Source organism: Shewanella cutis, assembly GCF_022410515.1.
GTDB classification, from domain to species: Bacteria; Pseudomonadota; Gammaproteobacteria; order Enterobacterales; family Shewanellaceae; genus Shewanella; species Shewanella cutis.
Genome location: NZ_JACSDI010000024.1, coordinates 1 through 57,671 on the forward strand (window position 1 = coordinate 1; position 57,671 = coordinate 57,671).

Annotated in this window: 59 protein-coding genes (1 of these 59 running past the window's edge); 24 read left to right on the plus strand and 35 right to left on the minus strand. The window is 45.1% G+C overall.

Features of this window, described 5'->3' with window-relative positions; genetic code table 11:
- Positions 1-64 precede the first annotated feature (64 nt).
- From H9J30_RS19590 to yceD, 11 genes are all read right to left on the minus strand, one after another.
- The gene (locus H9J30_RS19590; protein WP_240132532.1) at positions 65-940 is read right to left on the minus strand and encodes an NAD(P)-dependent oxidoreductase; all 876 of its coding nucleotides are present in this window, start codon (positions 938-940) and stop codon (positions 65-67) included.
- Positions 941-1,280: 340 nt separating this feature from the next.
- The gene (locus H9J30_RS19595) at positions 1,281-1,760 is read right to left on the minus strand and encodes an acyl-CoA thioesterase (protein ID WP_037419717.1); all 480 of its coding nucleotides are present in this window, start codon (positions 1,758-1,760) and stop codon (positions 1,281-1,283) included.
- 116 nt (positions 1,761-1,876) lie between these two features.
- Entirely contained in the window at positions 1,877-2,245 is a 369-nt protein-coding gene (locus H9J30_RS19600) for a hypothetical protein (RefSeq protein WP_240132533.1), read from the minus strand.
- Positions 2,246-2,422: 177 nt separating this feature from the next.
- Complete coding sequence (fabF, locus tag H9J30_RS19605; protein ID WP_240132534.1) at positions 2,423-3,661, minus strand: beta-ketoacyl-ACP synthase II; 1,239 nt, start codon at positions 3,659-3,661, stop codon at positions 2,423-2,425.
- Positions 3,662-3,870: 209 nt separating this feature from the next.
- The gene (acpP, locus tag H9J30_RS19610; protein ID WP_006081231.1) at positions 3,871-4,104 is read right to left on the minus strand and encodes an acyl carrier protein; all 234 of its coding nucleotides are present in this window, start codon (positions 4,102-4,104) and stop codon (positions 3,871-3,873) included.
- Between the two features lie 163 nt (positions 4,105-4,267).
- Complete coding sequence (fabG, locus tag H9J30_RS19615; protein WP_011072711.1) at positions 4,268-5,014, minus strand: 3-oxoacyl-ACP reductase FabG; 747 nt, start codon at positions 5,012-5,014, stop codon at positions 4,268-4,270.
- Between the two features lie 9 nt (positions 5,015-5,023).
- On the minus strand, positions 5,024-5,950 hold the full coding sequence (gene fabD, locus H9J30_RS19620) for an ACP S-malonyltransferase (RefSeq protein WP_240132535.1): 927 nt from the start codon (positions 5,948-5,950) through the stop codon (positions 5,024-5,026).
- 104 nt (positions 5,951-6,054) lie between these two features.
- The gene (locus H9J30_RS19625; protein ID WP_240132536.1) at positions 6,055-7,014 is read right to left on the minus strand and encodes a beta-ketoacyl-ACP synthase III; all 960 of its coding nucleotides are present in this window, start codon (positions 7,012-7,014) and stop codon (positions 6,055-6,057) included.
- Between the two features lie 9 nt (positions 7,015-7,023).
- Positions 7,024-8,052, minus strand: coding sequence for a phosphate acyltransferase PlsX (gene plsX / locus H9J30_RS19630; protein WP_240132537.1), 1,029 nt, complete (start codon positions 8,050-8,052; stop codon positions 7,024-7,026).
- 15 nt (positions 8,053-8,067) lie between these two features.
- Positions 8,068-8,238, minus strand: a complete 171-nt coding sequence (rpmF, locus tag H9J30_RS19635; protein WP_011072715.1) for a 50S ribosomal protein L32 — start codon at positions 8,236-8,238, stop codon at positions 8,068-8,070.
- A 17-nt stretch (positions 8,239-8,255) separates the two neighbouring features.
- Entirely contained in the window at positions 8,256-8,780 is a 525-nt protein-coding gene (yceD, locus tag H9J30_RS19640) for a 23S rRNA accumulation protein YceD (RefSeq protein WP_240132538.1), read from the minus strand.
- A 284-nt stretch (positions 8,781-9,064) separates the two neighbouring features.
- Between yceD and H9J30_RS19645 the strand changes: the two genes are divergently transcribed.
- On the plus strand, positions 9,065-9,649 hold the full coding sequence (locus H9J30_RS19645; RefSeq protein ID WP_240132583.1) for a Maf family protein: 585 nt from the start codon (positions 9,065-9,067) through the stop codon (positions 9,647-9,649).
- Positions 9,650-9,815: 166 nt separating this feature from the next.
- On the opposite strand, the gene H9J30_RS19650 is transcribed toward H9J30_RS19645, so the two are convergent.
- Both H9J30_RS19650 and rluC read right to left on the minus strand, forming a co-directional pair.
- A complete protein-coding gene (locus H9J30_RS19650) occupies positions 9,816-10,565 on the minus strand; it encodes an HAD-IIIA family hydrolase (protein WP_240132539.1) in 750 nt (249 codons plus the stop codon).
- Positions 10,566-10,605: 40 nt separating this feature from the next.
- A complete protein-coding gene (gene rluC / locus H9J30_RS19655; protein WP_240132540.1) occupies positions 10,606-11,565 on the minus strand; it encodes a 23S rRNA pseudouridine(955/2504/2580) synthase RluC in 960 nt (319 codons plus the stop codon).
- Between the two features lie 595 nt (positions 11,566-12,160).
- Here rluC and rne point away from each other — a divergent pair.
- Positions 12,161-15,451, plus strand: coding sequence for a ribonuclease E (gene rne, locus H9J30_RS19660; protein WP_240132541.1), 3,291 nt, complete (start codon positions 12,161-12,163; stop codon positions 15,449-15,451).
- Positions 15,452-15,770: 319 nt separating this feature from the next.
- Complete coding sequence (locus H9J30_RS21775) at positions 15,771-15,992, plus strand: SulP family inorganic anion transporter (RefSeq protein WP_427915941.1); 222 nt, start codon at positions 15,771-15,773, stop codon at positions 15,990-15,992.
- 153 nt (positions 15,993-16,145) lie between these two features.
- On the opposite strand, the gene H9J30_RS19665 is transcribed toward H9J30_RS21775, so the two are convergent.
- The 3 genes from H9J30_RS19665 to H9J30_RS19675 form a co-directional block, all read right to left on the minus strand.
- Positions 16,146-16,355 carry a cold-shock protein gene (locus H9J30_RS19665; RefSeq protein WP_011072720.1) on the minus strand — a complete coding sequence of 70 codons (210 nt, stop codon included), beginning with the start codon at positions 16,353-16,355 and terminating at the stop codon, positions 16,146-16,148.
- Positions 16,356-16,660: 305 nt separating this feature from the next.
- Positions 16,661-17,476: a 23S rRNA (guanine(745)-N(1))-methyltransferase gene (gene rlmA / locus H9J30_RS19670; protein WP_240132542.1), complete on the minus strand. Its 816-nt coding sequence runs from the start codon at positions 17,474-17,476 to the stop codon at positions 16,661-16,663.
- Positions 17,477-17,511: 35 nt separating this feature from the next.
- A complete protein-coding gene (locus H9J30_RS19675; protein WP_240132543.1) occupies positions 17,512-18,318 on the minus strand; it encodes a hypothetical protein in 807 nt (268 codons plus the stop codon).
- Positions 18,319-18,493: 175 nt separating this feature from the next.
- On the opposite strand from H9J30_RS19675, the gene sbcB reads away from it, so the two are divergent.
- Complete coding sequence (sbcB, locus tag H9J30_RS19680) at positions 18,494-19,906, plus strand: exodeoxyribonuclease I (protein ID WP_240132544.1); 1,413 nt, start codon at positions 18,494-18,496, stop codon at positions 19,904-19,906.
- A gap of 172 nt (positions 19,907-20,078) precedes the next feature.
- Positions 20,079-20,969: a cytidine deaminase gene (gene cdd, locus H9J30_RS19685; RefSeq protein ID WP_240132545.1), complete on the plus strand. Its 891-nt coding sequence runs from the start codon at positions 20,079-20,081 to the stop codon at positions 20,967-20,969.
- Between the two features lie 181 nt (positions 20,970-21,150).
- On the opposite strand, the gene H9J30_RS19690 is transcribed toward cdd, so the two are convergent.
- From H9J30_RS19690 to H9J30_RS19700, 3 genes are all read right to left on the minus strand, one after another.
- Positions 21,151-21,366, minus strand: a complete 216-nt coding sequence (locus tag H9J30_RS19690) for a DUF1289 domain-containing protein (protein WP_240132546.1) — start codon at positions 21,364-21,366, stop codon at positions 21,151-21,153.
- Positions 21,341-21,691, minus strand: a complete 351-nt coding sequence (locus H9J30_RS19695) for a VOC family protein (RefSeq protein WP_240132547.1) — start codon at positions 21,689-21,691, stop codon at positions 21,341-21,343. The genes H9J30_RS19690 and H9J30_RS19695 overlap by 26 nt, the downstream gene beginning before the upstream one ends.
- A gap of 78 nt (positions 21,692-21,769) precedes the next feature.
- Positions 21,770-22,474: a DUF445 domain-containing protein gene (locus tag H9J30_RS19700; RefSeq protein ID WP_240132548.1), complete on the minus strand. Its 705-nt coding sequence runs from the start codon at positions 22,472-22,474 to the stop codon at positions 21,770-21,772.
- 353 nt (positions 22,475-22,827) lie between these two features.
- On the opposite strand from H9J30_RS19700, the gene H9J30_RS19705 reads away from it, so the two are divergent.
- The 3 genes from H9J30_RS19705 (at position 22,828) to H9J30_RS19715 (ending at position 27,339) form a co-directional block, all read left to right on the plus strand.
- Positions 22,828-23,208, plus strand: coding sequence for a VOC family protein (locus tag H9J30_RS19705; RefSeq protein WP_011072728.1), 381 nt, complete (start codon positions 22,828-22,830; stop codon positions 23,206-23,208).
- A gap of 251 nt (positions 23,209-23,459) precedes the next feature.
- A complete protein-coding gene (locus H9J30_RS19710; protein WP_240132549.1) occupies positions 23,460-26,786 on the plus strand; it encodes a DUF748 domain-containing protein in 3,327 nt (1,108 codons plus the stop codon).
- Between the two features lie 196 nt (positions 26,787-26,982).
- Complete coding sequence (locus H9J30_RS19715) at positions 26,983-27,339, plus strand: glutathione S-transferase N-terminal domain-containing protein (protein WP_240132550.1); 357 nt, start codon at positions 26,983-26,985, stop codon at positions 27,337-27,339.
- Between the two features lie 30 nt (positions 27,340-27,369).
- Here H9J30_RS19715 and H9J30_RS19720 read toward each other — a convergent pair whose 3' ends face one another.
- Both H9J30_RS19720 and H9J30_RS19725 read right to left on the minus strand, forming a co-directional pair.
- On the minus strand, positions 27,370-28,059 hold the full coding sequence (locus tag H9J30_RS19720; protein ID WP_240132584.1) for an energy-coupling factor ABC transporter permease: 690 nt from the start codon (positions 28,057-28,059) through the stop codon (positions 27,370-27,372).
- A gap of 94 nt (positions 28,060-28,153) precedes the next feature.
- Positions 28,154-28,297, minus strand: a complete 144-nt coding sequence (locus H9J30_RS19725) for a hypothetical protein (RefSeq protein WP_240132551.1) — start codon at positions 28,295-28,297, stop codon at positions 28,154-28,156.
- On the opposite strand from H9J30_RS19725, the gene H9J30_RS19730 reads away from it, so the two are divergent.
- The gene (locus H9J30_RS19730; RefSeq protein ID WP_345796237.1) at positions 28,270-28,734 is read left to right on the plus strand and encodes a hypothetical protein; all 465 of its coding nucleotides are present in this window, start codon (positions 28,270-28,272) and stop codon (positions 28,732-28,734) included. The genes H9J30_RS19725 and H9J30_RS19730 overlap by 28 nt on opposite strands.
- 133 nt (positions 28,735-28,867) lie before the next feature.
- Here H9J30_RS19730 and H9J30_RS19735 read toward each other — a convergent pair whose 3' ends face one another.
- Genes H9J30_RS19735 through H9J30_RS19750 form a run of 4 tightly spaced genes read right to left on the minus strand, consistent with a single transcriptional unit; the run spans position 28,868 to position 34,204 of the window.
- On the minus strand, positions 28,868-29,047 hold the full coding sequence (locus tag H9J30_RS19735) for a Trm112 family protein (protein ID WP_240132553.1): 180 nt from the start codon (positions 29,045-29,047) through the stop codon (positions 28,868-28,870).
- A complete protein-coding gene (gene lpxK, locus H9J30_RS19740) occupies positions 29,037-30,044 on the minus strand; it encodes a tetraacyldisaccharide 4'-kinase (RefSeq protein WP_240132554.1) in 1,008 nt (335 codons plus the stop codon). Before lpxK ends, H9J30_RS19735 begins: the two co-directional genes overlap by 11 nt.
- Complete coding sequence (gene msbA / locus H9J30_RS19745) at positions 30,045-31,850, minus strand: lipid A export permease/ATP-binding protein MsbA (RefSeq protein WP_240132555.1); 1,806 nt, start codon at positions 31,848-31,850, stop codon at positions 30,045-30,047.
- Between the two features lie 32 nt (positions 31,851-31,882).
- Positions 31,883-34,204, minus strand: coding sequence for a DNA internalization-related competence protein ComEC/Rec2 (locus H9J30_RS19750; protein ID WP_240132556.1), 2,322 nt, complete (start codon positions 34,202-34,204; stop codon positions 31,883-31,885).
- A gap of 32 nt (positions 34,205-34,236) precedes the next feature.
- Here H9J30_RS19750 and H9J30_RS19755 point away from each other — a divergent pair, with 32 nt between their 5' ends.
- The 6 genes from H9J30_RS19755 to H9J30_RS19780 all read left to right on the plus strand — a co-directional run bounded on the left by H9J30_RS19755 (position 34,237) and on the right by H9J30_RS19780 (position 38,310).
- Complete coding sequence (locus H9J30_RS19755) at positions 34,237-34,746, plus strand: DUF2062 domain-containing protein (protein ID WP_240132557.1); 510 nt, start codon at positions 34,237-34,239, stop codon at positions 34,744-34,746.
- 308 nt (positions 34,747-35,054) lie between these two features.
- Positions 35,055-36,227 (plus strand): NnrS family protein, encoded by a 1,173-nt coding sequence (locus tag H9J30_RS19760; RefSeq protein WP_240132558.1) that lies wholly within the window; start codon positions 35,055-35,057, stop codon positions 36,225-36,227.
- Positions 36,228-36,380: 153 nt separating this feature from the next.
- On the plus strand, positions 36,381-36,785 hold the full coding sequence (locus tag H9J30_RS19765) for a phosphate-starvation-inducible protein PsiE (protein WP_011072739.1): 405 nt from the start codon (positions 36,381-36,383) through the stop codon (positions 36,783-36,785).
- Between the two features lie 148 nt (positions 36,786-36,933).
- Positions 36,934-37,236, plus strand: coding sequence for a PilZ domain-containing protein (locus H9J30_RS19770; protein WP_240132559.1), 303 nt, complete (start codon positions 36,934-36,936; stop codon positions 37,234-37,236).
- A gap of 77 nt (positions 37,237-37,313) precedes the next feature.
- The gene (locus tag H9J30_RS19775; RefSeq protein WP_240132560.1) at positions 37,314-37,982 is read left to right on the plus strand and encodes a nucleotide-binding protein; all 669 of its coding nucleotides are present in this window, start codon (positions 37,314-37,316) and stop codon (positions 37,980-37,982) included.
- Entirely contained in the window at positions 37,969-38,310 is a 342-nt protein-coding gene (locus tag H9J30_RS19780; protein ID WP_240132561.1) for a replication protein RepA, read from the plus strand. Before H9J30_RS19775 ends, H9J30_RS19780 begins: the two co-directional genes overlap by 14 nt.
- A gap of 373 nt (positions 38,311-38,683) precedes the next feature.
- On the opposite strand, the gene H9J30_RS19785 is transcribed toward H9J30_RS19780, so the two are convergent.
- Entirely contained in the window at positions 38,684-38,935 is a 252-nt protein-coding gene (locus tag H9J30_RS19785; RefSeq protein WP_240132562.1) for a YecH family metal-binding protein, read from the minus strand.
- 128 nt (positions 38,936-39,063) lie between these two features.
- On the opposite strand from H9J30_RS19785, the gene H9J30_RS19790 reads away from it, so the two are divergent.
- The 5 genes from H9J30_RS19790 (at position 39,064) to H9J30_RS19810 (ending at position 44,271) form a co-directional block, all read left to right on the plus strand.
- Complete coding sequence (locus tag H9J30_RS19790) at positions 39,064-40,746, plus strand: sensor histidine kinase (protein ID WP_240132563.1); 1,683 nt, start codon at positions 39,064-39,066, stop codon at positions 40,744-40,746.
- Positions 40,743-41,453 carry a two-component system response regulator BtsR gene (gene btsR, locus H9J30_RS19795; RefSeq protein ID WP_240132564.1) on the plus strand — a complete coding sequence of 237 codons (711 nt, stop codon included), beginning with the start codon at positions 40,743-40,745 and terminating at the stop codon, positions 41,451-41,453. Before H9J30_RS19790 ends, btsR begins: the two co-directional genes overlap by 4 nt.
- Positions 41,454-41,648: 195 nt before the next feature.
- Positions 41,649-43,097 (plus strand): carbon starvation CstA family protein, encoded by a 1,449-nt coding sequence (locus H9J30_RS19800; protein WP_240132565.1) that lies wholly within the window; start codon positions 41,649-41,651, stop codon positions 43,095-43,097.
- 139 nt (positions 43,098-43,236) lie between these two features.
- Complete coding sequence (locus H9J30_RS19805) at positions 43,237-43,608, plus strand: VF530 family protein (RefSeq protein WP_240132566.1); 372 nt, start codon at positions 43,237-43,239, stop codon at positions 43,606-43,608.
- Between the two features lie 213 nt (positions 43,609-43,821).
- Positions 43,822-44,271, plus strand: a complete 450-nt coding sequence (locus H9J30_RS19810) for a hypothetical protein (protein WP_240132567.1) — start codon at positions 43,822-43,824, stop codon at positions 44,269-44,271.
- A gap of 66 nt (positions 44,272-44,337) precedes the next feature.
- Here the strand turns inward: H9J30_RS19810 and H9J30_RS19815 are convergent, their stop codons facing one another.
- The 7 genes from H9J30_RS19815 to rssA form a co-directional block, all read right to left on the minus strand.
- Positions 44,338-45,102 (minus strand): hypothetical protein, encoded by a 765-nt coding sequence (locus H9J30_RS19815; protein WP_240132585.1) that lies wholly within the window; start codon positions 45,100-45,102, stop codon positions 44,338-44,340.
- A 234-nt stretch (positions 45,103-45,336) separates the two neighbouring features.
- Positions 45,337-45,948, minus strand: coding sequence for a GTP cyclohydrolase II (ribA, locus tag H9J30_RS19820; RefSeq protein WP_240132568.1), 612 nt, complete (start codon positions 45,946-45,948; stop codon positions 45,337-45,339).
- 262 nt (positions 45,949-46,210) lie between these two features.
- Positions 46,211-46,567 (minus strand): YibL family ribosome-associated protein, encoded by a 357-nt coding sequence (locus tag H9J30_RS19825; RefSeq protein ID WP_011072752.1) that lies wholly within the window; start codon positions 46,565-46,567, stop codon positions 46,211-46,213.
- Positions 46,568-46,691: 124 nt separating this feature from the next.
- Positions 46,692-47,153, minus strand: a complete 462-nt coding sequence (nrdG, locus tag H9J30_RS19830) for an anaerobic ribonucleoside-triphosphate reductase-activating protein (protein WP_240132569.1) — start codon at positions 47,151-47,153, stop codon at positions 46,692-46,694.
- 114 nt (positions 47,154-47,267) lie between these two features.
- Complete coding sequence (gene nrdD / locus H9J30_RS19835; RefSeq protein ID WP_240132570.1) at positions 47,268-49,385, minus strand: anaerobic ribonucleoside-triphosphate reductase; 2,118 nt, start codon at positions 49,383-49,385, stop codon at positions 47,268-47,270.
- A 304-nt stretch (positions 49,386-49,689) separates the two neighbouring features.
- Complete coding sequence (locus tag H9J30_RS19840; protein WP_240132571.1) at positions 49,690-50,370, minus strand: hypothetical protein; 681 nt, start codon at positions 50,368-50,370, stop codon at positions 49,690-49,692.
- A gap of 112 nt (positions 50,371-50,482) precedes the next feature.
- Positions 50,483-51,430 carry a patatin-like phospholipase RssA gene (gene rssA / locus H9J30_RS19845; RefSeq protein ID WP_240132572.1) on the minus strand — a complete coding sequence of 316 codons (948 nt, stop codon included), beginning with the start codon at positions 51,428-51,430 and terminating at the stop codon, positions 50,483-50,485.
- Positions 51,431-52,054: 624 nt separating this feature from the next.
- Here rssA and H9J30_RS19850 point away from each other — a divergent pair.
- From H9J30_RS19850 to H9J30_RS19865, 4 genes are all read left to right on the plus strand, one after another.
- Entirely contained in the window at positions 52,055-53,404 is a 1,350-nt protein-coding gene (locus H9J30_RS19850) for a DEAD/DEAH box helicase (protein ID WP_240132573.1), read from the plus strand.
- A 114-nt stretch (positions 53,405-53,518) separates the two neighbouring features.
- Entirely contained in the window at positions 53,519-53,956 is a 438-nt protein-coding gene (locus H9J30_RS19855) for a DUF3010 family protein (RefSeq protein ID WP_011072758.1), read from the plus strand.
- A 56-nt stretch (positions 53,957-54,012) separates the two neighbouring features.
- Positions 54,013-54,522, plus strand: a complete 510-nt coding sequence (locus tag H9J30_RS19860; RefSeq protein WP_240132574.1) for a M48 family metallopeptidase — start codon at positions 54,013-54,015, stop codon at positions 54,520-54,522.
- A 125-nt stretch (positions 54,523-54,647) separates the two neighbouring features.
- Positions 54,648-55,106, plus strand: coding sequence for a hypothetical protein (locus tag H9J30_RS19865; RefSeq protein ID WP_240132575.1), 459 nt, complete (start codon positions 54,648-54,650; stop codon positions 55,104-55,106).
- A gap of 342 nt (positions 55,107-55,448) precedes the next feature.
- Here the strand turns inward: H9J30_RS19865 and H9J30_RS19870 are convergent, their stop codons facing one another.
- Both H9J30_RS19870 and H9J30_RS19875 read right to left on the minus strand, forming a co-directional pair.
- A complete protein-coding gene (locus tag H9J30_RS19870; protein WP_240132576.1) occupies positions 55,449-56,744 on the minus strand; it encodes a peptidoglycan DD-metalloendopeptidase family protein in 1,296 nt (431 codons plus the stop codon).
- A gap of 265 nt (positions 56,745-57,009) precedes the next feature.
- A protein-coding gene (locus H9J30_RS19875) for an AAA family ATPase (protein WP_240132577.1) crosses the window boundary here: on the minus strand, positions 57,010-57,671 show its end. Its footprint extends 2,395 nt past the window's final position; only the last 662 of its 3,057 coding nucleotides appear in the window; its start codon lies off the right edge, out of view; the stop codon is at positions 57,010-57,012.

Here is a 57,671-nt window from a genome sequence, read left to right on the forward strand (position 1 = left end):
AGTGTATGACTGGGCTTTTTTATGCCATCAAATGCACTATGGCCAGCTGTTTGGCAATAACCGCCTACTTAGGGTTTTTCTCAAAACGGGCTAACAAGCTTGAGGTGTCCCAGCGATTGCCGCCCATGGCTTGAACTTCTGAGTAAAACTGATCCACAAGCGCGGTTAAGGGTAAGTGCGAACCATTGCGACGAGCCTCTTCTAGGGCAATGCCTAAATCCTTACGCATCCAATCGACGGCAAAACCAAAATCATAGCTTTGGCCCCACATGGTCTTGTAGCGATTTTCCATCTGCCAGCTTTGCGCTGCACCTTTACTGATCACTTCCACCACTTTTTCACCGTCAAGACCGGCCTTCCGAGCAAATTGCAGCGCTTCGGCAAGGCCTTGAACCACACCTGCAATACAAATTTGGTTGACCATCTTAGTGAGCTGCCCAGCGCCCACTTCACCTAAACGCTCAGCGCAGCGCGCAAACGCCTCGATAACGGGCTTAACACGCTCGAACACGGCTTGCTCACCACCAACCATAACCGTGAGCACACCATTTTCAGCCCCAGCTTGTCCGCCAGACACGGGAGCATCGAGAAAATCTATGCCCTTCTCACCTAGCACTTTATGTAACTCGCGGGCCACATCGGCAGACGCAGTGGTATGGTCAACCAGCACCGCGCCCTGCGCCATACCATGGATCACCCCATCATCCCCTAACACCACTTCACGTAGATCGTTATCATTGCCCACACAAGTAAATACAATATCTTGACCTATTGCTGCCTCTTTAGGCGTTGGGCAGCAGCGACCGCCATAGGTATCGACCCAAGTTTGTGCCTTAGCAAAAGTCCGGTTATACACTGTGACCTCATGGCCCTTGTTGAGTAAGTGTCTTGCCATGGGGTAACCCATTACGCCTAAACCAATAAATGCGACTTTTGCCATAAGGAATTCCTTTATTTGATAAACAAGATGAAACGTTTCACACCGCACATTTGCCCTGCGTTCATTAACACCAGTCAATTGACAATACTGAATTGGCAACAATGGAATAACGACACGCAGGATGCGTGCCTATGTTACTCCGAGAAAGACCCGACCTAAACTAAAAAAATGCGAGCAAGTGTTTCAACTTAAAGGGCCTATGTGTAGATAAAACGCTGGCGGCAGTGTAGCACTCGCTTAGGAAAGCGTCAGAGCAAAAACGCCCTTAACAACAAACGCAGTGTTCGACAAAAACAACAAAGGCGCACACCGGCGCCTTTATTTCTATAACTAACCCAAATCACTTTTGTACGTGGGCTTCCATTTCAGCGCCAATTTTCTTGCGCATTTCCATTAAGCGCAGTGCGGAATCACGCAGATGAATATCATACTCAGTCTGCGGCACCCATTCAGGTACGGGTGTAGGTTGACCATTTTCATCCACGGCAACCATGATGACGATACAGTGAGTGGTGAGATGGCGCTCTGACACCTTAGGATCCCCTGCCCGTACATCAATACCAATATGCATAGAGGTCTTGCCGGTATAAATCACCTTAGCGCTGACTTCGACTATATTTCCCACGAGGATAGGCTGAACAAATCGAATTCCACCCGCATAGGCTGTAATACAATATTTACCACTCCAGCCCGCAGCACAGGCATAAGCCGCAAGGTCAATCCATTTCATCACAGCGCCACCGTGAACCTTACCACCAAAATTCACATCTGCGGGTTCTGACAAAAATCTCAGGGTAATTTGTCTATCGATACCAGCCATATAACCTCAACTTATTCAGCCACTGTGGCTCAATGATTTTGCAATAAGTTGAGTTTACGATAGAAATGCGCAATAGCGTAAAGATAATTACGATTGTCCCTGTGAAGAGAACCGATTTAGCCAAAGTAGCTTATCAGCCCACAAGAAAGCAATAATCCCGGCAAGGCAAGGCGATACAACCACAACTGTAACTGGCTGTTAACAAAGCGTGTTCCTTTACCCAAAGTGTACAATCCAAGACCAAGCAGAAAGAGCACCATGACTTCGAATCCAGACGACATTTGATTCGTACCAGCAACACTAATGGCGGTGACTAACAAAGCGAACCAGACCACAACATAGGCCGCAATGGCAAAAGTAAACGTCTTCATGCCAATATTCAGATTAGGATGCCAAACCTTAGACTCACCACGAATAAGTTCGGTCAGATTAGCGGTAACAGCCCCAACAATCGGCACGAGAGGAATAACGATAGGGTTTAACATGACAGGCTTCCTTTGAAACGGGGTATTACTGTCATTATCGGCGGCAAACTGGATTAAACAAGCTTGATGAACAAAGGTTAACTATTTGGATATCAGCAGGTTAGAAAGTGATATCCGGCATAATTCGGCATAAAGAAATGCGCCCAAAGGCGCATTTCTTTATCGGCAAACAGTCGTTTAGGCTTTTTTAAACAGCAATGAACCGTTAGTGCCACCAAAGCCGAAGGAGTTACATAGAGCATAATCCAACTTCACATCGCGAGCAGTGTGCGCCACGAAGTCTAAATCACAACCTTCGTCAGGATTATCAAGGTTGATGGTCGGTGGTACCGCTTGATCGCGCAGCGCAAGCAGAGTGAAAATCGCTTCTACTGCACCCGCAGCGCCCAACAAGTGACCCGTCATAGACTTAGTCGAGCTGACAAGCAGGTTGTAGGCATGATCGCCAAACACAGATTTCACCGCTGCCGCTTCCGCTTTATCACCCGCAGGTGTTGAGGTACCGTGGGCATTGATATAACCAATTTTCTCAAATGGCAGCTTAGCATCATTCAGCGCATTGACCATAGCCGCTGCAGCGCCCGCGCCATCACTTGGTGGCGATGTCATATGGAAAGCATCACCGCTCATACCAAAGCCGACGAGTTCACCATAAATGGTCGCACCCCGCGCCTTAGCGTGCTCGTATTCTTCCATCACCATGACGCCCGCGCCATCACCGATGACAAAACCATCACGGTCTTTATCCCATGGACGACTCGCTGCGGTTGGATCATCATTGCGGGTCGACAATGCTTTAGCCGCGCCAAAACCACCCACGCCTAATGGACAAGTGACATCTTCCGCCCCACCAGCGACCATCACGTCAGCATCGCCATAGGCGATAGTACGCGCCGCAAAACCGATATTGTGCACACCTGTAGTACAGGCGGTAGTAACGGCAAAGTTAGGGCCTGTCATACCGTACATAATCGATAAATGGCCAGCAATCATATTGATGATGGTGCTTGGCACGAAGAAAGGTGAAATTTTACGAGGGCCACCGCTTAATAGTGCGCTGTGGTTTTGTTCGATTAACCACATGCCTCCCATGCCCGCACCGATAGCGGTACCAACGCGGCCAGGGTTTACTTTGCTCATATCCAGACCCGAGTCTTGGATAGCTTGAATGCCTGCAGCCATACCATACTGAATAAAGAGGTCCATCTTACGGGCGTCTTTCTTGGTTAAGTACTGCTCAACATCGAAATCTTTTACAGAACCACTGAAACGAGTGGTGAATTCGCTGGCATCAAATTTGGTTATGGGCGCAATCCCACTCTTACCCGAAAGCAGGGCTTTCCAAGTTGTGTCGACAGTATTGCCCACGGGCGTTACTAACCCTAAACCGGTTACCACTACACGACGTTTAGACACGGCAGTCACCTTTTGAATGCTAAATAGATTAAGTTATGACAGACAAATGCGGTTCTATCATTTAAAAGTCTTCGCCAATCTGCGGCGAGCATCTCATGGACAAATGCTGCACAGCTTCCAGAGACGATTGAATGGCACAATTGCAGAATTAGGCGGGGCTAAAACAAAAACAGGCGGCATATATGCCGCCTGTTCTCTAGAATTCAGAATTACTGATTCTTAGAAACGTAATCGATCGCTGCTTGAACAGTAGTGATCTTCTCAGCTTCTTCATCAGGGATCTCGGTATCAAACTCTTCTTCCAGAGCCATAACCAACTCAACAGTGTCCAGAGAATCTGCACCCAGATCGTCAACGAAAGATGCCGCTGGTTTAACGTCTTCTTCTTTAACGCCCAGTTGCTCTACAATGATTTTCTTTACACGTTCTTCGATGTTGCTCATTAGTTTTCTTTCCTATTCAAATTACGCACTTGCGTAAGATTGCGAGTAGTTTATTAGATTTGGCTGACAATGCAAGCTTAGTTTTCGTGGTCTAACCACGAAATTTAGCGACCAATTGATACAGATCACTACTCAGTTGCGACAGTATCCCTGCCATCCGCCCTTAAACCATGTACATTCCGCCATTCACATGCAAAGTCTCGCCTGTGATATAAGCGGCAGAATCCGACGCTAAAAAGAGCACTGCATTGGCAATTTCTTGCGCTTGCCCTAATCGTTCCATCGGAACCTGAGACATGATAGCTTTTTGCTGATCTTCGGTCAGCTCATCAGTCATATCGGTCTGGATAAATCCAGGAGCGATAGCATTAACTGTAATTTGACGAGATGCAACCTCTCTTGCAAGAGATTTTGTAAATCCGATCAAACCAGCCTTTGCTGCCGAGTAGTTAACTTGACCTGCATTGCCCATAGTGCCTACCACTGAACCGATATTGATGATCCGGCCAAAGCGCTTTTTCATCATGGTACGCATCACAGGTTTTGATAGTCTGAACAATGATGTCAGGTTGGTATCGATGATATCGTTCCATTCATCATCTTTCATTCGCATCAGCAAGTTATCACGGGTGATACCCGCGTTATTGACTAGAATATCAACATCTCCCGCTTTTTCTTTGATCGAGTCGAATAAATCGGTGACGGATTGACTATCGGTAACATTAAGCACTAAACCAAAACCTTTGTCACCCAGATATTCTTGAATTGCTGCGGCGCCCTTCTCACTTGTGGCAGTTCCTATTACAACCGCACCCGCTTCGACTAAGGTTTCGGCAATCGCGCGACCAATACCACGGCTCGCACCTGTCACTAAGGCAACTTTGCCCGCTAAACTCAGATTGATACTCATAAAAACTCCTTATTCAGTTAACGCAGCAAGGGATGCAACATCGTTAACTGCTTGGGCAGAAAGCGATTTATTAATGCGTTTTGTAAGACCCGTCAGCACTTTACCTGGGCCGCACTCAACTAATTGGGTTATGCCTTTTTCCGCCATTAATTCAACGGTTTCGCTCCAACGCACTGGGCAATAGAGTTGGCGCACCAGCGCATCTTTAATGTCGGCTACCGCAGTTGGCGATGCCACATCCACGTTATTGATAACGGTGATGCTTGGCGCATTAAACTGCACATCGTTTAAGGCAAGGGCTAATTTATCAGCGGCAGGTTTCATTAATGCGCAGTGTGATGGCACGCTGACAGGCAGCGCCACCGCCATTTTGGCGCCAGATGCTTTACATGCAGCCGCTGCACGTTCAACTGCGTCTTTTTGACCTGCGATAACTACTTGGCCAGGGCTATTGAAGTTAACTGGGCTTACCACTTCGCCTTGGGCGGCCTCAGTGCAAGCATTGGCAATGCCGTCATTGTCAAGGCCAATAATCGCATACATAGCGCCTGTACCTGCAGGCACGGCTTGTTGCATCAGTTGACCACGCAGCTCTACTAATTTAATTGCATCTTTAAAGCCGATGACACCAGCACAGACTAATGCAGAATACTCACCGAGGCTGTGACCCGCTAACATTGTAGGCATGGCCTTGCCTGAGGCGACATAAGCGCGCCAAATGGCAACACTTGCCGCTAATAATGCAGGTTGGGTTTTATCCGTTTCGTTTAAGGTTTCTACTGGACCATCTTGTACTAACGCCCATAGGTCATATCCTAAAACCTCACTCGCCTCAGCAAAGGTTTGTCCCACAATGGGTTGTGCTACAGCAAGTTCGGCTAACATGCCTAGCGCCTGTGAACCTTGTCCAGGGAATACAAAAGCTACATTTTCCATATCAAATTACCTATGGCGAACTTAATTTATTGAACACTAAACCGTTATCTTGGACAACAAACCAAGATAACGATAGTTAGGAATTTAGTCGTATCCAGATACGGTTAAAAACGGACGAGCGCACTGCCCCACGCAAAACCGGCACCGAAGGCTTCGAGCAGCAATAGCTGACCACGTTGGATCCGGCCATCACGAACGGCTTCATCCAAGGCAATCGGCACCGATGCAGCTGAGGTGTTACCGTGCTTAGCCAGTGTTAACACCACTTTATCTAAGCTCATATCGAGTTTCTTCGCCGTGGCATTAATAATGCGGAAATTCGCTTGATGCGGCACCAACCAGTCGATCTCCGACTTGTCGATATTATTAAGGCGTAATGTTTCAGTCACGACATGGGATAACTGCGTGACAGCCACTTTAAACACATCATTGCCTTTCATGGTCATAAACCCTACCGCTTCGGAGGTTTCTCCCTGACGCGGTGGAAAAGCACATTTCAGCAAGTCACCTTGACGACCATCAGCATAAATATGGGTAGAGATAATCCCAGGCTCATCGGAAGCGCCGATAATCGCCGCGCCCGCTCCATCACCAAACAGAATAATGGTGGTGCGATCTTCTGGTTCGCATAGGCGGGACAATACATCTGCACCAATGACAAGCACTTTTTTCGCGGTACCATTTTTAACGAATTGGTCTGCCACGGATAAGGCATAAACAAAACCTGAGCAGGCTGCCGCAATATCGAAGGCCGGAATGGTATGAACGCCAAGCATCGCTTGAATTTCGCATGCCGCTGCTGGGAATGCATTTGCCGCACTGGTGGTGCCACAAATGATCATATCTAACTCTGATGCTTCTATGCCGGCCATCTCGAGCGCATTTAATGCCGCCAGATAACCCATAGTTGAGACTGTTTCATCTTGCGCCGCAATGCGACGTTCTGAAATACCAGTGCGTTCCACAATCCATTGGTCACTGGTTTCCACCATTTTTTCCAAATCTTGATTACTACGCACCTGCACCGGTAGGTAACTACCAGTTCCGAGAATTTTTGTATGCATAAGGAGGAATCAGTTATTTATATCTAAAAGAATCGACTCCAAACGATCTTTTATCATTTCGGGGAGTCGACGTTGCGCTTCAGTCACTGCCAAACTAATTGCTTGTAAATAAGCAGCTTCATCCGCATTTCCATGGCTCTTTACAACTATGCCGCGCAATCCTATCAGACTTGCACCATTATAGTGGTCGGGGTTCATCTGGCTGAGGACCGCCTGAATGCGAGGGGCGATGAGTTTTGCCAAAAAACGCACGAAGAAACCTTGGGTTAGGCCCCGTTTTAACTGATGTACCAATAGTTTGGCAATGCCTTCAGAGGTTTTGAGCGTGATGTTACCCACAAAACCATCACAAACGATCACATCCACATTCCCTGAATAAATTTCATCACCTTCAATAAAGCCGGTGTAATTAACCTGTTCGGTGTTTTGGAGTATTTGCGCCGCCTGTTGCACCTGATCGTTGCCTTTGATTTCTTCTGTGCCCACATTTAGCAGCGCCACTTTCGGACGGGATTTCTTATCCACCGCTTCACACAGCACTGAGCCCATCACGGCAAATTGGAAAAGTGTTTCTGAATCGCAGGAAATATTGGCACCTAAGTCCAATAAATAAACTGGCTTTTGCGTCACTGAAGGTAAACAACTGACCAATGCAGGCCTGTCCACTCCGGGCAAGGTTTTTAACAACACCTTAGCCATCGCCATTAACGCACCGGTATTTCCCGCACTCACGCACGCAGCAGCGCGTCCATCTCGCACCAGTTCAATCGATAAGCGCATCGAACTATTTTTACGGGTGCGCAAAGCATGCACGGGCCTGTCAGACATGCTCACCACTTCATCGGTGTGAATGACTTGAATACGGGAGAGTAACTCTTGTTCTGCTTGGTGCAGATAGACATCTATTTCAGTCTTATCACCGACTAAAATGATTTTAAGGGAATAATGAGATTTTAGTGCCCGCAAAGCTGCAGGCACTGTGACGTGGGGGCCATGATCGCCGCCCATCGCATCTAACGCGAGCGTCAGACTCGTCATTAGGAAACCAACAAATTACTTGTTGATTACCTTTTTACCGCGATAGAAACCATCAGCAGTCACGTTGTGACGCATATGGACTTCACCGCTGGTAGCGTCTACAGACAGCTGAGCAGTGCTCAGTGCGTCATGTGAACGGCGCATACCGCGCTTTGAACGAGATTTTTTATTCTGTTGTACAGCCATTGGCCCTGTCTCCTAGATTACTTGCTCTTCAGTTTTTCTAACACTGCAAACGGATTTGGACGCTCCTCTTGAGCGGGTTCGATCTCGCCTACAACTATGTCCATGGATCCGATATTGCAATCAGTCTCTTCATGCATCGGAATAATAGGCATAGCGACTATCAATTCATCTTCGATCAATTGATGCAGACGTACTTCGCCAATCTCATTGCACTCAATTGGGTCATACGCATCCGGGAGCTCATCGATTTCTGCCTTAGTCCGGCATGGACCGAAGCAAAACTCGACCGTAACCTCAGTGGTAAATAGCGCCATGCAACGTTGACAAACCAGAGTGAGCTCCGTCACAGCCTTCCCTTTCAGGTAGACTATCCCCTGCAAATCTACGCCACATTCAATCGACACTGCCACATCGGAACAGTCGCCGGCACATAACTCATTTAATCTTTTCAATTGCTGCCCTGGCACTATCCCCTCATAGGTAGAACGGCTCGAGGCGGCGCGAATAGGATCAATTGAAACCGGTATCTTTACTGTTTGCATAAGGCGCGCATATTATAGTTTGAAAACGCTAGAGTCAAAGAAAAATTTCTTACTTAAGTCCCAGTTTGCAACTTAAGCGATTCTCTAGCCCCAACATTGAATTAACGGAAGCGAAATTTTACCCAAGCAGGGGGCGGCACACAAGCGCTAGCCGTCTAAAATAGCCGCATTCACCGAAAGAATCCTTAATTACCTTCCTAAAGTAACTGCTTCTGTTACCACGGCTTGCATTCAATCATCCAGATTGGCGACAATAAGTGAAGTTTTCTAATGGATTATTAATGATGGCACCACAGTTAATCCTCGCCTCCACCTCTGTATATCGGCAAACACTACTACATAAATTAGGCTTACCATTTGAATACTGCGATCCTAATATTGATGAAACCCCAATAGCAAATGAGTCAGCCCAAGCCTTAGTTTTACGGTTAGCGCAGGCCAAAGCGGAGGCTGGTGCAAAATATTTTCCCGATGGACTGATTATTGGCTCCGACCAAGTCGCAGTGATTGATAGCAAGATCATAGGTAAACCATTAAATCGCGACAATGCCATTCAGCAGCTAAGCCAAGCTTCAGGCAAAACCATTACCTTTTACACAGGGCTTGCACTTTATAATGCTCAAACGGGTGAAATAAATGCTCAAGTAGAACCTTTTACAGTGCATTTTAGACACCTAGCAGCATCACAAATCTGTGCTTATGTGGATAAAGAGCAACCGTTTTACTGTGCTGGCAGTTTCAAAAGTGAAGGTTTAGGCATTGCCCTCTTTAGTCGTTTAGAGGGACGAGATCCTAATACCCTTGTAGGATTGCCTTTGATCCTGCTGACAGAAATGTTGCTCAGCCAAGGCATTGATGTATTAGCTTAATGATTATAAAAGCCGTTATAAAAATAACGGCCTTTTAAATAAGCGATGTAAGATTAACGACAACCGTAACGAGATTTTCAGTTGAAAGGGATTATGGTGCAAGCATTAAGCATTGGCAGAAAGCACGTTTATGTTCGCCACTTTTCTGTCTTGTAACTTTCGTGTCTTATAAATGCAGAAAGAGCTGCTGCGGTGAATCAATCAGTGCTATCGGCTTAGCTTGTTGTAATACCGCCTCACTATGGGCGCCATAGGTCACACCGATACTATCAATCCCTGCATTCGTGGCCATGGTTAAATCTAGTAAAGAGTCACCGACCATCAATGCACGCTCGGGCTGAATTTGTAATTCCTGCAACAGACTTAAGATCATTTCTGGGTGGGGCTTACTGGGGGCTTCATCGGCACAGCGGGAGGCAATAAAGTAATGTCCTAACCCTGATTGTTCCCATACTCGGTTAAGCCCAGCCCTAGCCTTGCCCGTAGCAACAGCAAGTTGGTATCCTGCCATTGTTAATGATTCAAGTAATTGTGGCGCTTGGTCAAAGATTGGCGTTGGCGTTGCATCAAGGTGCAAGTACTGCGTCTTAAATTCGGCGCGCATCGTGATGTAACACGCTTCAGTACCGGTGCATATAATGGAAGATGTACTAACGGGTATATCCAGCTCAAGAGACGCAGATAATCGTGGCGGTGAAGATAGTAACCCACAAGGAAATAACATTTGAAGTGCTTGCGTCATCGACAAGCCAATCACATTACGAATATCCGTCTCTGAGGGGACAGGAAGCGCCAGTGCCCTAGCCATATTCTCTATGCAAATAATGATTTTGCCGATGGAATCCATCAAAGTGCCATCCCAATCAAAAATCACTAAATCATATTTATGCAGGGTAGAATGGTTGGCAGCCTTCATGCTTCAGGGTTATCCACGGGTATATAGAGAGGAGCGGGAATTAAACCCGCTTTAACTTATTCAACAATTGCTGCAGATTATCATCCAGTGGTGCAGAAACCCGCATCACTTCATCGTTTTCAGGATGGATAAACATTAATTCTGCCGCATGTAAAAACAATCTGCTCAAGCCTAGGGAACGCATACTGTCATCGAAAGCTTGCTCGCTGTACTTATCATCACAGGCAATAGGATGCCCCGCATATTGACAATGTACGCGAATTTGATGGGTACGCCCCGTGACCGGACTCGCCTGCACCAATGTACAACCTTGATAACGCTGCACAATTTTAAAACGCGTTTCTGATGGTTTGCCTTCTGCATTGACTCGCACAATGCGCTCACCGGATTTAAGTGTCAGCTTTAATAAAGATTGTTTGACCACTTTATCCTGCGCCGACCACTCCCCCTTAACTAAAGCTAAGTAATCCTTCTGCATTTTTTTATAACGCAGTTGATCGTGCATATGTTTAAGCGCACTGCGTTTTTTAGCAACTAACAGTACGCCAGAGGTATCTTTATCGAGGCGATGAACTAATTCTAAAAACTTCTGTTGTGGACGTAAGGAGCGCAGCGCTTCAATCACACCATAATCAACACCACTGCCACCATGCACAGCGATACCTGCAGGTTTATTCAATACAATTAGATGATTGTCTTCATGCAGAATACGATCTTCGAGCTGTGACACTTTACTCAAATTTGCAGATGGTGCGGTGCGATTATCCGGTTCAGCTATTCTCACGGGGGGCACACGTACCACATCACCGATTTGTAATTTATATTCTGGCTTAATACGTTTTTTATTCACTCGTACTTCGCCCTTACGGACGATACGGTAAATCATGCTCTTAGGTACACCTTTGAGCGCGGTGATTAAAAAATTATCAATTCGTTGGTCGAGGTGGTCTTCGTCAATCGTGATTAACTGCACCTGTTGCTGTGGAGATTCTGTATTCATGATGTGCCATCTACTTATAACGGCGGTCATTGTACAACAACTCACAAGAATTGTGCCTTTCCATTGCTGAATTTTTTGATTATTGCTATATTTCACCAGCGATTAGGGATAAGCCGTGAATAAAGTGTTCACAAAGTCCCTGTCCCAAGTGAAAAGCTTTATAGATCAAAAAAGATTTTCTTGATAGCAACTCATTGATTTGCAGATCGTATACTGAGTAAAAATACCACAAATGCGTTTTTTACGATTAAATCGAGAATCTCACCTTACTTTAACAAGGTTTATCGAAAGTTTTTCTCACCGATTTCGAAATATATTTTAACTTGTCGTCAGACAAACCGATTCGACTTGGGCATTACCGGAACGAAATTAAAGAATTTATGGGGTTGGTTGATGTTTTACAACGAATTCCTTGTTTTTGTAATCATTAAAAAATAAGCCATAAATAGGATGCGACACGCAGCGACTGCGTCTAACAGCAATGCGCACCTTGCCTAGCTCACCAGCCGAGAGGCTTTGTTCACCACAGCTAGGCCCGTAATGCAACGAAACGCGATTGTTTGATGACCTCTATTTAAAGAAGAATGACGTCATCATGAAACGTATGTTAATTAATGCAACTCAATCAGAAGAGTTGCGTGTTGCCCTCGTTGACGGGCAACAACTGTACGACCTCGATATTGAAAGTCCTGGTCATGAGCAAAAAAAATCTAATATTTACAAGGGTAAGATCACCCGCGTAGAACCCTCTTTAGAAGCCGCTTTCGTTGACTATGGTGCTGAGCGTCACGGCTTTTTACCATTAAAAGAAATCGCCAGAGAATATTTCCCTAAAGGCTATTCTTTCCAAGGTCGCCCGAACATCAAAGAAGTAGTCAGTGAAGGACAAGAAGTTATTGTTCAAATTGACAAAGAAGAACGCGGCAACAAAGGTGCGGCGCTAACTACCTTTATTAGCCTTGCTGGCTCTTATTTAGTGTTAATGCCGAACAACCCTCGTGCAGGCGGCATTTCTCGCCGTATCGAAGGTGATGAACGCACTGAATTAAAAGAAGCCATGGCCGATTTAGAAGTCCCTGCAGGCATGGGCCTTATCGTCCGTACCGCTGGTGTAGGTAAAGAATCGACTGAGCTAAAGTGGGACTTAAAAGTTCTGCAACATCACTGGGCTGCGATCACTGAAGCCGCACAAACCAAAGGTGCGCCTTTCCTCATTCACCAAGAAAGTAACGTGATTGTTCGCGCAATTCGTGACTACTTGCGCCGAGATGTGGGTGAAATTTTAATCGACCATCCACGTATTTACGAAGAAGCCAAACAACACATTGCCCTCGTGCGCCCAGACTTTGTTGAACGTGTAAAGCTCTACGAAGCTGAAGTACCATTGTTTACACACTACCAAATCGAGTCACAAATTGAATCTGCGTTCCAACGTGAAGTGCGCTTGCCATCTGGCGGTTCAATTGTTATCGACCCGACAGAAGCCTTAACCTCTATCGATATCAACTCTGCCCGTGCCACTAAGGGCGGTGATATTGAAGAAACGGCATTAAATACCAACCTTGAAGCCGCCGATGAAATTGCCCGTCAATTACGTCTTCGTGACTTAGGTGGTTTAGTAGTTATCGACTTTATTGATATGACACCAGTTCGTCATCAACGTGAAGTCGAAAATCGTTTACGCGATGCCGTGCACCACGACCGCGCCCGAGTACAATTAGGCCGTATTTCACGCTTTGGTTTGATGGAGATGTCGCGCCAGCGTTTACGTCCGTCATTGGAAGAGTCCGCAGCCCATATCTGCCCTCGTTGCCATGGCCAAGGCACAATCCGTAGTACTGAATCTTTAGCGCTGTCGATTCTGCGTTTGATGGAAGAGGAAGCCATCAAAGAAAACACCTCACAAATCGAAGCCATTGTACCTGTCGATGTTGCTGCCTTCCTACTAAACGAGAAGCGTAAAGCGATCCGTATTACTGAGCAACGCCACGATGTGGAAGTCTATGTGATCCCAGATCCACATATGATGACCCCTGATTATCGCGTGATCCGTCACCGCACCGATGATGAAATCGACGAATCCAGCTATAAGCGTATTGAGCAGCCAGAAGCCAAATTGTATGAACCACGTAAATTGGAACGCACTGCGGCACCTGCACCTGCGCTAAAAGGCTTTACTGCGCCACAGAAAGTGGAACAAGATGTTGCGCCAGTCGCCAAACTAGAAACCGCAAAGCCAGGTTTATTTAGTAAACTCTTCAGTGCAATTGGCTCCTTCTTTAGCTCGAGCGATAACGCTGCAACGGAGAAAAGCACCGAGACTAAAAAGTCTGATAGCCAGGCCACCAATGCGAACCGTCGTAACCGTCGTAATGACACTCGCCGCACTCGCAATAACCAAGACACTGAAAAAGCCAAAGAAGGCTCACGCGAGCCACGTGCGCGCAATGCCAAGAAAGTGGCCGATGCCCCACAAGCGCAAGAGCGCCCAATCCGTGAAAAGGATGAAAGTGCGAAGCGCGCTAAGCCTGAGGCTAAGAACCGTAGTCAAGCACCAAAAGAAGTGATTGCAGATGTTCAAGACGAAGCGCCAAAGCAAGAAGTCGTCCGTGAACGTCGTCAACGCCGCAATATGCGCCGCAAAGTTCGTATGGACAACACCAATGATGTTGTAGAAACGTCAATTCAGGAAGAAGCAATATTAGCTGAAATCGTTGCAATCAATGCAGATGCCGCTGTAGAGGCTCAACCGGAAGCTAAAGCACCGCGTTCGCGTCGTCAGCCACGTAAAGAGGTCGCGGTTGCCAATGAGACTGCAGACACTCCAGCAACAGATGCTGCTGATGTGATCGCTGCAGCGAAGCCAATTGATGCCATCGCTGATGCTCCTATCGTTGAAAGCCAAGCTGACATACAAGTTGCTCCCAAGTCAGAAGCTCAATTAGCTGACGAAGACAACACCGACGTAAATGCCGACGCGGATGACAAAACCAAACGCGAATCCCGTGATGGACAACGTCGTAGTCGTAGAAGCCCTCGTCATCTGAGAGCTGCTGGCCAACGTCGCCGCCGTGATGAAGATGAGCAAAGCACAGCTGCTCCAGCACAGTTCATTCCAAATGATGCGTTAGGGGAAGACCAAGACTACCCAGCACCAATGGCAATAGTTGAAACGGTTAACTTTGCAGAGCAAGCTGTGGCTGAAACAGTCGCAGTGGAAGTTGAGCTGAAAAGTGTAGCAACACAGCCAACAACTGTTGCACACACGGCCGATGTCACTACAGCCTTAGAAGTAACTTTCTCTGAAAGTAAAGCGATAGACGACACTACGCCAGCAGTTGAAGTTGAACAACTCACGGATATAAAAACGGATGTTGCCAAAACTGAAATCGCATCTGAACCTGTAGTCACTTTAGTCAATGATAATGCTGCACAAACGGTTAAGGTATCTAACGTTGTAGCAGGGTCATCAGTGGTAATAGAACCCACAGTGCAAACCACAGTAGTAGCGAAAACGGACGTTACAACCTCTGATGCAAAAGCTGAAGAAGTGACACAAGCGACTGAAAAAGCTGAACTGAAAGAAGCGGTAAAATCTGTCGCATCTGCACCGATGGCAAAACCCGCAGCGATAGTCAAACCTCAGGTTAAGCCTGTGATGGCTCAAGCTTCAGCGGTTCAACCAGCACAAGCGGTTGTGAGCAAACCCAAAACCGCTAGCCGTTTTGGTTCTATGGTGTCATCTGAAATGACCAAACCAACTGTAGAAGTCAGAGCACAGGTAGAAGTGCCTAAAGGCCGTGAGTACGAGAATACTCCAGCCTCTGAAGCAGCCCCTAAGCTGAAACACAGTAATAGTGCAGAATCGGATATGGCTCGACCATAATTCCTCTACACAACCTAAAAAGGCATGCACTTGCATAATGCCGATCGTTTTAAGTAATTGAACGATCCTGTGCAAGAATCATAATCGGTCTCAACATTGTTGAGGCCGATTTTTTTATGTCCGAATTTTCTAAAGAGTGACAGCTCACCGCTGTGTTTTTCCAAGAGCATCATCTCAATACCTTTGCCAAATATATCCGGCTAGAGTGGGTGAAAGAAGCCGTAAAACCAACGGTCAGAGCTTCCATCCGTAAGCGTCGGTTTCCTCTGCCGAGCAAGCAGTCTTAGGGATTGCTCTGCTAAGACATCGCTCCATTTAAATGGTGTGTCACAGATTTGCATTGTTGGTAACACTGGCTTTCCCTGATGCAAAAGGAGCGCTCCCTGAAGCTGTCACCTTTGCCTTTGTCAGCAATGTAAAACCTATGATAGGACTCTACGCTACTTTCAATATAGGATTAGTCACAGCCTTAATTGGCGCGAGCCCAAGCATGACATCTATCGGTACGATGGCAATAGTAATTGAACAGAAATTGTGGTGAAAATGACAGGAGCAGTTTTATCGGAAATGCGATGCTCAAAGTGCAACGAAGGAAAGTATTTAAAGATAAAAACAGCACAAATAAAAAGAGCTATGGTAAAAACCACAGCTCTTAAATCCATTGCTGTCAGCGCTAGGCTAACGGCACTGAAAATTAACCGATTACGGTTACGTTTTCAGCTTGAGGACCTTTTTGACCTTGAGTCACAGTGAAAGACACTTTCTGACCTTCGTCAAGAGTTTTGAAACCGTCAGAGTTGATTGCACGGAAGTGAACGAATACGTCTGGACCAGATTCTTGCTCGATGAAACCAAAACCTTTGTCAGAGTTGAACCACTTAACTACACCAGTAACTTGAGACATGATATAAATCCTGTAAATAAAAAATTAAAGCCTTAACGGCGGTGGAGCTGGAAAATGCCGGTATTACTTATGTTTACAGGACGAACTGGTCGTATTGAACACATAAATATAAGCCCAACCTTCAAGCTAGTAAAACTATAAACCATTCTAAAGATAAGTCAACATACTGCGACACTTTGAAAAATTTATTTAAACAAAGCCCTTTAAGGTTTTGCTACCGGCTCGTAGAACAATATGTTCATACGGCTTAAGCATTGACAGTAAAGCATTTTAAATAGCTTATTTCAATAGGTTAAAATCAGCCTCTAGACTGAAATGCGATAAACCTCAATCTGGAAGTCTAATTCACAACTTAATCCACCCAAAGCAAAGGCCTGCTTCTGCTCGGCAGTAAACTTCCATGCATAGGGGGTCATTTCGAGGAAATGGCCGATATCTTGGCTTTCGCTTAGCTCAAGTTGTGACCTAAGCCGTTCTTGATGTAGGCATTCAAATCCATCAATTCTGGCCTCTGACTCAGGATGCAATCTAGGCTCGTCATAAATTTGTTGTTTCAGCGCAAAATGATGTAAAGGCCCAGGCGATACCGTGATAAGAATACCGTCTGGTGCCATGATCCGCTGAAGCTCTTCCACTTTTGACGGCGCGTAAATCCGAATAGCTAAATCAATGCTGTTTGATGGAATCGGCATTTCATAAGCGCTCGCAACACAAAAGCTTAAGTTGGGATAACGTTTGGCTGCATATTTTATCGCCGATTTAGAAATATCGACGCCCTGCAGATGACATGCATGATGAGCGGCAAGGGCATTGTATAAACGATGGCTGTAGTAGCCTTCGCCACAACCTATATCAAGGATCTGTTGTGCATTACAGGCATATTGAAGTGCCAATCGGTTTACTCTATCACTCAAGTTTTGATAATAACCCGCATTTAAGAACTCCCTGCGAGCAAACATCATTTGCTGATTATCACCCGGATCTTTGGAGTTTTTTTTCTGAACAGGAAGTAGATTGACATAACCTTCTTTTGCCATATCAAACTTATGTGACTGAGGGCATCCCCAAGTTCGTTCTGTCAAGGTGAGGGGTAACGCACACAAAGGACATATATATTGCATTAATTAACTCTATTCAAAAATGAGGGATGTCAGGGTTATATCTCATCTTCCATTAATCGCTCGACCATTTGCAGTAATTCAGGCGAAGCGAGCAACTCAAAACATTCGAGCTTCCTTAAGGCGTTATCGATATTCAGCCCATCATTTGCCGCTCGGCTAAAGCTCGGGCGCTCAAACATGTGGGTATAAGTTCGAAATAGCCATTGACGCTTTTGTTGTAATAAAGGATCAAGTCGAACGGCCTCTTCGGCTAAGCTGGTATGACATTGACCAAGTTCACCCCGTAAAAATGCTTGTAGCTCCAATCTTACTTGTTCAATTTCAGTAAGATAAACCGCAAGGGATTCTGATGTCGCACTGTAATCGTATTCCCTTGCAAGAATAGCCTTAGCCATCATCAACACTTTAGGGTCATGTAAGCCTCTGATATCAGATTCGAGTGTCACAAACTCAAACTTAGATGCCGCTTGCAAAGACAACACCACACCATCGTTCACATCAACTTTAATTGAAATTCCTGCGCGCAACTCTTGGGCACAAAATTTAGGGGCTGTGCCCATACGGTGATAAAGCCTAACGCCTTGACCTAAACTCCTTGATATAGGAGAACTAAACATAGAATCAGCAATGGAATCTGAGTTCAGTTTTAGCTCCAATACAGGTTGAAAGCGCACAGCAATTTGCGGCAGTGGGGTTTGCGAAACCACAATCAGCTCAAGCAAGGGCGCTCCCATCGTCTCAAGCACAATAAAATCACTGATATTGCTTGGCAACGTTAATACTAGCGATGATGCCTGCGCGACATTCAGTACCATAGGTTCATTGAGATATTGATGATGCATAAGACTGATCCCCTGTTTCAGAGGGGATTGTAACTGTCAATCGTGGCAAAGATCACCTGTTAAGCGCTTATCTTTTAGATATAATTTCTTAATCAGGATTTTTGCTAATGATAATTGGGGTGAGTTTAAGTGCTATGATGCTATCATTCGACAAAACCGTCATTTGATTGAAATTATGTATACTGCATCTCAGCCAAGCATTTTTTGGCACGATTATGAAACATTCGGTGCCAATCCAGCTAAGGATAGACCGGCCCAATTTGCCGGGATCCGCACCGATTTAGATCTTAACATTATTAGTGAGCCAGAGACCTTTTACTGCAAACAATCAACGGATTACCTGCCCTCACCCGAAGCGATTTTAATTACAGGGATCACACCACAATTAGCGAATTTAAAAGGTTTGCCTGAAACCGAGTTTATGGGGCGCATCCATACTCTCTTTAGCCAGGCGAATACCTGTGTCGCAGGCTATAACTCCTTACGATTTGACGATGAAGTCACCCGCTATGGTTTTTACCGTAACTTTATCGATCCCTATGCCCGCGAATGGCAAAATGGCAATACGCGCTGGGATATCATTGATTTAGTGAGAGCTTGTTATGCCTTTAGACCAGATGGGATCCATTGGCCATTAAAAGAAGACGGTTCACCCAGTTTTAAGCTGGAACATCTGACCCAAGCCAATGGTTTAAGCCATGAAAAAGCACACGATGCAATGTCCGATGTTTACGCCACCATCGCAATGGCAAAACTGATTAAAGAAAAACAACCTAAGTTATATCAGTACTATTTTGAATTGCGCCGTAAACAAGCTGTCAGCGCGCAAATCGACGTACTGAATATGCAACCGCTTGCACATGTAAGTTCAAAAATCAGTGCAATGCATGGTTGTACCACCCTGATTGCTCCCGTCGCACACCATCCAAGTAACAAAAACGCCATTATTTGCGTAAACTTAGCGATGGATTTAAGCCCGCTGTTTGAGCTGGATGTCGAGCAGATAAAAACCCGCATGTACACGCCAAGAGCGGAGCTTGCCGACGATGAGTTACCCATCCCAGTCAAGCAGGTGCATCTTAATAAATGCCCCTTTATTACTTCGGCCAAAATTTTAGATGATGTGCAGGCAGAAAGACTCAATATTGATAAAGCCTTTGCCAGAGAGCAATACAAACGCTTAAAGGCTCACCCTGAATTACGGGAGAAGCTGGCGCAACTGTTTGAGCATGATGGCGAAGCAACAACCACAGATCCTGACTTAATGTTGTATTCGGGTGGATTTTTCAGCCCTGCCGATAAAGCCAAGATGGAGATCATTCGCCATACCTTGCCTCAAAATTTAGCCGCGCTTGATTTGCAATTTGATGATGGACGCATTCCCGAAATGCTATTCCGTTATCGGGCGCGCAATTATCCCGAATTGCTTGATGATCAAGAGTCTCATCGCTGGCGCACCTTTTGCCAACAGCGTTTGGCCGATCAGGATTATCTGCTCAAGCTTGAAAATCTTCTGCAGGATACCGAAGGCGAAGAGCATAAACAAAAGCTACTCGCCGCCCTGTGCCACTATCTGCGTGGGTTGTAGGCCACAAAATAGTCCATGTTTTTGTTGATTTAACGCCTATGATTGATAACTTCTTTCAGATGTTAACTAACAGGCGCAGAATTGAACCATAAACGCGAACTAACTCGCATTTATACTGTAACAAAATTACTAGAATGTTCTTCCATGAACTTAACAAACAAGGAGTCGGGAAATGCAAGATAGATTTATCCGAAGCATAACCCAGCTGCCAACCCCATTGGCTGACGCATTAATTCCCTTATTACATCAAGGTTTTGCGGGACATATCGATGCACAGCAACTGGCAGAGTTAGTTAAAAGCAGCAATATGACCGAATCAGAGGTGTTACTGGCTTTGTTACCTATTGCCGCCGCCTTGGCCAAACCACCGATTAGTGAGTTTTATGTAGGTGCGATTGCCAAAGGAAAAAGTGGCGACATTTATATGGGCGCCAACCTTGAACTGTCTGGCGAAGCCCTCTTCCACTCAGTACATGCTGAGCAAAGCGCCATTAGTCACGCGTGGCTTAGCGGCGAAAGCCAGATCGTGGATATGATAGTGAATGCCAGCCCCTGCGGTCATTGCCGTCAGTTTATGAATGAATTAGTCGATGGTGGCCAAATCAAGATCCATTTGCCATCACAAGATAGCCATTTACTGTCCTATTATCTGCCCTACGCGTTTGGACCAAAGGACTTAAATGTTCAGTCACCGCTGTTAGTCAAGCGGGAAACTGAATTTGCACTCGATAGCAGCGATCCTATGGTGATTGAAGCCTTAGATCATGCGGGCTTAAGCTACGCGCCTTATACCCAAAGCTATGGGGCGGTTGTTTTAGAAACTGCGGATGGCGCAACCTACTGTGGTCGCTACGCAGAAAACGCCGCGTTTAACCCATCGATGCTCCCAATGCAAATGGCCCTATCGAATCTGACTCGGCATAACCGTGATTTTGCAGAGATCCGCCGCGCGGTATTGGTGGAATCCTCCCAAGGTAAAATCAGCTTAGTGGGGGCAACTATGGATGCATTACACGCCGTTGCAGCCATAGAGCTTGAACATATTGTGGTTGATCCTATCTAGGATAAGTTGACTGTTCAGGGTTATTTTTGCCGCAATTTGGCTGGAGTGGTTTAGCGAGCATGAGCTTGCCATAACAACATCTCATCTCGAAACGTCAACACGATCTAACTTGTTAACGCGGCGCTTCTGTTTTACTTCGGTATTAACGTCAGTTGCGCCGCGATGTTTAGGTCTATTTTAGCTACTCGCCTTGACTGCAACGTTTTGCGATAAAAACCGCTTTACGCTCAGCCATTTTTTGATAACACGCGCTTCGCTGCTCCACTGTCATGCTTCGCCACGCCAAAATTTCCGCTAGATGCCTAAAACACCCCATGCAAACATCCTGCTGATCAAGACAGCAATGTCGGACACAGGGCTGCTCGACACTGTTACTCTGACCAGACCGCATATTCATTGCCTGCAGGCTCTATAAAATGGAAACGGCGCCCACCCGGGAAGCTAAAAATCTCAGTGCTTATGGTGCCGCCAGCCGCGATAACTGCGGCTAAAGTTTCTTCCAAGGCATGACTGTATAACACAATCAGGGGACAGCCCTTCTCTAGGGTAAAACTGACCTCGGCTTGATAAATACCACCCGTTATCCCCACATCAATAAAGCAACTGTACTGTGGACCATAATCCTCAAAACGCCAACCAAATACAGTATTGAAAAACGCTTTAGAGCGGCCAATATCCGCGGTTGGAATTTCTAAATAATTGATTGTGTGATGACGATTCATAACCTTCCCTGCAGAACGAAAAATTTATCAATAAAAAAGGGAGCCGATGCTCCCTTCGCAATGGTGGCTAGTGCCAGATTAACCTTGTACTAAGGCAGCGACAAGTCCGATGGCGCCACCAAACACCCCACCCCAAACGACTAGCCAGCCTAAGTGCGTTTGGATCATCTCCTGCACTATCTGTTTTACCATTTGTGGCGTTAATTCATTTAAGCGTTGCTCTACGATATTGGCAATCTTATTTTGCAGATCAGCCATCACATTTGGTTGTTCAAGTTCTTGCTTCAATAGCTCGCGGAATTGTTCGCTCTCGGCCATGTCGATCAACGAAGCTTTCATCTTCTCAATAAAGGGTTCTTTTAACGGCATTAACGCCTCAGTTCCCCCAAACATGGCTAACATGCCACCAAATGAAGATTGCGCAACAGTATTGACTAAGGCATCAAATGACGGCGCCAAATCCACTTTCTCAATCACAGGCGCCAAATCGATTTGGCTTATGCCTTCTTTTTCGGACAGAAAACGATCGATGTTTTCTGTGGTAAAGAACTGTTTCATCATCAAATGGGCAATGCCGACCTTAAATTCTTCAAACCTTGAGGGCACCACTCCCGAACCATATAAACCTGGGACTTTCTCAAACAACATATACACCGCAAGCCAATTGGTAATGGCACCAGATAACGCAAACAACCCCACATTAAACAAAATGGGTAAGCTCAGTACGTATCCCAAGATCACACAAATGCCAGCCAATAGATTAGTCACTAAACTCTTATTCAATCTTTAATCCCCTCGTACACTATCTCATGGATTGTCAATATCGCTAGTTTAGCAAGCGAAGGGGAGCAAGGTCTAATGCTGAAAAATGAGGCCAATCCTATCAATAAACCGGAAAATCTCTGCAAACTCAGCAAACACTCGCTGTAGCCACAATAAGACAAAAACAAAGCAAACACGGCGAAGGCGTTTTAGTTATTTCATTAATTAACATTAACTTAGTTTAATGATTTACAGTAAAAAATAATCACGCATTTCTTGCTTAGCTTAGGAATTATTGAAAAGCATCGTCTACACTAAAAATGGCAACAGCCTCACCACAACGTTCAATAACGTAAAACATAAGGGATGCGCTTATGGACTCTGCATTTAATACCGCTGGCGCCTTAGGTTGGCATGAACTCACGACCCACAACACCGAAGAGGCCATGCGCTTTTATGGCGAAGTGTTTGGTTGGCAATTTAGAACGGTCAAAATGCCTCACGGTCACTACCATTTGATTGAAAACCAAGGTGTGGGAATTGGCGGTATAACCGATAATCTGCTACCAGCATTGCCTTCGCATTGGACAGGCTATGTCACGGTAACGGATGTTGATTTGGTCGCGATCAATGCTAAAAAGCTTGGTGGCGATATTCTATTTGGCCCAGAAGATATTCCTAAAGTGGGTCGCTTTTGTTGGATAAAAGATCCACAAGGCGCCATTATCGCAGCAATAAGTTATCTCACAGCTTAAGCTAAATCACTGGTGTAAGCATGCTTAGTGGTAATCAAATAATACATCTTGAATACAAAATGTTGCCCTCGTAAAGCAAGGGTTATGACTTAACATGTTTTCAGGCTTACATCGGTTGCCATACGGTAACACTCAGATTTAACTAAAAAAAACTTAAAACAACTCATGCACACATAAGCATTATTCGCTAGAATAACCACACTTATTGATAGATTTCGCGCCAGCGTGCGTATTGGAGCCTTAATCTGACTATGTTAACTCAGCTATCACGGTTAAAACTCGCGTTTTTTAATCGCCCCCGATACCAACGAATTCTCGTCTATTTAACGATTATCTACTTAAGCTACCTTATCGCCCTCGGTTTAGTGCTTCCCAAGGCCATAGTCGCCTTCGCCCCTGAGAAGCTTTCGCAGGTGCTGGGGCGCCCAGTCAATGTACAGAATATTCATATCAATCCTTTTAACTATCAGGTCAATATCGACCAGTTCACAGTTAAAGGAAAAGACAATGAGGATTTTGCCGGATTAGCACAGCTCCAATTTGAAGTTGACTTTTGGCAGTCAGTATTCAATCAAGCCTTAGTGATTGATCATATCCAGCTGCAGGCGCCCTTCGCTAATATCAGTAGATTTCAAACTCCTGGGGGAACCCAGTTCAACTTTGACGACATCATTACCACGCTCAATCAGGCTAAAACCCCCAGTGAGTCAGATACCAACACTGAACAATCACGTCCTTTGCGTATTATCTTAGGTGAGTTAACCGTCAGTGCAGCTAAGTTCAAATTTGACGATAAAATAACAAAATCGCTAATTGATTATCCCAATATCAACTTCACACTCAGTCAATTAGATACTGAATACCTGCTGTCATCCACTCCTGCTAGCGTAGCTAACACGCCACAAGCTAAAGATGCAGTGACAAACAAGGCCACTCCAGCAACAACAGCGGCGAATAGCACTCCAGCAACATCGGCGGCAAATGCCACTACGACTATCGTGCATAACCAATTTGTGGCCCAGTTGCAGGATGCCCACGCCGGTGAGGTCAGTCTTAGCGGACAATTTCAGCTCTTTCCCTTTAAGCTCGTCGGGGATGTTCAACTTGCCAAACTTCAACTCGCACCACTCTGGCAATTTGTTGCCAATCAATTCAATGTCAAACTGGGCACAGGTGAGCTCAGTTTCAAGACCCATTACCAAGTCGATTTACCCGAGCAAGGTGAATTACAACTCACAGCCGAACGTGGGCAAGTGATTGTTCAAAAAGTGGATTTACTTAATGGCGACCAATCGGTTATCACCCTCCCCCTGCTGGCGGTTGATGGGATCAACGTCAATCTGGCCAAGCAGCGGGTCAACATCAAGCAAATCCACAGTGAAGGCTTAAGTCTTAAGGCCAAGCTGGATGAACAAGGCATCGATTTAGTGCAACTGTTGATGCCCAAATCGATGGCAACGACCTCTAGTACAGCAACTGCCCCTGAAGCATCTGAAGCATCTGAAGCATCTGAAGCATCTGAAGCATCTGAAGCATCTGAAGCATCTGAAGCATCTGAAGCATCTGAAGCATCTGAAGCATCTGAAGCATCTGAAGCGATAATAGCCAAGCCCACCACTTCGCAAGCTGTGGTGGATAACAGTGCTACTGAAAATGCCAATGGATGGCTTGTCACTCTTGATGGGCTAAGTATCGACAACTATGACATTCAGCTAGAGGAGCAAAAGCTCAGCAAAACGGCGCAGCAATGGCGAGTCTATCCATTAGATTTTTCAACCCAAACCATAGTAAGCGATTTAAAAGCCCCAATTGAATACCAACTCTCCTTTGGGCTAAACGACAAAGGCCATTTTGCCTCCAAGGGACAAATCGATGTGCTCGAGCAGTCGATTAACGCTAACCTCAAAGTGGCGCAACTGGCCTTAGCCCAATTCCAACCTTACCTTGAGCCCTATGTAAATATGCAGCTCAAAAGCGGTCTATTCAGTAGCGATGGAAAGCTTCACGCCGATGGCAAAGGTAAAGCCATTTATCAAGGTAGTGTTGAGCTAGATGATTTGAATATCCTCGACAATATCCGTAAAGCACCATTGGTGAAATGGCAAAAAATGCATATTAATCAGCTTGATTTTGACCAGCAACAAAATCAAATCAAGATTGATCATTTACGCTTTGAAAAGCCTTACGCCAAGGTCGTTATCGCGAAGGATCGCACCACGAATATCAGTAATCTGATTGTTGAACAGCAAGCTATAAACGCATCTAACGCCGTCGAGCAAACGGCACAAACAAGTGCTCAAGCACAAACCAGCGCGAATGCTGTTGCGCCATCCAAAACCGCACCTAAACAACCCGAGTTAAGTTTAGATATTCAAAAGATCAGCTTTAACCAAGGCTCGGCATTTTTTGCCGATAATTCCCTAACGCCGAACTTTGCCTCAGGCATAGAACAGCTCGAAGGTCATATTAGCCACTTATCTTCTAAGCCCAACACTAAGGCATCGGTCGATATTAAAGGCAAAATTGATCGCTATGCGCCAGTCACGTTAAAAGGGGATATTAACCCTCTGTTAGATAAACCTTATCTTGACTTAGACCTCGTCTTTAAGAGTGTTGAGCTAACGTCAGTAAACCCTTATTCGGGCACCTATGCAGGCTATTACATTGATAAAGGCCAATTGTCGTTGGCACTTAACTACAAACTTGAGCAAAACCAACTCAAGGGCAGTAACCACTTAGTCATTGATCAACTCAAACTGGGTAAACGCAGTAACAGTGATTTGGCCACCAGTTTGCCGGTAACGTTAGCAATCGCCCTATTGCAAGATCGCCACGGCGTGATTGACCTCGGGATGGAAGTATCAGGTGATGTAGACTCTCCAAGCTTTAGCGTAGGTAGCATCATCATGACAGCCATCACCAATGTGATTACTAAAGCCGTGACAGCTCCCTTCTCTTTCCTTGCAGGTCTTATTGGCTCAGATGAAACCTTAGATAAGATCCCCTTTAATGCAGGCCAATTTACCCTCACTTCCCGCGAGCAAGAAAGCCTAGATAAACTCGCCAAAGGCTTAGCGGATAGACCCATGCTGCAACTTAGCCTTGAGGGCAGTGTCAACGCAGTAAACGATAGCCAAGTGATTGCGGAGCGTATGATGAAACGCAAACTGGCTACTCTAGCGAATATGCAGCCAACGGAATTGCCAGCGGATCTCAGTCCAAGTCAGTTTCCATCGCAAGGACCACTGGCCGATGCACTTATCAAACTCTATGAGCAGGAAGTCAAAGCCAATCCAGAGGATGTGAAGGCCAATATTGTGAGTGAAACCAAAGACACTCCACTCAGTAATGAGGAGCTCACCACTCGTTGGCATATCGCACTTTATAACCTCTCAGTAAAAGCGCAAACGGTCAGCCAAGGCATGTTGGGGGATTTAGCACAGGAGAGAGCTAAATCTGTCAAAGCCTACCTTGTCGACAGTAAAGGCATCGCCCCTGAACGTATTTTCCTCCTCGAAAGTCGTGTCAGCCTCAATCAAGATGCAGCCCAAGTGAATATGAGCATTGAAGCAAAATAATACGCCGCTTAGACTCTAGAAAATAAAATGCCCAGTTCTCACTGGGCATTTTCATTTGGTTATTTGGATAACATCACCACTCTGTATTACTTGGCCTAAAGTAGGCCTTAGGTTACACTCCGCGGCTTTATGAGAGCGGAATCACATTTTGTGTTTTCTCCATTCGCACAGCAAAGCACTTTTACTCGAGGTAGTTATGTTCATTATTCGCTGGATTTTAGGCCGGATCATTTTGTTGCTTAACTTTGTGTTCGCGCCAAAGAAACTCAAACGCCCACGGGCAGAACAACAAAAGATTGATGCGCAAACTCAAGCACTGGCGCTATATCAGTACAATGCTTGTCCTTTCTGCGTCAAAGTGCGCCGAGCTATGCGCCGTCAAGGGCTGAATATCCAAACCTTGGATGCAAAAAAATCCCCACATAAAGACGAACTCATCACCCTAGGTGGCAAGCAACAAGTGCCCTGTTTACGGATTGAAGAAAATGGTCAAGTGCAATGGTTATATGAATCGAAGGATATCATCAGCTACTTAGATCAACGTTTTGCCTAACACAACAATGCGCGCCCAACGGCGCGCTGGTTATTTACGCCACAAATACTCACGGTCAGAATAATCAAACAACCATTGGGGTTGATACACCACCAACAGCGTCACCGCCATACCATTTAGCAACGCCTCAGGAAAAGCTAATAACGGAATTAACATCAGATAGTTATCAACTAACATACTCCAGTCATAATCCGTCGACAACCAAAGCCAAAATGCCCAGCTAAATTGATGGAAAACCGTCGATAGCCCTGCATTAATAAAGGCACCAACAAAAATAAACACAAAAAGATGTTTAGGAAATACATGGTAACTGCGGCTGTAGAGCATAAACGCGCAAAATAACGGGAGTGCTATTGCAAACAAGCCAAACGCACCAAACTCAGCTGGCTGTTTTAGGACAAATACGCTGAAAAACGCACTAGGGAGGAGTAAGGCAACCGTCGCTAAACGCCAACCAAACATCAATAGACAAGTGACTATGCCTAAAAAATGTAAATGAATCCCCGCTTGAATACTGGCATTGAGAAGCCACAGAGTATTTACCGCGATCAGGGTTAATAACAACCGCCATTGTAAACCTTTATTCTTAACAACCTGCAGTAACTCTTCTTTAGGCCAAATAGCATAAATCCACAGTCCCAGCAGTAGCAGGCTTACCCCCTGTAATGGGCTGATATTCCAGTCAATTTCAGCAAGTCGCTTGGCCAAAAAGTCCAACATCATTAAGGATCCTGAGTAGATGCCCAATCAAGCTAAAGATACAAGTTTCAGAGCTAATTTCAGTTGTTTAGGTATTGAGAAATTAACCCACATTTTAGGGCGAATAAGCTTCTTTACCAGCATTAATGAATAAACCCCATAATTGCATGATATTGGGCGGCATATTAAGGTATTCTTCGCTAAGTAAATCATCTAAGAGTAATCCTTGATATGCCATTGAGATCGATAAGCCTGACATTATTGAGCTGCTTCACTTTACTCGCTTGCAGCAGCGCCCCAATAGACCCTACTGAATTTGCAGGTAAATTTAAAGACAAACTCACCACAGATATCCGTGCAGATGGCCTCAAACTCTTTACCTATCAGGCAGGTTTAGTTGAGGAATACACAACAAGAGACGCCGCTGAGCGCCCCTTCCCCCACGAAGAACGCATGCGTCAAGTCGCGCAAGATCCCCGCGAGCAACGTCGTTTTCGCCAAGCGCAAGAAGATGAACTCGAGATTTGGGGTAGACAAGTTGAATTGGGGCTCGAGAAAACCTTAGAAATGACAGGTTATTGCCGTGAAGGTTATTTTGAGTTGAGCCGAATAATTGAATCCGGCCGTGGTGAAATTCGTGGCGAATGTAAAGAAGGTGCCACCGAAGAAGATAAACAAAAGTTTGTGCGCTTTTAAGTGCATTTTGCACTCAATGAAAAGGGCGAGATTATCGCCCTTCTGTCAACAAGTGATACAGCGTAACGGCACTGAAAACACTCTTTAGCTCAAACCATTAAGCTCACTGATGCCGGCTTTTAAATTAAAAAAATCAAACACTTTCAGTTAATGGTAAGGCACGGTTTTCCAATAATACAGGAATGCCATCGGTAATGGGGTAAGCTAATTTATCCGCCTTACAAATCAATTGCTGCGCCGCCTTATCATATTCCAACTTTCCCTTACACACTGGGCAAGCAACGATATCTAACAGTTTCTTATCAAACGCCATGGGATTTTCCTTTTTTAGCTGCAGCCACTGAGCGTAATCGGCTCAGCAACTGTTGATCAAATTGTGGCGATAGCTTGGCATCGACAGCCAAATACCACCAGTTTTCTTGTGCAAAATCGCGACATTTAACCGCATCTTTTTCAGTCATTATCAAGGGCCGAGATGCAGCCAACTCGCATAGCAGTCGTTTATCATAGGCTTGATGGTCATCAAAACTATGGAATAACGCCACTTGATAGCCTTGCTGTGTTAAGGTCTCGAAAAAACGTGCGGGATGCCCAATCCCCGCCATGGCCACCAGCGGCTGAGTGGAGTCAAACTCTGCAGTAACAGCGGGACTGACAGGTAACACGGCACAAGGACGAAGCTGCATTTCATATTGATTCGCTACTGCAGGGCCGCCGTTTACGATCACAAAATCCACTTGGTTAAGACGCCACTCGCCTTCACGCAATGGCCCAGCGGGCAGCAAGTTTCTATTGCCTAAGCCACGTTTACCATCAATGACGACCAGCTCAATATCACGACCAAGGGCGTAATGTTGCAAGCCATCGTCACAGATAATGACATCCACGGCAAACTGCGCCAGCAAGGCTTTTGCAGTCTCGACCCGCTTAGCGCCCACCACCATAGGCACGCCTGTGCGCGCCACAATCATGGCAGGCTCATCGCCCACATCGGTTGCAGCATCCTTTACGGTAACGACTTTGACGCCTTGAAACTGCGCACCATAACCCCGGCTGATAACACCGGGATTAAACCCCTGGTTACGCAGTAATTCAATCAGATAGATCACTGTGGGTGTTTTACCACTACCACCGACGGTAATGTTACCCACCACTATCACAGGTACAGGCAGAGTGGTTTGCGATTTTATCCCTAAGCGAAATAAACTACGGCGAAACGCAGTAATAAAGGCAAATAGGGCTGATAATGGCAATAAAAGCCACCGCAATGGGTGGCCTTGATACCAAATTTTATTAACTAACGCCTGCATTTAGCTACCAAACTGCATTTGGTATAACTTGGCATACATGCCACCAAGTTCGAGTAACGATTTGTGGGTACCGCGCTCAACGATACGACCTTGATCGACCACGAGGATTTGATCGGCACTTTCAATCGTGGATAAACGGTGAGCAATCACAACTGAGGTGCGGTTTTGGCGTAAATTGTCTAATCCCTGCTGAATCGCTTTTTCTGATTCAGTATCGAGGGCCGATGTCGCTTCATCAAGAATAAGGACAGGTGCATCGCGCAGCATGGCCCGCGCAATCGCAATCCGCTGTCTCTGCCCACCTGACAGTAGCACACCGTTTTCACCGACTTGCGTATCTAAGCCATCGGGCAGTTGCTCGATAAACTCCATCGCATGAGCTAAGGTAGCCGCCTCAATAATCTGCTCGCGAGTCACTTCTCCCGGATAGGCATAGGCGATGTTGTTCGCAATCGTATCGTTAAACAGAGTGACTTGCTGCGATACCAAAGCCACTTGGCTACGTAATGATTTCAATGAGTAATCATAAATACTCACATCATCAAGCAGAATATCGCCAGACTCTAATCCGGTATAGAAACGTGTCACTAAACTTGCGATAGTGGACTTACCTGATCCTGAACGGCCAACTAAGGCTAAGGTTTGCCCTTGGGATACTTCGAAGTCAATTTTTTCTAAAGCGCGGCGCTCCTGACCTTCGTAACTAAAAGAGACATGGTCAAAACGTAAATTTCCCTTAGCACGGGCAACAGTATAAGTACCAGTATCGGATTCGGGCACGGTGTCTAAAAGTTCAAATACCGTGGTACATGCTGCGATACCGCGCTGAAACTCCGCATTCACTCGGGTTAAGTTTTTGATGGGTTGCAACATGGCCATCATAGCGCCGAGAATTGTCGCAAAGGTACCTGCGGTCAGATCAGCTTTCATACTGTCCAGACTCGCCGCATAGAGTACAAAGGCCAAAGCAAAGGAGCCAATCACCATAATAAGTGGCTGGCTAACGGCCTGCGCAACTGCAAGCTTCATATTTTGATGGCGGTTTCTATCATTAATTTTGGCAAAACGCGCTGTCTCAGTCTCTTGCCCACCAAAAGCCAGTACGTTTTTATGGCCTTTGATCATCTGCTCAGTCGCAGCACTGACATCCCCCATCGCCGTTTGGATCTGTTTCGATACCTTACGAAAACGTCGACTCACAATCGTGATCACGACTCCCATGATCGGACCAATCACTAAAATACACAGGGAAAGCTTCCAAGAGTTGTAAAACATCAACCCCAACATACCGATGACGGTCACACTGTCTCGAACAATCGAAATCAAGGCACTGCCCGATGCCCGGGCAATTTGCTCGGTATCGAAGGTCACTTTTGAAATCAAATTCCCTGTGTTTTCTTTATCCATGTAGCTTACGGGTAAACTCAGATAATGTTGAAACACTTGCTGGCGCATATCCATGATTAACCGGGCACTCATGTAAGAGATACCGTAGGTGGATACGAAGTTTGCAAAGCCACGTAAGGAAAACATGAGAATAACCACTATGGGCGCCATTAATAGCACCTGGTTATCGGCATGAAAGCCTTGGCTCGTGGGGAGTGCGATACCGTTACTGATCGCTGGCGCACTGCTGGAAAACCCTTTATCGATAAACGGTCCGATAAAAGAAATAAAGGCCGCATCGACAAGCCCATACACAATTAGGCCGACAACTGAAAGCAAAAACATGCCCTTCATCGGTTTGAGGTAGCCCATTAATCGCTTGAATACGGTCCACATTTCGTCTTTAGGAGATGCTGTCATTGGTAACACTAAATTATGGCAAAGTGCTCATTCTACTCTGGATTAATCAAGTCACCAAATCTAAACAAGCGGTTATACCAAAATGGCGCAAAATCTCGCCGATAGTTTTTTACTTCGAGTGTCCCATGCTCGAAGGTGACGCTAATTTGACCTTCCATTCCCGTCGTTAAGTGTCTGATCCGCCGAGCCTGATAGCGCTCGACAACATCATCTTTTGGGAAGCCATAACGATTATTCAACCCTGCCGGAAACAGCACTAATTTCGGTGCCACCGAATCAATAAATGCCTGCGTAGAAGAGGTTCGGCTACCATGGTGGGGTGCAATAAGCACCTGACTTTTAAGTGTAACCCCTGCTTGCGCCCGTTCAATCAAGACGCTCTCTGTTTCCTTTTCAATATCGCCGCTCAGTAATAGGCTTTGCTGACCATCATCGATTCGCAGCACACAGGAGGCATTATTGCCACCAGATTGGGTTTGTGGGGAAATAAAGCGTAAGGTAAGTTGTTGCCACTCAATTTGTTGTGGCAAACAAGGCTGTCCGTTTAAGTGGTCAACATCGGTAATCCAGTTTGCTTGAGGATACGCTTTTGCCAGCACTTGAGCGCCTCCCGCATGGTCGTTATCACCGTGGCTGATCACAATATAATCAATATCAGCTAATCCTCGAGTATTTAGAAAAGGGATAATCACACGTTCGCTATAGCTAAAGTCCTCACCAAATGCAGCACCTGTATCATAGACAAGTGCCCGATTATCCTTTTCAACCACCGCAGCCAATCCTTGTCCCACATCGAGTAAATGCAGTGTCCACTGCGCGGTTTTCGATGCTGTTACACGCAGGAAAACAAATAATATTAATGGCAGACACAGTAGACCTATCACCAAATGCCATTGCCAATATTGACGCCGATAAGGAACATATCGCCACAGAGTCAACGCTACAAGCATGCACAGTCCTAGCCCTAATGCAGCATCAGAAACACTGTGCCAATGGCCAGGTAAGTCGTCACTGACTTCAAGTAACTTGCCAAACGGTATCAGAGTCAAATCGGCAAGTTGAAACGGTGCCATCCATAACAGGCCAAGCAAGTCTCCTAACCACCAAACAATAAACGCGAGCATTGAAAGTGGAATAACGAGCAAGCTAAACCATGGCACTACCAGCATATTCATCCACAAACTGTGAAGACTCACACCACCAAAAAAGATGGCTTGCACCAGTCCCAATATCAGGCTTAAACGCCATTGAATTGACCAAAACTGTATTAATTTGACTCGCGACTTTGCTAAAAAAGTTGCTTTACTATCAATTGACTGTGTAACTTTAGCACTTTCTAAGGTATATAAAATAATCGCCAAAGCACAGAAAGAAAGCCAAAACCCGGCACTCAAGCAAGCAAGGGGATCAATCAATAACACGACAAATAAGGCAAACAGTAAACGGTCCCATGCACTCGAATAACGTCTTAATAAACTCAATAGCATAACCAACAAAATCATCACTAACGCACGTTGGGTTGACACTGCAAAGCCTGCTAAATAGCTATAAAACAAGGCACTGACGCCAGCCAACATAAGCGCAAGCACTAAATTACGCCGACTCGGATGCGACGCAAAGCGCGTGAGTAAAAATAAGGCGCAAGCATAAACCCACGCGGTGACCACGGATAAATGTAATCCCGATATCGCCACCAAATGACCCGTGCCCGTTTGCCTTAACGCCTGCCACTTAGTCTGTGAAATAAGTTGTTTATCCCCGAGAATTAACGCCAGCAGAATATCGCCCTGCATTAACCCAGATAGTTTGGGAGTGAGTTGTGTAATTAAATGATTTCTTAATGAAAAATGCTCCGCTTTAAGCGTTGCATGTATGACGCGACCTTTACCCACAATATGCTGGCTAATCAATTGCTTTTGTTCGTTATACCCTCCTTGATTCAGTACACTCGATATACTTTTAGGCATAAAGGTGAAATCCCAAACTTGCCCAACTCTTAGTGCTGCTTCGGATTGCCACGTTAACCGCAACTTAGCCCTTGGGCCCAAGATTAAATTTGGTTTATCGACAACAATATCGAAGCTAACCCAGTCGCTGTTTTGACTAACTAGTGATATGATTTCGCCCCTCACCTGTGTAGGCTGTTGTGATAAAGGAAGATCCTGTCGAGATAACACTAAGCAAAACCCTGTTAGCCAAAACATCGCCAAGAGTGCGCCTGATAAGCTAGGTGCTTTTTTGAATAAGATGAGAGCCCCAAGGCATAAGTAGGGTAGACAACCAATTGGCAGCAGCGAAGGCCATAACAACGCTGACAGTAAGGTGGCACTAAAGCCAAACATGAATCCATTCATAGTGAATTAAGTTAAGACAGCAATTTCAGCCTATGCCAAAAAAATTAATAAAAAGATTTATGCCTAAGCCTGAAACCCTGCGTGAGCACAAACATCTACGCATTTTCGGGCGCTTATTACATAACCCTAATCTATGGGCGCTTAATCGACGTTCAGCGCCAGGCGCTTTTGCCATCGGCTTGTTTGTCGCTTGGATCCCAATGCCTTTTCAAATGGTAGTCGCCGCCGCCTTTGCTATCCTTTTTAATGTCAATATTCCTGTATCCGTTGCTTTAGTTTGGATCACGAACCCTCTCACTATGCCAGTGATGTTTTATGGTGCTTATTTGTTAGGTGCAAAAATTCTGGGCCATGCACCACAGGAATTTGCCTTTGAAGCAAGCTGGCAGTGGATAGAATCCTCATTAGCCACGATTGGACCGGCATTCATGCTGGGTTGCTTAGTATTAGGCGTCGGGTTTTCCGCTGTTGGGTATTTGATGATCAGTAATCTTTGGAAATACTCAATCATGTTTAAGTGGCAAAAGCGTAAATCCAAATAAGTTGTATTTTCAGCACAAAAGCTTAACTTGTTATATTAAATGCATATCTATTTAATTCAACAAGTTAAGCACAATTTTATCCTCGTTACTTCAGCGTTAATCGTGTCAAATATTCTTAATGCTCCCTCGCTGTATATCTCTTAACATCTTATCTGCAGATTGAACCGCACCGATAAGATCACCTTTATCACCCCACTCTAAAAACCGGACTCGAACGCTGATTTTGAGAGTACTCATAAGGGGATATATACATTCATTTAATTTGCAGCTTAAAATAACTTATCGTCATTCACTACTATGCCTTGATTATGCTCAATATTGATGAACCTGCACATTTACAACCTAAACTGCCACTTTTTCGCTTAGGTTTTAGACCTTTTTTCTTATTCGCGAGCCTGTTTAGCCTGTTAAGTTTAGGAATATGGGGAGGATTTCTTGCTGGTAACGCTTTGCTTCCTAACAGCATAAATCCGTTATGGTGGCATGGCCATGAGATGATTTTCGGTTTTGTATGTGCCGTCGTAGCAGGCTTTTTACTCACTGCAGTTCAAAACTGGACGGGGCAACCAGGCTTAAAAGGCTTACCACTTGCTGGATTATTTATTGTTTGGTTACTTCCAAGGCTCTTATTTATTTTACCGCTAGATATTCCGTTTGTGATAACCATGATCATCGACTTGCTGTTTTTACCCTTAACTGCAGTTTTATTATCAATTTCAGTAATTAAAGTACGCCAATGGCGCAACTTTGTGTTTATCCCAATCCTCACTTTACTCACGCTTTTTAATGGGTTGAGTTATTACGGCTTAATCTCAGATCAACTGCAGTGGACTCATAATGGCCTTTATGCCGCAATCATTCTCATTGCCGTGATAGTCGCTCTGCTTGGCGGCAGAGTGATCCCGTTCTTTACCGAACGCGCAACCCAATGGCAAAAAACAATGCCCATTCCATTACTCGAATTTTTAAGTTTTGCCAGCCTATTAGCGCTCATCGCTAGCCTCTTTTTAACGCAGTTATCATTGACGCGCTCTTTGGCAGGTATCGCGGGCTGTGTATTATTGCTGCGCTGGTCGCGGTGGGGATGGCACGCCAGTTGGTCTGTACCGCTGTTATGGTCACTGCATTTAAGTTACTTATGCATCCCCATTGGGTTAGGGTTAATTGCAACTGGACTGCCGCTTTCTGTAGGAATGCATGCCATTACCGTTGGAGGACTCAGTGGAATGATCCTAGCGATGATGTCTCGCGTATCGCTCGGCCATACGGGCAGACAGCTTAAACCTGCTCGGCCAATGGCATTGGCTTTTGGATTAATCTTGTTCGCTGCGCTACTTCGTGTTTTAGCGGGTTTACCTAGTGCATGGTTTATCGAATTAATGCTCGCTGCGATTATTTGTTGGATGCTCGCTTTTGGTTGTTTCTGTTACTGTTATGCGCCTATGCTTTGCCGCATTAGAGCCGATGGACGCCCAGGTTAAGCAAAGTAATGCGAATAATCTTTATCACTCCATGCTTGTGGCTGATGACCAATTGCTATCTTGTGAATTGAGTCACACAGAATCGCGCCTCTTTTCCCTACCTAAGGTATTTTTACTGTTACTATTTACAAAAATATTGAGTAGGGAGAACCCATGCCATTTTATCGTCAATACGGTGCCAAAGGCTTAAAAGCAGTTGAGCATCTGGTATTAATCATCATCGCAATTGCGACTGTGGTCGCTATTGGTCAAGAAATTGTACATGTATTCAATGTCGGTGCAGTCGCCCTTGCCGATCTGTTGTTATTGTTTATTTATCTCGAAGTGCTCGCCATGGTGGCCAATTATGCGGAATCGGGGAAATTACCCGTACGCATGCCACTGTATATTGCCATTGTCGCCCTTGCCCGTTACTTGATCTTAGATATGAAGAGCATGGATGACTGGCGTATCACCGCGATTTCGCTTTCGACCTTAATACTCGCAGCCACCGTAATCGTGATCCGTTGGGGTCAATTAAAAATGCCCTATCCTAAAAATCAGGAATACGATAACTAAACCTATTGTGCGCCATTGCCAATCAAGCTCAATGGCGCCACTCTCCCCGCTGAAATCCCAACCAAAGACCTCTTTTCACACTGGTATTCTGCCAAAAAGCAATTATGCTAGTTTTACTGAGATCAATTATTTACGGGGCAGTTGAGTTATGGGTGAACATCCAGTTGGATTTGAAGAAAAACGCAGCTCACTTCGGGTGGATATGGAAGCCGAGCGAGTGCTCTTACATTGGACAGATAAAAACGGCGTTGAACACACAGACGAAGGTGTATGTATCGATCTCGCTCGTAGAGGCATTCTGTTTGATTATAAAAAACCATTTGCACTGGGTGACTTAGTTAGAGTGACCTTTAATCCTGATACATCCCAGCAAAATAGCGTAAAAGGCCAAGTTTGTCGCTGCTCTAAACGCCATGATCAAAGCTATCATGTCGCCATGCAATTGCTTTAATTTCAATCCAGCTACGCAGGGTCGATTTAGCTGTTCTACACTGAATTAGTTGAACTATTAGTACAAAGGACATTGCTATGATATTGCTGGTGGGTGGAGAAAAAGGGGGCAGTGGCAAGAGTTGCCTTGCGCAAAACATTGCCGTTTATATCAAGCAGAAATTTGCCGCCAATGTACTAATGGTCGACTGTGACCCACAACGTACAACATCTGATTGGATCCAAGCGCGAAATAACGACCCTAGCTTACCAGCCATAAATTGCATTCAACTCTACGGCAAAATTCGTAACGATTTACTCAGCCTGAATGAACGCTTCGACTATGTGATTGTTGACTGTGGCGGCCAAGATAACCTTGCTATGCGAGCCTCCATGTCGGTAGCCACTTACGTTGTGATCCCACTTAGACCAAAACGTCGCGATCTTAAAACCTTACCCCATATGGAAGATATGCTCAGCACCTGTAAAATGGTTAACCCCAAAATGATCGCGACCATTGTATTAACCCAATGCCCCGCACTGCCAACACAAGTTAAACGTATTTTAGAGGCCAAAGAAGTCGTCCAGTCCTTTGGATTACGCGTACTCAACTCGGTCACATTTTGCCGAAACATCTATGATGACAGTGAAGAAAAAGGTTCGTCCGTAATAGAAATTGAGCCTGATGGCAAAGCGGCTGAAGAGATCCGCGCCATAGTGGATGAGCTGTTCAACTTACCTCCAGAAAATAGCTATGAGCTTAACTGATCTTAAACGCAAGAAACCTAAACAAGTCATCAAGGTGGTTTCTGTTGAAGATTTCATTGAAGACGCCAATAACTATGCTTCAGGTAAAGCGAGTATTTTAGCGGTGCCTCCCGCAGAGCCAAAAGGCTTAGATAAAAAGTCAGCCAAAATTTATCGCCATGCCACCTTTACCCTCACAGAGACCAGCATTGCCCAATTAGATTTACTCGCCAAAGAAACCAAAGTCGCAAAGTCCCGCTTATTGCGTATTCTGATTGATGAGTTCAGTCAAAGAAAGGTTGAAGAGCAGCTTGAAGTGGTAAATAAAAGTAAGCAGGCAGACCGTTAATCTTTAATACCAATCACATTAAATATCTAATCAGTTCAGAGCATCACAGGCATTTCAATCCAAGGCGCATTGACGCAGAAATGGTCATTCCCTTTTAAGTCAATGCAACACCGGAGTGGGATGCCTGTGTGGATCCCGAAGGGCGGCTGATGTTCACTGTATGGCAACGCGCTTTATACTGCGTTTAAGGCTTTCGGCAGAGCACCACTATGCCTTCAAGCTTCGCCTTGTCTAAAGCGCGTTGAATTCCCGCTGAATGAACAGATTTTTTATACAATTGGTATAAGCATATTCGCCATAAAAAGCATGTGATGCTCACTCATTAATTTGCAAAACATGATGGCCGCAGCATAACCATGCGCCCCATATCAATTCAATGATGGGAATGGTGACACTGCCGCCCGGCAACAAGTGAGAGCCCTTGTGCCGATTCAGTTATTTTTCCTTTATTTAACAACAAACTGATTAACTCCTCCGCAGTAAGATTTTCAGCGCTACAGGTGTGATAACGCGTTGCTTCTCCAAAGGTTTGGACTATCTGTGCGATTAACTCAGGCTTTAAAACGGGGTTGGCTTGCGCTACCATCAGCGCCATAACATCATGACCGTGAACAGAATCGGGCATAGTAACTCCAAAAGATGCAAATAAGATTTAGCTTTATAACCGAACTGTTGAATGTTAACCCTGATCTTGTGCACATTCTGCCAATTTCAACAGCTGTGCAGACCGCTGTGACAATAAAGTGAGCCACTATGTCCTTGATCTTGCTTCTGACACAACAGATGTCACTCTATTTAGTGATTGTTTATTTAGTCAGTAAAACACCGCTTTTTAAACTGTTTGCAGAAACGTCACCGCGTCTGCCTCACAAGATCTTTATTTACCTAGTTTTTTCTAGCTTTTGTATCATGGCGACCTACTTTGGTGAGCAAACCTCAGGGGCCATCGCCAATACTCGCGCCATGGGTGCTGTATTAGGCGGATTGCTCGGCGGCCCTGTTACAGGTTTTTTAGTCGGGCTCACTGGTGGATTACACCGCTATAGCATGGGCGGCTTTACCGATTTAGCCTGTGCTATATCAACAACGCTCGAAGGCCTCTCAGCGGGAATGATCAGTTATTACCTGCGCCGCGTAGGTAAGAGTGAACTTATCTACAATCCGCTATTGGTTTGTTTAGTGACCTTTTATGCCGAAATAATGCAGATGAGCCTTATTTTGCTCATCGCTCGCCCCTTTGATGCCGCTTGGGAGTTAGTGCGGCAGATTGCCCCACCGATGTTATTGATCAACTCCATCGGCGCGGCACTATTTATGAGTATGATCCGCGACCAAAAAACCATGTTCGATAAGCTCTCATCTAGCTTTTCAACCAAAGCACTTAAAATCGCTGAGCGTAGTGTAGGGTTACTTTCCAAGGGATTTAATGAAGAAAGTAGCGGTAAGGTCGCGCAAATTGTGATTGAAGAAACCAATGTAGGCGCAGTGGCCATTACGGATAGAGAAAAGCTCTTGGCGTTTATCGGGATTGGCGCCGACCACCATATCCCTGGCACGCCGATTTCCTCCCAAATCACCCTTGAGGCCATCAATCAAAACAAAGTAATGTTTGCCGATGGGGTCGAAACCCCCTATTCCTGCTCGATTTCGAGCCAGTGTAAACTAGGGTCGAGTCTAGTGATCCCCCTGCGTAGCGACACTGAAATCATTGGCACCATCAAGTTATATGAACCTAAAAATAAACTGTTTTTAAATATTAACCGCACCTTGGGCGAAGGGATCGCTCGGCTATTATCGAACCAAATTCTTTATGGCCGTTTTGAACAGCAGCAAAACCTACTGACCCAAGCCGAATTAAAGTTGCTGCAGGCGCAAGTCAATCCACACTTTTTATTCAATGCTCTCAATACCATAAGCGCAATTATTAAGCGCGATCCGGATATGTCGAAACAACTGTTACAACAGTTATCACAGTTTTTACGGATCAATTTAAAACGCACGACGGGTTTAGTCACTCTCGGGGATGAGCTTGATCACATCGCTTCTTATCTCACCATCGAGAAAGCCAGATTTATTGATAAATTACAAGTCAATATTGCCATTCCAGAGTCACTTTATCACTGTAAAGTCCCTGCATTTACCCTACAGCCTATTATTGAGAATGCGGTTAAACATGGCACCACCCATATGATTGACCAAGGGCAGATCAAGGTCACTGGGCGTTTGGATGAAGATGTATTGACGTTAGAGGTCATTGATAATGCAGGCCTATATCAACCTTCTACTGACTCTGAAGGGTTGGGAATGAATTTAGTCCATAAACGGATCCAAAACCTGTTTGGCGGACAATACGGTATCCAAGTTGAATGCGAGCCGGATGAATACACCAAAGTGACCATCCGCTTACCCATAGAACAGACGGAAACTAGCACGTGATCACTTGTTTAATTGTCGATGATGAATTGTTTGCCCGTGAAGAGCTTGCCGATTTACTCAGCCAAGAAGCCGATATTGAGATTATTGGCCAATGCAGCAACGCGATAGAAGCACTGCAAACCATAACCAAAGAGAGACCCCAATTGGTGTTTCTCGATATCCAAATGCCGCGTATTTCAGGTATGGAGCTCATTGCCATGCTCGATCCCGACACCTTGCCTAAAATCGTGTTTGTTACTGCATTTGATGAATTTGCCGTCAAAGCTTTTGACAATCATGCTTTTGATTATCTGCTAAAACCCATAGATGCCGACCGTTTAAGCCAAACCCTCAAACGTGTTCGCAAGGATCTCACGCCACAAGCCGTCAATCAGATTGCGCCTCGATGCCTCGAGCATTTACCCTGTTACAGCGGTAGTAAATTAAAAGTCATCTCGATTCAAGATGTTGAGTATGTTTTTAGCGATTTAAGTGGGATTCATGTCGCGTGCACTAAAGGCAAGGTTCATACCCAACTGACGCTTAAAGTGCTAGAAGAAAAAACACCGCTAGTGCGTTGTCATCGCCAATACCTGATTTCGCCCAAGGCCATTGCCGAAATTGAGCTGCTAGATACCGGTGCAGAAGTGACCACCTTACTCGGGGATAAAGTGCCCGTTTCCCGTCGTTATCTCAAAAGCCTTAAGCAATTATTTGGCTTTCAATAGTCCAATTGTTAACCGCTTGTGTCCGTATTATAACCGCTCAGGGCGGTTAATACTGATGATTGATATACGTATGCAACCGCTCGCTCCATTCTATAGCCGCTGAGTCAGCATTATCGACCTCTCACCCAGTTTGCCCAGTTTTATGTAAACAACTTGTTTACACTCTGCACAACTCAAAATGGGGAGATAACTAAAATGATGTGGTTCCTGCTCTGCGTCGGTCTATTGATCGGCGGCTACTTTATCTACGGTACTTTTGTTGAAAAAGTATTTGGTATCAACGAAAAACGTCAAACACCGGCATTTAGCCAAACTGACGGCGTGGACTTTGTTCCGATGTCAAAGGGCAAAGTCTATTTAATCCAATTACTCAATATTGCGGGTGTAGGTCCAATCTTCGGTCCAATCTTAGGTGCGCTCTACGGTCCTTCAGCAATGCTGTGGATTGTGATCGGCTGTATCTTCGGTGGCGCCGTACACGATTACTTCTCGGGCATGTTATCAGTACGTAATGGTGGCCAATCAGTCCCAAACCTTGCGGGCAAGTACTTAGGTAAAAGTGCTAAACACTTTATGAACGTGTTCGCCATCGTCTTACTGCTGCTGGTAGGTGTAGTGTTTATCTCTGCACCAGCGGGTTTGTTAGGTAAGCTGACGGGCTTAGATGTGAGTATCTTCGTAGGCATCATCTTCGTTTATTACCTGATTGCCACAGTAGTACCTATCGACAAGATTATTGGCCGCCTCTATCCCTTCTTCGGCGCACTGCTATTCTTCATGTCCTTCGGCTTGGCCTTTGCGATTATGTTTTCTAGCGAACATACGCTGCTTCCGAATGTGCAAGCGGGTGATTTTTTCAAAAACTTAAACCCTAACGATATGCCATTATGGCCCGCCCTCTTCATCACTATTGCCTGTGGAGCGATTTCAGGCTTCCACGCCACGCAATCACCACTCATGGCTCGTTGTGTTGAAAATGAAAAGAATGGCCGTTTCGTGTTCTTTGGCGCCATGATCGGTGAAGGCGTTATCGCCCTGTTGTGGTGTGCTATTGCCCTGTCTTACTTCCATGGTGTTGAAGGTTTAAACACCGGCATGGCCGGTAACCCTGCAAACGTGGTATATGAAGCATCGACAGGTTTGTTAGGCGCTGTGGGTGGTTTTATGGCTATCCTAGGTGTAATTATTCTGCCGATTACCTCTGGCGATACCGCATTCCGCTCTGCTCGTCTGATTTTGGCTGAGTTCTTTAAAATGCCACAGGTATCTTTGCCAAAACGTTTAGTGCTGGCTATTCCATTGTTTGTGATTGGTGGCTTACTGACTCAAGTCGACTTTGGCGTGATCTGGCGTTACTTTGGTGTGGCTAACCAAGCCACTGCAGTATTAATGCTCTGGACTGCTTCAGCTTATCTACTGCGCCACAATAAACTGCATTGGATCACTACGATTCCGGCCATGTTTATGACGACTGTGGTTATCGCCTTCCTGCTAAACTCTGCCACCTTAGGCGCAGGCTTACCTATGACCTTGTCTACCGTTGCAGGCGTGATTTCAACCTTAGTGCTCACCGGATTGCTGATTGTGAAAACCAAAGGCAAAGGCGAGGTTGATAGTGACAGCGAATTACCTGATGAAGCCTAATTTCTAGCAGTATGTACTAGAATTAGCGCGACAAAAATCCAACGGGCACCCATGAGTGCCCGTTTTTTTATCCATCACCTTAAGCCAATGTGGATAATACTGGTATAATCTCGTTATTGTTCACGGCAGTTTATACAAGATGACTCAAACCAATAACCCATTACATGGCATCACACTGGAAACCATAATCACGCAACTCGTCGAGCATTATGGCTGGGAAGAACTTGGCGCTCGCATCAAGATCCGCTGTTTTACCGAAGATCCAAGTATCAAATCAAGTCTGCGTTTTTTAAGAAAAACCGATTGGGCCCGAGAAAAAGTAGAATATTTATATTTGAAGACCAATAAACTGCCGCTGCCAGCTGCAAAATCAATACAGGCGCCAGCTAAAGAACCGTCAAAAAAGTCGGCACCTAAACCGAACTCAAAACCAACCCAAGCAAAAGTCGTTGCACCAACGCCTGAAGTAGAGGGTCAGGTCAATAGCCATATTTGGGGAAAGCGCGACTAAATTCACACGATAAATACGCGCTGTCTATCAGACTCTTCGCCAGATAATGGTTCGCTAACCAAGGGCAAAGCTAATCCGCTAGCCCTTAATACACTCGAAAATAACCGGCTGTTATTATTAATAAATGCATTATAGACCTATAATCTTTTTAAGTTTTCTATCCCTATGCCGATAACTTAGTGAACTCTCACTCGACTAATCTAGGAGCCTATCGTGAACATAAATGGATTAAACAACATCGCGAATAGCGGCGCCTTCAAGTCAGTATCCAGTGCCTATATCACAACCACCCCAGCAATCAACGGCTCTGCGAATCAACCAGCAGAGTCCAATCCTCAAGAAACCGTAAATATATCAAGCAAAGGCAGACAAGCACTCGCCATCGAAGTGGGCGCGTCTTTAAGGGAAAAAGCGGCGGAAAAAAGGCAACAAACGGAAAGTACAGAGAATCAAGAACCCAAGTCTATCATTGATGAACAAATAGATCGCATCAAAGAACAGATCAAAGCCTTGCAAGAAATGCTCACCAAGCTCGCGGGAGATAATTCCGAAGCCGCAGCACAGCAACGTAAACAGCTACAAGAACAAATTATGCAGCTTAATACTCAAATGGTGGTATTAATGGATAACAAAATGCGAGAGACACAAAAAGCTGCTGGCTAACCGTTGAGACTGCTTAGCATTTGCGGCAACAGCCACTTGATTCTCAAGCAGAAATTAAGCAACCGACTAAATCGGGAGGCTAAACAACAACCGCCAAATATTTAAGCCATCACCGGTTCGATAGCTGATGCCAATACGGTCAACTCCGAGCAGATCACCGCCTAAGGGCTTAGAAAATGCCAGTGTGGCACCAAACTCATAGCTTCCTGAAACGATTGTTTCATCCTCAGCATCTTGGCTAAAATCTAACGCATTGAAATACCAATAACCAACAGCGAATAACCTTGGCTGTATTTGGATATTCAACCATTGCCAACGGGGTGAGAGTCCAATATCAACCCCCGTTTGCAGCACAGCAAATTGGTCAGTTAACTCACCGACATGCTCGCTATAACCCGCAAATCGCAGTCTTGATACCCAAACACTGTCTTCACCTGCTAAGGTAAAATCATACAAGGTACTCACACCCGAGGCTAAAATAGCCACGTTTGTGTCAGTATCAAAATTCGTTCCAAAGCCCACATCAAGATAGGCTTCCATTCGTGTATTTATCGATGCCTGCCAATGATGTTCAATCCCTGGCGTTATCGTCATGGTGCCAACCGAGGAAGGTAATTCGCCCTCGGTAATATCCTTCGCCAAATAATCAAAAAAGCCAAAGGATAACGGTAACCGCAGCCAAGTTTGACTACTGTCATCCTTTAAAAAATCAAAGTTCAAGGGAATACTAACAACGGTGGCATTTTGATCAGCGGCTCGATATACCCCAGTCCCCAGATAACTACCAAAAGCATAAACAGAGTTAGGATTCTTTGTACCATCAATCGGCATATCAGGACTGATATTCGACAACGCTGGGACAGACTGGGGGCTAAATGCGACTAAAGCTTGCGGGGGATTGAGGTTCGAAACAGGTGTTGTCGACGCCAGCAGTGGAAACATAATCCCCATTGACAGCGCCGAAATAGAATAGACATTAACAAATAACCGACTGAAAGTGATCTTCAATTTACGCAAACACACCCTGATTTGCTCTGCCTAATCGGTAAATAATGCCCCTAAAAACTACTCTTCATCCGTAAAATGATACTCAGACATCATATGCCCAAGTTCGGTTGATTTCGTCTTTAAGTAAGCTTCATTGTAACGGTTTTTACCCACTTGCAGCGGTACTCGTTCAACAACCTCAATACCAATTTCTTTCATCGCTTTGACTTTGCGAGGATTATTGGTCATTAAGCGTACGTGCTTCACACCAATTTTTTCAAGCATAGGCTGGATCATATCGTATTTACGCATATCCGCCGGAAAACCTAACTGCTCGTTCGCCTCAACCGTATTGGCGCCTTTATCCTGCAACTCATAGGCGCGGATCTTGTTTAGCAAACCAATACCACGGCCTTCTTGACGTAAATACAAGATAAACCCACTGCCCGTTTCGGCAATATTTTGCATCGCCGTTTGTAGCTGGAAACCACAGTCACAGCGTAAGCTAAACAGGGCATCGCCGGTGAGACATTCTGAGTGAATACGACCTAATACTGGTTCATCGCTACTTAGGGTGCCAAACGTGAGGGCAACATGCTCTTTGCCTGTTTCAGTATCTTCAAAACCGTGCATGGCAAAAACGCCCCAAGGAGTGGGTAATTTTGACGTCGCGACATATTTTATCGACATGACTTAACCTTAACGACAACTCTCATTCCATGAGACGGAAGGAACATCCATAAACAAAACAATGATGAGGCACTTAGCCTACGGAGCGCCTATTCTAAAGTGTTTTCAGCAATCACGAAATACTTTAGTAATTTAATCAACTACAAATCTAAGCATCATGCTAAATAGCACATCGGCTCAATCTGCAATCTGCCGATTCAAAGTGCTGCAAAATGGGTAAACAACCTATTTTGCAACCTATTGAATGAGTTACAAATACAACTTAAAACTTTGCTGGCGCAAAACCCGTTACTTCAGTTAAGCCCATTTCACGACCTAGAGCCGTCATGGGGTGCACAACCACTAAGCCTTTTACCGACTTTTTCAGTTGGCCCATATCAGCTTGCTCGGCTTTGGTTAACGCACGATGAAATGGCAAGTGCTGAATATCAACACCTTGCTTTTGCAATAAACGTGACTGCTGGTTTTTAACGCTATTGATTTGCTTAGTGACAGCCTCAATCTCGCGTTTAAACTGCGCCACAATGACGACATCGCCACGTTGCTCTGCCGCCGCCAGTTTACGACGAAACTTATCTAACTTATCGTTAAGCTGCTGCAGTTCTTGCTTTAAATTCATTATTTTACCTTAAATTACTTTAGTGAGTCCCAACCGATATTGACCTAATCTTTGGCCTGTTTTCTGGGTCACTGTGTCAAGGTGTGGGATTATAACAGCAAGTTAGCGATCCTCGTTACCGCTTTTATAAGAAACGGATCACCTGATTACTGCTACCTCGATATGGGAGACTCGGATCGGCAAGGTTTTGCTCAAATTTGCCGTCCACCAGCACATCAACATACTTGAGCACCACGCGTTGCTCATCGCTCAGGTCATCCCATACATAGCCAGTCCACAGCCAAATATCTTTACCGGGACATTCAGCTTTAACGCGTTTAACAAGCGCTAATATTCCCTCAAGATTGGCGGGTAACAGTGGATCACCACCAGAGAGTGATAGACCACGGCGCACGATCCGCAGATCCTGTAAATCCGCAATGATATTATCTTCCATTGCCTTATCAAATAAATGGCCTGAGCGCACATCCCAAGTACTTTGATTATAGCAACCACGGCATTGGTGCTCACAACCAGAAACAAACAAGGTCGCCCGAGTACCGGGGCCGTTAACCACATCAACGGGATAATATTGCTGATAGTTCATTGCATAATACCGATACGAAATACAGTGAGCGCCAGACTGGCTAAAGATCAAAGCACAGACCTCTCCTAAGCGACTGTGCTATATCAGTGTAACAAAGGTAACAAGGCAAAAGTGTTACAAGTGTTTAATCCTGCGCTTCACTTCTTCTTGCTTACCATGGTTAAAGGGTCTGGCATCGGGGCTACCTAAGTAACCACACACACGGCGGGTTACTGATACCCTGCTCGGCTCATGGTTGCCGCATTTAGGACAAGTGAATCCTTTACTCGTACAGCTAAACTCCCCCGTAAAACCGCAATCATAGCATTCGTCAATCGGCGTGTTAGTGCCGTAGTAAGGCACACGGCTATAACTGTAATCCCAAACATTTTCGAGTGCTTCAATATTGTGCTGCATATTGGGGTATTCGCCGTAGCAGATAAAGCCGCCATTGGCAATGGCAGGATACGGCTGCTCGAAATCGATTTTATCGTAAGGATTCACCCGTTTTTCCACATCCAAGTGGAAGCTATTAGTGTAATAACCCTTATCTGTGACACCCGCGACCACACCAAACTGACGTGCATCGAGCTTACAAAAACGACTACAGAGACTCTCACTAGGCGTACTGTAAAGGCTAAAACCATAACCCGTTTCGGCCTTCCACGCGTCGGTCGCCGCTTTGAGATACGCAACTATCGCTACGGCTTTCTCCCTGAGCTGTCCATTATCAAACACATGGTTTTCAGTGCCATAGAGTGCATTAATGGTTTCGTGTAAACCAATATAGCCTAACGAAATCGATGCACGACCATTTTTAAAGATTTGAGCGATATCATCGTCGGCACGCAGGCGCACACCGCAGGCGCCTTCCATATATAAAATGGGTGCGACTCTGGCTTTAACGCCATTTAACCGTTCGATGCGGGTGTCTAATGCGCGGCGGGCAAGCAATAGGCGCTCATCTAAAATACGATAAAACTCAGCCTCATCACCTTTAGCCTCGAGGGCAACACGGGGCAAGTTTAAGCTGACAACGCCAAGGTTATTGCGCCCTTCATGCACGAGTTCACCGTTTTCTTTATAGGAGCCTAAAAAGCTACGGCAGCCCATAGGAGTTTTAAATGACCCCGTCACTTTTTCGACTTGCTCGTAGTTCAAAATATCCGGATACATCCGCATCGTAGCGCATTTGAGTGCCAGTTGTTTTACATCGTAATTGCAATCGCCGACTTTGTGGTTAATGCCATCACGGATAGCAAACACCAATTTAGGAAACACCGCTGTCTTACGATTTTTACCTAAGCCCGCCATGCGGACTTTCAGCATCGATTGCTGAATTAAACGCGACTCCCACGAGGTTCCTAGCCCAAAACCAAAAGTCACAAACGGGGTTTGTCCATTGGCTGTATGCAAGGTATTGACTTCGTACTCAAGGGACTGGAAAGCATCATGGCATTCTTTTTCAGTCTGCGCGGTAGCGTAAGCTTTAGCATCTTTAATCTGCCAATTCAGCGCCACTTGATAATGCTTGTCATAACTCTTGGCCACAAAAGGCGCTAACACTTCGTCAATACGGTTAATGGTCGTACCGCCATAAATATGGCTTGCTACTTGGGCAATAATTTGTGCCGTTACAGCTGTAGCCGTTGAGATAGATTTAGGGGTTTCAATTTCGGCATTGCCCATCTTAAAACCGTGGGTCAACATGCCCGCCAAATCAATCAACATACAGTTGAACATCGGGAAAAACGGCGAGTAATCGAGATCGTGATAGTGGATCTCACCCATTTCGTGGGCGGCCACTACATCCTTAGGCAAAATATGGCTCTTGGCGTAATGCTTGGCGACAATTCCCGCGAGTAAATCTCGCTGAGTTGGGATGACTTTAGAATCTTTATTGGCGTTTTCATTTAACAGAGCGGCATTACTTTGCTCGACTAAGCCACGAATTTCTAAGTTGAGTTTGCTCGTAGCATCGCGACAAATATCCCTGTCGTGGCGATATTCAATGTAGACCCTTGCTAATGACTTGTAGGGGCCTTCCATCAATAGGTTTTCAACCGCATCCTGTAAATGGTGGATCTCAACTTCAGCCATATTCGCCACTCGCGCGCTCACACAAGCGGCTACCGTCGCGGCATAATCTGCATCCTCTATTCCAACCGAGTTTGCAGCGGCGATCACTGCATCTCTTATCCTTGTTTCATCAAAAGGTGTGCGGCAACCATCCCGCTTGATCACGACCGGCATTGTTCAGTTCCTCTCCATCCTGATTAAAATTAACACTACATATAGTGATTTGATAATCAATAAACACAATATGTAGGCAATTAGGCGACATCGACACCTAAAATTCCATGATCCAGATCATGATTTATCGGATGGATAAAAAGAACAAATAAGAACTGCTGCCAAGCCCAATGATCTCAGTTTTAAGCCTTGACCTCGACGCGAAAGCAAGATAGCGGCGCTAAATGGAAGGATTTAACAACACTAAGGGCTATGATGCTAAAAATCAAAACCCTTTGTTTTGACGTAGAAAAAATAGCAAGGCTTAACGCTTAGCCAAAGCAAGATAACTGCTTAATTGCCCCTGCGCCGATTGCTGCAGTCCCATTGATGAAGCCACTTGCATGGTCGATTTGAGACCTTGCCATAATCGTTTTTGGCTGTCGCTCATGGTGGGATTACTATTCAAATAATCCGTTAATTGACCAAACACTTTAGTTGCCTTTTGCGCCAAAACGGGCGAATGGGCATCATCCATATTCTTCAGCACATTTTTAGCCTCAACTAAGGTACTGATCATCGGGCTGTTTGGCGACTTTTCAGCCAAGGACTTTAACTCATCGTCGATAAAATCCTGCAAAGACTGCTTATTGGGGTTTTGACTCGGCACAGTAATGCCGTTTTGCGAAAGGCGTTCAACTTGGGCATCAGAAAGAATGCCGTCCTTTTGAAGCCGCGACACTAGCGCAGGGATATCCGCCACACTAAATTTGCCATCGGCAAAAAAGTCTTTCGACATGGCCTGAATTTTTTGTGCCCGCACTGCCCGAGGTGACAGCGCAATCTCATCACTCGGTTTAGTGTCAGTCTTTGAGGGTTCCTTTGTGGATGAGTTTGCATCCGTGCTCGGCTCGGTTTTACCCGTATCTGTCTTCTTGCTATTAAGGCCATAGGCTTCAGCAGCATTGCTGCGATTAAGATTAAGGGTATTTAAGAGAGAATTCATCGTCAATAATTCGGCGTCTAATACTGAGTGGCGTTTATAAAGCAAAAACTAAGCCAATCAAGCATTAGCTAGCTTTACTTCGCGAGTATCAGATGCATTCGTCCTACCGAATTTAATCTTTCCAAATGGCAGCTTCAATCAAATGTGCCACTTTTGCCACGGCGGCCTCTCCTGCTGCGATGGCTTCAGCTGCTCGATGGAACTCCATGGTGCCGATATTCGCGACTTCAGGTACGATGCAGATATCAGGCGGATCCCCCATTAAACGCGCACGTTTATGTCGCTGTTCTAAAATTCCCATCGACTGTGACATTACCGCAATCATGCCTGGGTTAGATTTAGTTCCAAGGGAAAACTTGTCGGTTAAGTTACTGACATATTCCCGCCCTCGGGCGAATAAATCCATAAAGCCGGTTTCTTGGCGCGCAGGCATCTCCGTGTCTTCTTTTGTTGCCCGGTGACTGGTCATATTGACAGGCAAAACTTGTAATCGACCAGAGTGAAAACCATGCAAATCAACAGCAATGACAATATCAACACCCATTGCTCGGCTCACTGAAACTGGAACAGGATTAACCACTGCGCCATCAACTAACCAACGTTCACCTTGGCGAACTGGCGCTAATATTCCTGGCATAGAGCAAGAAGCCCGAACAGCTTGGCGTAAGTCACCATGACGGAACCAGATTTCCTGTCCTGAATAAAGATCAGTGGCAATTGCTGCAAAGGGATATTCTAAATCCTCAATATTGACATCACCAATGCGCGACTGCAGTACATCGAACACTTTTTCGCCGCCAATCAGTCCACCTTTACGCCAACGGATATCCATCAGCCCCAACACATCCCAACTGGAGAAACTGCGCACCCACTCTTCAAGCTCGGCTAAATGATTATGAGCATACGCTGCGCCCACCAAAGCACCGACAGAGCAACCTGCCACCTTATCAGGTTTAATTCCCATCGCCGCAAGTCCGTTTAGCACACCAATATGCGCCCAACCTTTTGCAGCGCCACTGCCTAATGCGATGCCGATTGTCGGAGTAGTCCCCTTGCCCATTATAATTTCCCTTAATAAATCGATGATTTGAAGAAGCTAAGTACTTTCCAGAGTGCAGTAAGCCATTAGACAACACTATTCGTTATTATTACTAGGACGTATTGAGGTTTCTAGGGTATTTTTACAGAGATTGGCTTTAGCGTTTATCTAAGTAAAAGTCCATGCTGTGTGGTTATTCGACATAAACGAACGATAAGATAACACTGTAAAAAGCCCCCCCAAATCCAGTTCGAAGGGTTCATCTGTCAATTCTCTCTTTCACAACAACAGCTCGCCATAGGATTGCAATAGCGACATGTCACTCATCGTTTTGTGAGCATGCACTTGTCTTAACGCACGCAACCGAATCAGGAAATATCAACACGCCCTCGTGATTACCTTCATTTATACATTTAACGATCGCATAGAAAATCATGGCTCAGTGACAACAAGGTCACTTTTTATCCTCTCAGTTCAGAGTCAATTCAGTTAAAGATGATCTCAAAGACAAATACATCGATTGATGTATGCCACACAAATATGCGGCTATTTAGATGATTCCGTAAGATAATGCCTGATCAAGATAGCTGACCATAGTGATTTAGCGCTATAATCTGCCCTCACTCAGATTTAGGGGATATGCCTTTGCAGTTTACTGATTTTTCTCTGGACCAGCGTCTGTTACAAAGCTTAAAGCATATGGGGATTGCAACCCCAACCGCCATCCAGGAACAAGCCTTACCTATCGCCTTGGCAGGTAAAGATTTAATGGCATCATCAAAGACAGGGTCAGGCAAGACCTTGGCGTTTTTGCTGCCAGCATTGCAAAGGGTTATCTCCACCCGCGCCCTCAGTAAGCGCGATCCTAGAGTATTAATTTTATTACCGACCCGCGAATTGGCCCATCAGGTTTATAGCCAGTTACGTCTACTGGTTGCTAACACCCAATATAAGGCGATTAGTGTATTGGGTGGCGAAAACTTTAACGATCAAGCCAAAGCACTAGCAAAGGAGCCACATTTTATTGTGGCAACGCCTGGGCGAATCGCCGATCATTTAGAACAAAAAAATTTATTTCTCAATGGATTAGAACTATTAATCCTCGATGAAGCCGACCGCATGTTGGATTTAGGCTTTGCGCCACAGTTAAAAGCTATCAACGAGGCAGCCGATCATAAACGTCGTCAGACCTTAATGTTCTCAGCAACGTTAGATCATAGTGAAATCAATGAGATTGCTGCAGCGTTACTCAAGAATCCATTACATGTTGCGATTGGCACTGCTCACGCTGAACATCAGGATATTTCGCAGCGGATTTATTTGTGCGATCACTTAGATCACAAAGAGGCCCTACTCAATCGTTTGCTTAGCGATGAGTCACACAAACAAGTGATCATTTTTACCGCCACCCGTGCCGATACAGAACGTTTAGCCGCAAAACTCTCGGCTCAAGGGTTTGCGACCGCCGCTTTGAGTGGCGAGTTAAAACAAGCGGCACGTAATCAGATCATGGACCAATTTGCCCGTGGCCAACAGCAAATACTGGTAACCACAGATGTGGCATCCCGAGGCTTAGATTTACTCAATGTCTCATTGGTTATCAACTTCGACATGCCTAAATTTGCTGAAGAATATGTCCACCGCATTGGCCGTACCGGCCGTGCTGGTGCAAAAGGTGATGCTATATCCTTAGTTGGGCCGAAGGATTGGGATAACTTTAAAAAAGTACAACTTTTCTTAAGAAAAACCTTTGAAATCAGTGTAATTAAAGGTCTCGAACCTAAATTTACCGGTTTAAAAGATAAGCCAAAGTCCGTCGCGACTAAAGGTGTGATCAAGGCAAACACAAAGGGTAAATCTAAGCCCAAGTCGAACATCGTTAAAGCAGCGCCATCACGTGATAAACGCTTTATCACGGGTATTGATGTCGGTGATGCACCAATGCGCAAAAAACCTAAGGCACAGCAGCTGCAAGAGAGTGACGACGAGATCTGAAAATAACGCAAAAGATGGCTCAAGTCCGTCATACTTGGGCTCTTAAAATCCATGTTTCGCTGGAGTCATTCTACCGGCGATACATAAACAATTTGAAATAGTTAAAGGTGTAACATGCGAATTTGTGGTGTTGAATTAAAAGGTGGCGAAGCCATCATCAGTCTGCTCAGCTACGAAGGGGAAACCTTCAACGTACCCAGCTGCCGTAAAGTGTCTTTTAGCATTGCCCAGTCAGCATCTACGGAGGCAATTCGTGAATTTCACTTTGCTTTCCATAAGTTAATGGAAGATTACAAGGTCGATGAAATTGTGATTATTGAGCGTGAGCAAAAAGGCAAGCTGGCCGGTTCTGCCACCAGCTTTAAGCTCGAAGCGGCAATCCAATTGGGCGATGTGCCTGTGACCTTGTTATCACCCGTTGCGATTAAAGAACAAAACAAGCGTAATCCACCACATGTCGACTTCGACACCTTGGATTTAAAACGTTTCCAACAGCCCGCCTTCGAGGCAGCCTACGCTCAGCAAAATCGCCATATTTTTGGTAAAGCTTAAACGCTCTTGCTTGGCGCTATCGCTTAGCGCCAAGCCTGTTATGTGCAACAAGAATCATGCAAACCTTAAAATATATAAGCGGTTATAGCCCAGATATCCAACGTCAGGTTCAGCAGCTTTTAGAAAGTGGCAAGTTAGGTGATGTATTGCTGCGCCGTCATCCCCAAGTTCACGAGATCCGCAGCGATAAGGCCCTTTACGACTATACCCAAGGGATCAAAAATCAATTTTTACGCCAATCCTCCCCCCTATCAAAAGTGATTTTTGATGACAAAATAAGTATTAGTCATCATGCACTTGGCTTACATTCCTACGTATCTAGAGTGCAAGGTAACAAAATCAAAGCGAAGAATGAAATTCGCATATCTTCTCGCTTAAAACGTGTACCAGAACCCTTGCTACGAATGGTAGTTGTACACGAACTCGCCCACCTAAAAGAGAAGGATCATAATAAAGCTTTCTATAAGTTGTGTACTTATATGGAGCCCGATTACCATCAATTCGAATTCGATCTGCGTTTACTGCTAACCTGTATTGATGCTAACCAATCTCCCTACTCAAACTAAACAAGCTTATTTGAGTAAGTTAGCATTTTGCTCATCGATTTATTGCGTATAGTTGACTGATAATAATTTTCATTTAAAATGAATCGGTCTTATCCGTTACCGCACTAAAGCCGTGTAAAAGTCGTATGAAAAAACAAAAGATTGGTAAAAAGCTAGAAAAGTGGTGTGACAAACAAGCCAAGAAACTGCAAAAGCAGCAGACAAAATCCAATCGCCCTGTCGAATTACAAAATCTTTATTCGCCAAATACACAAAAAAAACATGCGACTCAGGCTCAAAATAAAAAACAGCAGCGTAAACACTTGAGTCAGTTATTATCCGAATATGTGGCGAAACAGCAGATCCAAACCCTCGATAAGACCAGCCGAAAGAAACAACTTAAATTAGCTAAAGCCCATTTTAGTGCTGCGAATGATGCTAAATTTTTATCATCCGCCGTTATTAAGCGTATTCGTCCATTGCCTACTGAACGCAGTTTTGCACTTCGTCCCTATAAAAAATCCCCCTGTGGAGGTTGCCCAGCTTTAAAAGGTCGTCTGTGTAAATGTGCGTTAAAGGCAATGCAGAAACGTCAGGCCAGTTAATTCGTTTGAGTTGACTACCGTACCCCAATCAAATTAGATAAAGACAAGGCAGCGTAACGAAAGTGACTGGCTTATATCTGCACTAGGCAAATCTACAAGGCGATATCAGCATTTATCCTTCTGTTGTTTATATGCGTGTTAATTCTGCCAACTTAACTCTATTTATCGCTTTTTAAAACAGTAAAGATTCCCCCCTTTATCTGAGTACACATCCTTACAATTAGTTGTTCAATAAACACGCGTTTTTAAGCCGTCATCGCTAAACGCTGCACAAATGAAAACGCCGATGAACTCAAATTCATCGGCGTTTTCATATTCGGTTCGCTCGGATTAATGAATGTGCTAGCCTAAATTCATTAACGCTTGGCGACTCTTAACCATATTAGTAAAGCTACGTAACTCTTGATTTGCTAACTGGTTTGCCATTGGAATATCGGCTCTCATTGGGTCTACGGGCTTACCGTTTACATGGAATTCATAATGCAAATGCGGTCCGGTAGAGCGGCCTGTATTACCTGATAAAGCAATCACTTGTCCACGAGTCACCCTTTGGCCTTTACGCACTAACGCCTTTGAAAGATGTAAATAACGGGTGCGATATTTACCACCATGTTCAACCACAATATATTTACCCGCGAACTGGTGATCTGTGACTAAGCTCACTACACCATCGCCAGGAGCAACAACTTTAGTTCCAATTGGAACCGAAAAGTCAGTACCATTATGGGGAGAAATACGCCCAGTAATAGGATGTTTACGGGCTGGATTAAAGCGAGAACTCATACGAGGCTGTTTAGCCAACGGAATACGTTGGAAAGCCCGCACTAAACTACGTCCTTTAGCATCGTAATAGCTGCCATCAGTATGTTGAAAGGCGCTAATTTCAGAACGTCCTGTTTTAATACTAACACCCAATATTTGGCTACTACCTGTTGCTTCACCTTCAACATATTGATCATTTACCAAAACAGAAAACGTATCACCTGCATGTAGATCACGAGCAAAATTCACTTTTTCTTTGAGTAGATCTTCAATCCGCTGAATATCGGCTGCTGCTAGGCCCATCTTTTGAGCCGAGACGTAAAACGAACCTTTAATATCACCCGTAAGGATACGATTTTGCCAAACACCCTCAACGTTAACTTCTTCAACGTTAAAGCTACCATCGTCATAACGGGTAAATACGACTTGACGAGCGGCGTTAAAATAAAGTTCTAACTTTTGCAGCTGACCAACATTATCAAGCCAAAATTGAATACGGTTTCCAGGTAATAAAGTATCAAGAGCCAGAATGTTTAAATCGGCCTCTAACACTTTATACATAGTTTGCTGATCGACCCCAGCCTTAGAAAACAAAGCGCTTAAGGTATCTCCTGATGCGATAATACGCTCATAGTCAGGGGTATTATCAACAATTGGAGCCGTTTCTACAGTTTCAGAAACTTGGGGTAATATGGTTTCAATATCGAGAGCAACGGGAATGCGTTGGGCTGTCGGCACCACATGATTGGTATTCGGCATCAGCATCGCCGCGCCGATTAATAAACCACCAACAAGGAGAATATTTTTATGGGCCGAAGATAAATTCTGCAAACGGATTTGCGGAAAATTAGCCAAATTGGGTTTGCCTGTCTGCAACGCCTTCACCTTTTGTTATCGTTTTTGCGTTATATTTTTGAACCAGTCCCTACATGGGAAGCCCGAATTTTCCCAACTTATCCCAAAAAACCGATTATGACAAACGCTATTTTACACTTTTGCAGTACTATTTAGCAAAAACATGCGTCATCTATCACTTTAAACTGATTGTACATTCTATATCCAGTTGTAAAATATTACAGCACTATATGAATAATATATCTAAAACAATAAGTTAAAAAACGCACTCTACACATAGATGTTTCTAAGGCAAAATCACTTTGATTTCACTCCCATGGGAAGTTTTCAAGAGATCAATTCGGGTATTTATCTGCTCTTTCATCTCAGAAACATGAGATATCACGCCGATCATTCTCCCTGTCGATTGCAAATCCATTAAGGTGCGAATTGCCAGCTCGAGGGAGTCCTGATCCAGGCTACCAAAACCTTCGTCAATAAATAACGTATCGAGTTTTATGCCCCCAGCATAGGCTTGCACCACGTCTGATAAACCCAGCGCCATAGATAAAGCGGCCATAAAACTCTCCCCACCACTTAGGGTCGCCACGGGGCGCACTTTTGCGGTGTAAGCGTCTTCGACTTCAAGCTCAAGCCCTGATGCCTTATTTCCCTTTGCTCTGTCTTCTTTACGCAGTAATCGATAACGACCTTTACTCATCAGGTGTAATCTCTGCGTCGCGGCGAGTAATACATCATCGAGTAAGACACTTAATACAAAACGTTGCAGAGAAATCTTGTTGCCTGTATTCCCATTGGCCACATCGGCCAAGGTGCCAATAATGGCGTATTCATCCTCAAGGGCTTTGGCTTTTTGATCGACAATACTGAGCTGAGTTTGTGTCTGTTTAAGCAAAGAGAAACGCGTATTAAGTTGGCTCCATGTAGCTTCAGCGAGATTAAGTTGTT

Bases quoted from the DNA above. Each gene is read 5' to 3' on its own strand.
- H9J30_RS19705 (WP_011072728.1), top strand. From the start codon at position 22,828: ATGGACTCTGCATTTAATACCGCTGGCGCCTTAGGTTGGCATGAACTC.
- ribA (WP_240132568.1), bottom strand. From the start codon at position 45,948: ATGTCGATAAAATATGTCGCGACGTCAAAATTACCCACTCCTTGGGGC.
- H9J30_RS19865 (WP_240132575.1), top strand. From the start codon at position 54,648: ATGAAAAAACAAAAGATTGGTAAAAAGCTAGAAAAGTGGTGTGACAAA.
- H9J30_RS19805 (WP_240132566.1), top strand. From the start codon at position 43,237: ATGACTCAAACCAATAACCCATTACATGGCATCACACTGGAAACCATA.
- H9J30_RS19760 (WP_240132558.1), top strand. From the start codon at position 35,055: ATGCTCAATATTGATGAACCTGCACATTTACAACCTAAACTGCCACTT.
- nrdG (WP_240132569.1), bottom strand. From the start codon at position 47,153: ATGAACTATCAGCAATATTATCCCGTTGATGTGGTTAACGGCCCCGGT.
- rlmA (WP_240132542.1), bottom strand. From the start codon at position 17,476: ATGCAATATATATGTCCTTTGTGTGCGTTACCCCTCACCTTGACAGAA.
- lpxK (WP_240132554.1), bottom strand. From the start codon at position 30,044: ATGCAGGCGTTAGTTAATAAAATTTGGTATCAAGGCCACCCATTGCGG.
- rpmF (WP_011072715.1), bottom strand. From the start codon at position 8,238: ATGGCTGTACAACAGAATAAAAAATCTCGTTCAAAGCGCGGTATGCGC.
- rne (WP_240132541.1), top strand. From the start codon at position 12,161: ATGAAACGTATGTTAATTAATGCAACTCAATCAGAAGAGTTGCGTGTT.
- plsX (WP_240132537.1), bottom strand. From the start codon at position 8,052: ATGACGAGTCTGACGCTCGCGTTAGATGCGATGGGCGGCGATCATGGC.
- H9J30_RS19790 (WP_240132563.1), top strand. From the start codon at position 39,064: ATGTCCTTGATCTTGCTTCTGACACAACAGATGTCACTCTATTTAGTG.
- fabG (WP_011072711.1), bottom strand. From the start codon at position 5,014: ATGAGTATCAATCTGAGTTTAGCGGGCAAAGTTGCCTTAGTGACAGGT.
- H9J30_RS19725 (WP_240132551.1), bottom strand. From the start codon at position 28,297: ATGTCAGGCTTATCGATCTCAATGGCATATCAAGGATTACTCTTAGAT.
- H9J30_RS19775 (WP_240132560.1), top strand. From the start codon at position 37,314: ATGATATTGCTGGTGGGTGGAGAAAAAGGGGGCAGTGGCAAGAGTTGC.
- H9J30_RS19645 (WP_240132583.1), top strand. From the start codon at position 9,065: ATGGCACCACAGTTAATCCTCGCCTCCACCTCTGTATATCGGCAAACA.
- H9J30_RS19600 (WP_240132533.1), bottom strand. From the start codon at position 2,245: ATGTTAAACCCTATCGTTATTCCTCTCGTGCCGATTGTTGGGGCTGTT.
- H9J30_RS19860 (WP_240132574.1), top strand. From the start codon at position 54,013: ATGCAAACCTTAAAATATATAAGCGGTTATAGCCCAGATATCCAACGT.
- H9J30_RS19750 (WP_240132556.1), bottom strand. From the start codon at position 34,204: ATGAATGGATTCATGTTTGGCTTTAGTGCCACCTTACTGTCAGCGTTG.
- msbA (WP_240132555.1), bottom strand. From the start codon at position 31,850: ATGACAGCATCTCCTAAAGACGAAATGTGGACCGTATTCAAGCGATTA.
- H9J30_RS19625 (WP_240132536.1), bottom strand. From the start codon at position 7,014: ATGCATACAAAAATTCTCGGAACTGGTAGTTACCTACCGGTGCAGGTG.
- H9J30_RS19855 (WP_011072758.1), top strand. From the start codon at position 53,519: ATGCGAATTTGTGGTGTTGAATTAAAAGGTGGCGAAGCCATCATCAGT.
- fabD (WP_240132535.1), bottom strand. From the start codon at position 5,950: ATGGAAAATGTAGCTTTTGTATTCCCTGGACAAGGTTCACAGGCGCTA.
- nrdD (WP_240132570.1), bottom strand. From the start codon at position 49,385: ATGCCGGTCGTGATCAAGCGGGATGGTTGCCGCACACCTTTTGATGAA.
- H9J30_RS19675 (WP_240132543.1), bottom strand. From the start codon at position 18,318: ATGCATCATCAATATCTCAATGAACCTATGGTACTGAATGTCGCGCAG.
- H9J30_RS19735 (WP_240132553.1), bottom strand. From the start codon at position 29,047: ATGGCGTTTGATAAGAAACTGTTAGATATCGTTGCTTGCCCAGTGTGT.
- H9J30_RS19695 (WP_240132547.1), bottom strand. From the start codon at position 21,691: ATGAATCGTCATCACACAATCAATTATTTAGAAATTCCAACCGCGGAT.
- H9J30_RS19730 (WP_345796237.1), top strand. From the start codon at position 28,270: ATGCCATTGAGATCGATAAGCCTGACATTATTGAGCTGCTTCACTTTA.
- H9J30_RS19665 (WP_011072720.1), bottom strand. From the start codon at position 16,355: ATGTCTCAAGTTACTGGTGTAGTTAAGTGGTTCAACTCTGACAAAGGT.
- H9J30_RS19765 (WP_011072739.1), top strand. From the start codon at position 36,381: ATGCCATTTTATCGTCAATACGGTGCCAAAGGCTTAAAAGCAGTTGAG.
- H9J30_RS19785 (WP_240132562.1), bottom strand. From the start codon at position 38,935: ATGCCCGATTCTGTTCACGGTCATGATGTTATGGCGCTGATGGTAGCG.
- H9J30_RS19650 (WP_240132539.1), bottom strand. From the start codon at position 10,565: ATGAAGGCTGCCAACCATTCTACCCTGCATAAATATGATTTAGTGATT.
- H9J30_RS19770 (WP_240132559.1), top strand. From the start codon at position 36,934: ATGGGTGAACATCCAGTTGGATTTGAAGAAAAACGCAGCTCACTTCGG.
- H9J30_RS19710 (WP_240132549.1), top strand. From the start codon at position 23,460: ATGTTAACTCAGCTATCACGGTTAAAACTCGCGTTTTTTAATCGCCCC.
- yceD (WP_240132538.1), bottom strand. From the start codon at position 8,780: ATGCAAACAGTAAAGATACCGGTTTCAATTGATCCTATTCGCGCCGCC.
- H9J30_RS19755 (WP_240132557.1), top strand. From the start codon at position 34,237: ATGCCAAAAAAATTAATAAAAAGATTTATGCCTAAGCCTGAAACCCTG.
- H9J30_RS21775 (WP_427915941.1), top strand. From the start codon at position 15,771: ATGGTGTGTCACAGATTTGCATTGTTGGTAACACTGGCTTTCCCTGAT.
- sbcB (WP_240132544.1), top strand. From the start codon at position 18,494: ATGTATACTGCATCTCAGCCAAGCATTTTTTGGCACGATTATGAAACA.
- H9J30_RS19825 (WP_011072752.1), bottom strand. From the start codon at position 46,567: ATGAATTTAAAGCAAGAACTGCAGCAGCTTAACGATAAGTTAGATAAG.
- rluC (WP_240132540.1), bottom strand. From the start codon at position 11,565: ATGAATACAGAATCTCCACAGCAACAGGTGCAGTTAATCACGATTGAC.
- H9J30_RS19720 (WP_240132584.1), bottom strand. From the start codon at position 28,059: ATGTTGGACTTTTTGGCCAAGCGACTTGCTGAAATTGACTGGAATATC.
- H9J30_RS19840 (WP_240132571.1), bottom strand. From the start codon at position 50,370: ATGAATTCTCTCTTAAATACCCTTAATCTTAATCGCAGCAATGCTGCT.
- rssA (WP_240132572.1), bottom strand. From the start codon at position 51,430: ATGGGCAAGGGGACTACTCCGACAATCGGCATCGCATTAGGCAGTGGC.
- H9J30_RS19690 (WP_240132546.1), bottom strand. From the start codon at position 21,366: ATGAATATGCGGTCTGGTCAGAGTAACAGTGTCGAGCAGCCCTGTGTC.
- H9J30_RS19815 (WP_240132585.1), bottom strand. From the start codon at position 45,102: ATGCCGATTGATGGTACAAAGAATCCTAACTCTGTTTATGCTTTTGGT.
- cdd (WP_240132545.1), top strand. From the start codon at position 20,079: ATGCAAGATAGATTTATCCGAAGCATAACCCAGCTGCCAACCCCATTG.
- H9J30_RS19800 (WP_240132565.1), top strand. From the start codon at position 41,649: ATGATGTGGTTCCTGCTCTGCGTCGGTCTATTGATCGGCGGCTACTTT.
- H9J30_RS19780 (WP_240132561.1), top strand. From the start codon at position 37,969: ATGAGCTTAACTGATCTTAAACGCAAGAAACCTAAACAAGTCATCAAG.
- H9J30_RS19715 (WP_240132550.1), top strand. From the start codon at position 26,983: ATGTTCATTATTCGCTGGATTTTAGGCCGGATCATTTTGTTGCTTAAC.
- H9J30_RS19590 (WP_240132532.1), bottom strand. From the start codon at position 940: ATGGCAAAAGTCGCATTTATTGGTTTAGGCGTAATGGGTTACCCCATG.
- H9J30_RS19595 (WP_037419717.1), bottom strand. From the start codon at position 1,760: ATGGCTGGTATCGATAGACAAATTACCCTGAGATTTTTGTCAGAACCC.
- acpP (WP_006081231.1), bottom strand. From the start codon at position 4,104: ATGAGCAACATCGAAGAACGTGTAAAGAAAATCATTGTAGAGCAACTG.